Source organism: Staphylococcus sp. MSU001 (assembly GCF_052976705.1).
In genome coordinates, this window is sequence record NZ_JBRIKK010000014.1 from 1 (window position 1) to 57,671 (window position 57,671).

Genomic DNA, 57,671 nt, shown 5'->3' on the forward strand with positions numbered 1-57,671 from the left:
TAAAAAATTTGATTTAATACTGAGTCACGTGAATTGTGACTCAGTTTTTTTATATGTAAACATAGAAAAAAATGTTAAAGTTAATTATACAATAGTATAAGAAAGAGGAAGTTTATGAATATAAATCCAAATAATATCAACTTAATTATAAGTGCTGTTAAAAAAGCGCAGTACCCTGACACTGGTTTAACAGAAGTAGCGTTAAGTGGACGCTCAAATGTAGGTAAATCTACATTTATTAATAGTATGATTGGGCGCAAAAATATGGCGCGAACGTCACAACAACCTGGTAAGACTCAGACATTGAATTTCTATAATATAGATGAACAACTTATTTTTGTTGATGTACCGGGATATGGATACGCTAAAGTAAGTAAAGTTCAACGAGAAAAATTTGGTAAAATGATTGAAGAATATATTACACAACGAGAGAATTTAAAACTTGTTATTCAACTTGTCGATTTAAGACATCAACCTACTGAAGATGATGTACTAATGTACAATTATCTTAAACATTTTGATATACCAACACTTGTAATATGTACTAAGGAAGATAAAATTGCTAAAGGAAAAGTACAAAAGCATATCAAAAGAATAAAAGACAAATTAGAATTAGAGCCTGGAGACAATATTATAAGCTATTCTTCAATTAAGAATAGTAAACAGCAAGAAATTTGGAACTTTATTGAAACATATATATAAATTTTTTCAATTAGAGAAATGTATTTTAACCACAATAAAAAAATGTCGTTATTTTGACAAAAAATTGAATGTAGATTATAATCTTTCTAATTTATTTAAGCATTCCACTTAAACATCTTTTTAAATGTGTTATACTTGTTTTATTGTTAGTATATGGAGGGCGTTATAAATGCATTTTGTTGCAATTAGCATAAATCATCGAACAGCTGATGTAACATTAAGAGAGCAAGTTGCTTTTAGAGATGATGCCTTACGATTAGCACATGAAGATTTATATGAAACTAAAGCAATTTTAGAAAATGTCATTTTATCTACATGTAATCGTACTGAAGTATACGCTATTGTTGATCAAGTTCATACAGGACGTTATTATATACAAAGATTTTTAGCGCGCTCTTTTGGATTTGAAGTAGATGATATTAAAGATATGTCGGAAGTTAAAGTGGGGGACGATGCAGTTGAACATTTATTGCGTGTCACTTCTGGCTTGGATTCAATTGTGCTTGGTGAAACACAAATTTTAGGACAAATGCGCGATGCATTTTTCTTAGCACAAAATGCTGGCACAACTGGAACGATTTTTAATCATCTATTTAAACAAGCGATTACTTTTGCTAAAAAAGCACACAGTGAAACAGATATTGCAGATAATGCTGTAAGTGTTTCTTATGCTGCTGTTGAATTAGCTAAAAAGGTATTTGGAAAATTAAAAAGTAAACATGCTGTCGTTATTGGAGCGGGGGAAATGGGTGAATTATCACTCTTAAATCTTTTAGGTTCTGGAATTTCAAGTGTAACAATTGTTAATCGGACATTGTCTAAAGCTAAAATTTTAGCCGAAAAACACAATGTTTCATATGATTCGCTTTCAGCATTACCATCTTTATTAGAAACTACAGATATAGTAATTAGTTCTACAAGTGCTAAAGACTATATCATTACTAATTCTATGGTGAAAACAATTTCAGAAACTAGAAAACTGGATTCATTAGTTCTGATTGATATTGCGGTTCCACGAGACATTGAACCAGGTATTGATGCAATTACAAATATTTTTAATTATGATGTTGATGATTTGAAAGATTTGGTAGATGCCAATTTAAGAGAACGTCAATTAGCTGCTGAAACTATTGCAGCACAAATACCTGAAGAGATTGATTCACACAATGAATGGGTTAATATGCTTGGCGTTGTACCTGTAATCAGAGCTTTACGTGAAAAAGCTATGAATATCCAAGCAGAAACTATGGAAAGTATTGATCGTAAATTGCCAGATCTCTCTGAAAGAGAACGTAAAGTCATTTCGAAACATACAAAAAGTATTATCAATCAAATGTTAAAAGATCCTATCAAACAGGCTAAGGAATTAAGTACTGATAAAAAAAGTAATGAAAAATTAGAGCTATTTCAAAACATATTTGATATTGAAGCCGAAGATCCTCGTGAAAAAGCAAAGTTAGAAAAAGAGAGTAGAGCAAAGGAAATCTTAGCGCATCGAATATTTAGTTTTGAATAAGCATATTAATTTGGTGATGATATGCAAGAAACCCTGTTAATTAGATTTCATGAAATCATATTAATGATTTATCTGTTTAGTATTATATGTTACTTTGTTGATTTCATTAATAAAAATTATAAGACTAGAACTGTAGGTTTTTATTCATTAGGGATTGTTTGGGTTTTACAAACAATCTCTTTGTCTATTTTTTTTATTCATACTAAACAAGTGCCACTAGGTTCTATATTTGACGTTTTTTTCTCTTTAACATGGATTATTATATCAATTTCGTTGATATTGAATTTGATTAAAGTAATGAATTTTTCCGTTTTCTTCCTTAATTTGATAGGATTTATTCTAATGACTTTAAATACATTTCAGCCTGAACATTATCAAACGCAAATTCAACAAGTTGCAGTAATTAATGAGTTATTACTTATTCATATAGCACTTGCAGTATTAAGTTATGCATTTTTTGCAATCGCATTTGTAAATTCATTACTCTATATTATTCAATATCGAAATTTAAAGGAGAAAAATTTCGATCAAAATTACTTTAGAATTGGTAGTGTTGCTACTTTAGAAACAATCGTTTTCTATTCTACACTTGTTGCATGGATTATCCTTATATTAAGTACAATTTTAGGTGCGCAATGGGGGATCTTTGCAGTCGGTAAAAGGATATTTATAGATCCAAAAGTAATATTTTCATCAATTATTACTTTATTATATGGTGTTTATATTTTGATTAGAATAAAAAAATGGATATCACAAAGAAATCTTATCTATTTTAACATTATATTATTTTGTTTGTGTATGATTAATCTATTCTTTTTAACTCATTTTAGGTAAGAAATAACCTGTTTTTCATATAAAAATCGGTATCTAGGAGGCATTTAACGTATGCGTAAATTAATTGTTGGGTCGCGAAGAAGTAAGTTAGCGCTAACACAAAGTCAACAATTTATTGATAAATTAAAATTTATCGATCCGTCTTTGGATATTGAAATAAAAGAAATTGTAACTAAAGGCGACAAAATTGTAGATAAACAATTATCCAAAGTTGGAGGTAAAGGACTTTTTGTTAAGGAAATTCAAAATGAATTATTTAACAAAGAGATAGATATGGCAATACATTCACTAAAGGATGTACCAAGTATAATTCCTGACGGTCTCACATTAGGATGTATTCCTGACAGAGAAATCCCTTTTGATGCCTATATAGCAAAAAATCATATTCCATTAGAAGAATTGTCTGAGGGTAGCATTGTAGGTACAAGTTCTTTACGTCGTGGCGCTCAAATTTTATCAAAATACCCACATTTAAAAATTAAGTGGATTCGTGGAAACATCGATACTCGATTAAAAAAATTAGAGACTGAAGATTACGATGCAATTATATTAGCCGCCGCTGGATTAAAACGCATGGGTTGGTCAGATAATATTGTTACGACTTATCTTGATAGAGATGTATTACTGCCTGCTATAGGTCAGGGTGCACTTGGTATTGAGTGTAGGAGTGATGACAAAGAACTTTTAAATTTATTAGCTAAAGTACACAATCATGATGTAGCACAATGTGTGACTGCTGAACGTACTTTTCTATCAGAAATGGATGGCAGCTGTCAGGTTCCTATAGGTGGATATGCAACAATTGTTCAAGATAACCAAATTGAATTTACAGGACTGATTATGTCTCCAGATGGTAAGGAAAGATACGAACATACTACATTGGGTTCTGATCCTGTACAATTAGGTATAGAAGTGAGTCGAGTACTTAAAAAACAAGGTGCTTATGACATAATTAAAAAGTTAAATGAAGCAGAATAATACTAAACTCTATTATAGAGGTGAAACAAGTTTATGAAACCAGTTATAGTTATGACGCAGACGAATGAAGTTCATAGTCATTTAGTTGATATTATCCACAAGCCTTTTATCCAACTAAAACAACTTCATTTTAATGAAAAATTGCTTGATCATAGCTACGACTGGCTTATTTTTTCGTCTAAAAACGCAGTAAAATACTTTTATCCTTATTTAAAAAACGTTAAAGTTAAAAAGGTAGCTGTTATAGGTGATAAAACAGCTCAGTATTGCAATGAACTAGGTATTAGTGTCGACTTTGTGCCACGTGATTTTTCGCAAGAAGGCTTTTTGGATGAGTTTAAGATTAGAGAACAACATTTATTATTGCCCTCAAGTGAAAAAGCACGTCCAAAATTAGTTCAACAATTGAGCAAATATAATGAAATCGTTAAAATAGATTTATATAGACCAGTACCGAATTTTAAAAATATAAGTCAAGTTAAGGCACTTGTTAGAAAACATCAAATAGACGCAGTGACTTTTTCAAGTTCATCTGCAGTTGAATTTTATTTTAAAGAGGGCAATGTGCCTGAATTTGATCATTATTTTGCTATCGGTAAGCAAACTGCTAGGACCATTTTAAAATTCAATGCATCTGTAAAAGTGGCAAATAAACAAACATTAGATTCACTTATTGATAAAATTATAGAAAGTAGGGAACAAAATGAAATTTGATAGACATAGAAGATTACGTTCATCTAAGACAATGCGTGATTTAGTAAGAGAAACTCATGTTAGAAAAGAAGATTTAATATATCCAATATTTGTAGTTGAGCAAGATGATATAAAAAGTGAAATTAAATCATTGCCAGGTGTATACCAAATTAGTTTAAATTTATTGCATGAAGAGATTAAAGAGGCATATGATTTAGGTATTAGAGCAATTATGTTCTTCGGTGTTCCAAATGAAAAAGATGACATCGGATCTGGTGCATATGATCATAATGGAGTTGTTCAAGAAGCGACACGAATATCCAAGAATTTATATAAGGATTTACTTATTGTGGCAGATACTTGTCTTTGTGAATACACAGATCACGGACACTGTGGCGTTATTGACGATCATACGCATGATGTAGACAATGATAAATCACTTCCATTACTTGTAAAAACAGCTATTTCTCAAGTTGAAGCTGGAGCTGACATCATTGCTCCAAGCAATATGATGGATGGTTTTGTTGCTGAAATTCGTGAAGGCCTTGATCAAGCGGGATATCAAAATATTCCTATCATGAGTTATGGTATTAAATATGCTTCAAGCTTTTTCGGTCCATTCAGAGATGCTGCAGATTCAGCACCTTCATTTGGGGATAGAAAAACCTATCAAATGGATCCTGCAAACCGTTTAGAAGCATTAAGAGAATTGGAAAGTGATCTTAAAGAAGGTTGTGATATGATGATAGTTAAACCATCTTTAAGTTATCTAGATATTATTAGAGATGTAAAAAATAATACGAACGTGCCAGTTGTAGCATACAATGTTAGTGGAGAATATAGTATGACAAAAGCAGCAGCGCTAAATGGTTGGATAGATGAAGAGAAAATTGTTATGGAACAAATGATATCTATGAAACGTGCAGGTGCTGATTTAATAATTACTTACTTTGCAAAAGATATCTGTCGTTATTTAGATAAATAGATGATAATTGTGGAGGTCATATGATGAGTTTTGAAAAATCTATTAAAGCAATGGAACATGCTGAGAAATTAATGCCTGGTGGTGTTAACAGTCCCGTAAGAGCATTTAAATCAGTAGACACACCAGCTATTTTTATGGATCATGGTGAAGGATCTAAAATATATGATATTGATGGAAATGAATACATTGATTATGTGCTAAGTTGGGGTCCATTAATTCTTGGACATAAAAATCAACAAGTTATATCCAAATTACATGAAGCAGTTGATAAAGGTACAAGCTTCGGCGCTTCAACACTTCAAGAAAATAAACTTGCTGAACTTGTGATTGACCGTGTACCTTCAATTGAAAAAGTAAGAATGGTTTCCTCAGGAACTGAAGCTACTTTAGACACACTTCGTTTAGCTAGGGGTTATACAGGACGTAATAAAATTATAAAATTTGAAGGGTGTTATCATGGACACAGTGATTCTTTACTGATTAAAGCAGGATCAGGTGTTGCAACACTAGGTTTACCTGATTCACCAGGCGTCCCTGAAGGTATTGCTAAAAATACTATCACGGTGCCATATAATGATTTAGATTCACTTAAATTAGCGTTCGAAAAATATGGCGATGATATTGCTGGTGTTATTGTAGAACCGGTTGCTGGAAATATGGGGGTAGTGTCTCCAGTGAATGGATTTTTACAAGGTTTAAGAGATATTACTACTGAATATGGAGCATTACTTATATTTGATGAAGTGATGACTGGTTTCCGTGTAGGTTACAATTGTGCGCAAGGATACTTTGGTGTAACACCTGATTTAACTTGCTTAGGAAAAGTGATAGGTGGAGGTTTACCCGTTGGAGCTTTTGGTGGTAAAAAAGAAATTATGGATTACATTGCTCCTGTTGGGACTATTTATCAAGCCGGCACACTTTCAGGTAATCCTTTAGCAATGACTAGTGGTTATGAAACATTGAGTCAACTTACTCCTGAATCTTATGAGTATTTTAATTCTCTAGGAGATATACTTGAAAAAGGATTAAAAGAGGTATTTGCTAAGCACAATGTTCCAATCACAGTAAATCGCGCTGGTTCAATGATTGGTTACTTCTTAAATGAGGGGCCTGTAACAAATTTTGATGAAGCGAATAAAAGTGATTTAAAATTATTTAGTAACATGTATAGAGAAATGGCTAAGGAAGGTGTTTTCTTACCACCTTCACAATTTGAAGGAACATTTTTATCAACTGCACATACTAAAGATGATATTGAGAAAACTATTCAAGCATTTGATAATGCATTAAGTCGTATTGTGTGATAATTTTAAAATATAATTATTTAAATTAATTGAGTCTAGGGCAAAAATCAATGTCCTAGACTTTCTTAACTTATAAGTAGTTTATAACTGAATTGAAGATGCACTTATATCAAATTTTAAAGCTATTTTATGTCATCAATACAGAAAATTTCACTAGGAAATTCAACAGATAAAGCAAGTTGGGATTCGGGGCCCCAACAAAAAGAATTTCACTAGGAAATTCAACAGACAAAGCAAGTTGGGGTTCGGGGCCCCAACAAAAAGAATTTCACTAGGAAATTCAACAGACAAAGCAAGTTGGGGTTCGATGGTGGACAAGGAATTTAAGATGCATTTTGTTCTATTCTTTTATTTAAATAAAGTTATAAAATTTTTTCGACTTACTTTTAACGAAAGTAGAGTGGTATTTTGAATCGGAATTTTATTAATAATTTAATCATATTATTAATTGCTATTATGTTAAGTCTATTATTAAAAATGTTACATGTGATTTTGCCATTTATGTTTGGACCAATATTAGCGGCGTTATTATGTGTAAAAGTATTAAAATTAAAAATTCGATGGCCATTTTGGTTAAGTCAAATCGGTTTAATATTACTTGGAGTTCAAATTGGCTCTACATTTACACAACAAGTGATTAAAGACATAAGTAAAAATTGGTCAACTATCGTTTTTGTCACTATCCTACTAATTTTATTAGCTTTGATAATTGCATTCTTTTTTAAGAAAATTGCACAAGTGAATTTAGAAACTGCAATTTTAAGTGTCATACCAGGTGCGCTAAGCCAAATGTTAGTGATGGCAGAAGAAAATAAGAAAGCAAATATATTAGTTGTGAGTTTAACACAGACATCACGTGTAATATTTGTTGTTATTTTAGTACCACTTATTTCGTATTTTTTTCAGGATAATCATCATGAAATGAATCATCCTACAATGGAAGTACCTGCACTTTCTCAGACTTTAAATATATGGCAAATAATCATCTTATTCTCAATGGTGGGTATCATCTATATAGGAATGTCAAAAATTAACTTCCCCACTAAACAATTATTAGCACCTATAATAGTTTTAATTATATGGAATATGACAACACATTTAACATTTTCACTAGATCATTGGTTGTTAGCCACAGCGCAACTTATTTATATGATACGTATTGGATTACAGATTGCCAACTTAATGAGTGATTTAAAGGGAAGAATTGCAATAGCAATAGTCTTTCAAAATATAATGCTCATAGTCACAACGTTTATAATGATAATAGGAATACATTTGATTACTAATGAATCCATCAATGAATTGTTTTTAGGAGCAGCACCAGGAGGTATGAGTCAAATAGTTTTAGTGGCTATGGCTACTGGAGCTGATGTAGCGATGATTTCAAGCTATCACATTTTTAGAATATTTTTTATATTATTTGTCATTGCGCCACTAATTGGTTATTTTATTAATATTAGATTAAATGAAAAATGATTTTAATGACCTGAGTTATACGTTTTTTAAATAAAACTTTGAAAATATTTGCGAGCAAATGTAATTATTTAAAAGTGAAATTTGGATAAATTAAACGTTGTAAACTTTTAGTATGTGTGAAAAAACTCATATTGTTTGAATACCCATAGCCCAACTTTTAGCTATGTTTCACCCATGATTTGGTTTAAATGGACATCCTTCAAGATGTGAGTCATACAATCCAGCAGCTTCTAAAAATGAGAACACGGTTACTGGACCTAAAAATTTAAAACCATATGCTTTTAAATCTTTTGATAATTGAGTAGCTCGTTGATCAACTTTTTTACGATCTCTAGGTTTTTTATAACCCATATTTATGGGTTGATGATTTACATAGGACCATAAAAATTTACTAAAACTACCATAGTCTTTTTCGATTTTTAAATATCCCTTCGCTTGGCTCACAATTGCTTCTAATTTTTTACGATTGTGAATAATGTTTGGGAATTTCATTAAATGATCAATATCCTTTTCAGTCATTTGTGCGATAAATTGAGGTTCAAAGTTGTAAAATGCCTGTTCATACGATTCCTTTTTCTTTAATATTGTCAACCATGATAAACCTGCATGTTGTGATTCAAGAGCCATTAGCTTAAATAATTCTTTGCTATCATAGATTGGTTGTCCCCAATAATAATCATGATACTCTAGATATGTGGAATCAGTTGTGTTAAAAGCACATTCGTTCATAAATTCATCTCCAATACATTGACTTATTTTAATATCCATTATAATATAAATGGGTAAAAGAATATATTATTTGGGAAGAGTAAGTTTATATCATTTTAAAGAGAGCATATGGTGGCTGTGAATATGTAAATGATTAAGTCTGAAGGTAGCCCTATTTTATAACTTCTATTGAAACATAGATGACAAGTAGGTAGAAGCGTGTATGAGCGTTAATCAGAGACTTAAGTGCTTGAAGAAAAGAATGAATTATTTCTTCTTGAATATAGGTGGTACCACGGAACAGAACATCCGTCCTATTTTTTATAGGATGGATGTTCTTTTATTTTTTAGGAGGTAGACATATGGAAATGAAACCAAAATATGATCCAAGAGAAGTTGAAAAGGGTCGTTATGAGGAATGGGTAAGTAATGGTTACTTTAAACCATCTGAAGATAAATCTAAAGAGGCATATACAATTGTAATTCCGCCCCCTAATGTTACAGGTAAATTACATTTAGGTCATGCATGGGATACTACATTACAAGATATAATAACTAGAATGAAAAGAATGCAAGGATACGATACTTTATATCTGCCTGGTATGGATCATGCTGGTATAGCAACTCAAGCAAAGGTTGAAGCAAAACTTAATGAACAAGGTATATCCAGATACGACTTAGGAAGAGAGAAATTTTTACAGCAAGCATGGGATTGGAAAGAAGAATATGCAACATTTATTAGACAACAATGGGCTAAACTTGGCTTAGGGTTAGATTATAGTAGAGAACGCTTTACATTAGATGATGGTTTAAGTAAAGCTGTAAGAAAAGTATTTGTTGATTTATATAATAAAGGTATTATTTATCGTGGCGAAAGAATTATTAACTGGGATCCTAAAGCTAGAACAGCTTTATCAGATATTGAAGTCATTCATGAAGATGTCCAAGGTGCTTTTTATCATTTTAAATATCCTTATGCTGATGGGAATGGATATATAGAAATAGCTACTACACGTCCTGAGACTATGTTAGGTGACACTGCTATCGTTGTAAATCCAAATGACGAAAGATATAAAGATGTGATTGGTAAAACAGTTATATTACCTATTGTAGGAAGAGAGTTACCTATTTTAGCTGATGAATACGTTGATATTGAATTTGGTTCAGGAGCGATGAAAGTTACTCCGGCACATGACCCTAATGACTTTGAAATTGGTCAAAGACATCAATTAGAAAATATTATAGTCATGGATGAATATGGTAAGATGAACGAAAAAGCTGATAAATACAAAGGGATGGATAGATTTGATTGTAGAAATCAGCTTGTTAAAGACTTAAAAGAACAAGATCTTGTTATAAAAATTGAAGAACATACACATTCAGTTGGACATTCTGAACGTTCTGGTGCAATTGTAGAACCTTATTTGTCCACACAATGGTTTGTAAAAATGAAACCTTTGGCACAAAGAGCTTTGGATAATCAAAATACAAAAGATAGAATTGACTTTTTCCCAGGTAGATTTGAAAATACATTCAATCGCTGGATGGAAGAAATTAGAGATTGGACGATTTCACGTCAACTATGGTGGGGACACCAAATACCTGCTTGGTATCATAAAGACACAGGTGAAGTCTTTGTTGGTGAAGAAGCGCCTGAAGACATCGAGAATTGGATACAAGATGAGGATGTATTAGATACATGGTTCTCAAGCGCACTTTGGCCGTTTTCAACATTAGGATGGCCTGACACAAATGCTGATGATTTTAAACGATATTATCCGACAAATGCATTAGTTACTGGTTATGACATCATTTTCTTCTGGGTAGCCCGTATGATTTTCCAAGGATTAGAATTTACTGATAGAAGACCATTTAATGATGTATTACTCCACGGTTTAGTCAGAGCTGAAGATGGACGCAAAATGAGTAAATCATTAGGTAATGGTGTTGATCCAATGGATGTTATTGACGAGTATGGCGCTGACAGTCTACGTTACTTTTTAGCAACAGGATCTTCACCAGGTCATGACTTGAGATATTCTACTGAAAAAGTTGAATCAGTTTGGAATTTCATTAATAAAATATGGAATGCTGCACGTTTTAGTTTAATGAATATTGGTGAAGGTTTTAAAGTCGAAGATATAGACCTAAGTGGTAATTTGTCATTAGCAGATCAATGGATATTGACTAGATTAAATGAAACGATATCTACAGTAACCGAATTAAGTGACAAATACGAATTTGGTGAGGTAGGTCGTGCACTTTATAATTTCATTTGGGATGAGTTCTGTGACTGGTATATTGAAATGAGCAAGATACCTATGAATGGCAAGGACGAATCTCAAAAGCAAACGACGCGATCAGTACTTAGTTATGTTTTAGATAAAATAATGAAAATGTTACATCCATTTATGCCTTTTGTGACAGAAACAATTTGGCAAAGTCTTCCACACCATGGAGAAACAATTGTTAAAGCTAACTGGCCAACTGTTGATCAAGCATTAATCTTTAATGAAAGTAAACAAACAATGGAACAATTAGTTGAAATTATTAAGTCTGTCCGTCAATCAAGAGTTGAAGTTAATACACCGTTATCTAAAGCAATACCGATTTTAATTCAAACTAAAGATGAAAAGATTAAACAAACACTTATGGATAACATAAGTTACCTACACAAATTCTGTAATCCAAGTCAATTGACTATTGATACTGAGATTGAAATTCCAGAAAAAGCAATGACATCTGTAGTAGTTGCTGGTAAGGTAGTTCTGCCATTAGAAGGTCTTATTGATATGGACAAAGAAATTGCTCGACTTGAAAAAGAATTAGATAAATTACAAGGCGAGTTAGATAGAGTAGATAAAAAGTTATCCAATGAGAATTTTGTAAATAAAGCACCAGAAAAAATAATTAATGAAGAAAAAGAAAAACAACAACATTATCAAGAAAAATATAATGGTGTTAAATCAAGAATTGAACAATTAAAGGCATAGGAGCATGATCATGAATTACCTAGACAGCTTGTATTGGATACACGAAAGATCTAAATTTGGTATCAAACCTGGCGTCAAACGTATGGAATGGATGCTAGAACAATTAAATAATCCCCAACATAAAATAAGAGGTATTCATGTGGGTGGAACAAATGGTAAAGGTTCAACTGTTGCATACTTGAGAACCGCATTAATTGAGAACGGATACTCAGTCGGAACATTTACCTCACCATTTATCGAAAGTTTCAATGAACGTATCAGTTTAAATGGTGTACCAATTATGAACGATGAACTTGTTCAATTAGTTGAACAAGTTAAACCTGTTAGTGAAGCCTTAGAGATAGAAACAGATTTAGGTGGGGCTACTGAATTTGAGATTATAACAACAATGATGTTCCTTTACTTTGGTGAGATAAATCCTGTTGATTTTGTGATAATTGAAGCAGGTTTAGGAATAAAAAATGATTCGACGAATGTTTTTAAACCTGTTCTATCCATACTCACAAGTATAGGACTTGACCATACAGATATCTTAGGTACAACTTATTTAGATATCGCAAAAGACAAGGCAGCTATAATTAAACCACATATACCGATTGTTTATGCGGTGAAAAATGACGATGCTTTAAAGTATGTGAGAGATTATGCGCTAGAACAAAACGCAAAACCAATCGAATTGGATCGGGAGATTACCGTTGTCTCCCAAGATGATGAGTTCACATACCGGTATAAAGATTATGAATTAGAAACTATCATTCTTAATATGTTAGGGGAACATCAAAAGGAAAATGCAGCACTTGCAATTACTGCTCTCATTGAATTAAATGAAAGACAAATTATAGAACTAGATTTTAATAAAATGATAGACGGTATAGAATCTGTGAACTGGACAGGTAGAATAGAACAAGTAAAAGAACAACCATTAATGGTTGTTGACGGTGCTCACAATAATGAAAGTGTTGATGCGTTAGTAGACACAATTAGACATTATTATGGAAGAGATAAAATTGATATTTTATTTTCTGCCATTAAAGGAAAGCCAATTCATAGTATGATTAACAAATTAAATGATATTGCCTCAAAATTCTATATAGCAGATTTTGAGTTTCCAAAAGCATTAGCTAAAGAAGAAATTGCCGAAGAATTGAAATTAGATAATTTACATTTAATTGATGATTATGTTGATTTTATTGAAAATTACGAAGGTGATGGGCTGATTATTACTGGAAGTTTATACTTCATCAGTGAGGTAAAAGCAAAAATTAATTTTAATTAAATTCAAAAGAGTGACAACTGCAGTTAAAACTGTAAGTTTCACTCTTTCTTTGTATAATCTTCTTTAATAATTTATGTTTATTAAAGTATAGAAAAAAGACATACTCACGAATGAATTGTAAAATTCCCCTCATATTTACTTTTATTTAAGACTGCTTATAATAAATATTGAGGAGTGTGATATATGCTATTACTTGCCTATACTTGTAGCATTATATTTAGTTTTCTTTATCAATTTTGCAATCAAAATATATTAAAACTTCAATACCTTTATTCTAGGTCTCACTGTGATTTTTGTCATACTATCATTAAACCCTTAGATTTACTGCCTATTATAAGTTTTTTAAAACTTCGTGGACAATCTCGTTGTTGTAATCAACCATTACAACGGTTATATTTAATCGGAGAATTCGTTTCGTTTAGTGCGATTTTCTTCTTTTATCCTACTCATTTTAATATACACTTCACATTATTTTTAACAACTTTCCTGTTTCTACTGACGATGTGTCTTTACGATATTCACTCAATGCATATAGATTTAAGACTCTTATTTGTATACACAATCGTATCCGTTTTCGTAACCCAAACCTATTTTGGTAATTTTGTAATGATATTTTTGATTTCACATGTCATTTATCTATTCGCATCTAAATTTATAGGGTATGGAGACATATTGCTTTTTAACATATTGGGACTTATATTTCCGTTAAATTTTTTCTTTTTTATTGTTGTATTTACGTTTATTATTGGGGGGATTTTTGCCATAATTTTAAAATTTTTTTCTTTTAAAGATATTAAATATTTACCTTTAATACCATTTATATTCATATCATTCGTAGTAACTTCATTAGTTTATCGTCACATTTTATTTCTTTTAGGGGGAGAATTTTATTGAGAATAAATGAAATGGCTCTGCATGAAAAACCTAGAGAGCGTTTAATTACATATGGCGCTAAAACTCTATCTAATGTTGAACTTTTAGCAATTCTCTTAAACACTGGTAGAAAAGGATTTTCTAGTATAGACATTGCAAACGAATTATTGAAGCAACAATCCACAATTAGAGATTTAAAAAAAATGTCTATAAATGATCTACTGAAAATAAAGGGCATTGGACTTTATAAAGCTGTAATATTGCAGGCTGCATTTGAACTAGGTGAACGTATAAATTCTACAAGCACCTTAGACAAAGTACAGATTACACATCCTAGTGATGTTGCTAGTCTGATGATGTCGACAATGAAAGATTTAGAGCAAGAACATTTTGTTGTACTTTTACTTAACTCAAAAAATATAGTCACAAAACAAGCTTGGGTATATAAATGCACATTGAATAGTTCGATTATTCATCCAAGAGAAGTATTTAATATTGCAATAAGAGAGTCTTCTAATTCAATAATAGTTGTACATAATCATCCTTCAGGTGATGTAACACCTTCGAAAGAGGATATTACTACAACTTATAGACTTAAAGAGTGCGGAGATATATTAGGTATAAATTTACTTGATCATATTATTATTGGTGATAATAAATTTACGAGTTTAGTCGAAGCGGGGTATTTTGATGAATAAAAAAGCTAGCTAAATACATTAACAATTTTAATTAAAAAATTTGTATAGCTAACTTATCATTTATTATTGAATAAAACCTGAAAAGTTTTGAAAATGCTCAAATAACCATAATACACCTTGATAGCCTAAATAGATACATAACAAAACAATGCCAGCTGAAATCAAAAAGCGTAATATAGATAATCCAACTTTAAATAAGAGGATGACTAGCAAAACAATTAAAATAATCGTTAAAATGCTCATTGTGTTGAACCTCCTTAAATCACTTATATTGTATATGTAGTATTATATATTATATTAACAGATTTGCCATCGGTCTATAGATACATCATCTATACGGCTATAGTCTGATGTAATGAAAAATATTTTAAATTATACTAAATTTGATTTGTAAAGGGGGGGTTCGTATGAGGTATATCTTTAGTGTTATAAAAAATATTATTGCAGTAATAGCGATAATATTGATTATATATATAGCTCTTCAACATGCACCATTTCTCAAAAATCAAGAATGGAACCCACTTAATGATATGAACAATCATCATCAAAATATCACACAAAAAGCGAGTCAAAAAAATAATACACTCTATTCACAGCCTAGTAACGATAAAAGTTACATTTTAAAAGATAATGATATCATCAATAATGTTCCAGCAAGTCAAATCAAGACAGTTTTTAATATGATTGATAAGGCAGAATTTATGTCTGTTTCAGGATTAGAACGTATGGGATTCAATGACGAATATCTTGCTGGTCAACAAGGTGATGAATTTATTATTTATAAATTTGGTGATGATTATATCCGAGTTTATAATACTGAATTCGAAATGAACGAAGACTTAAATCAATTAAAGCAACCTATTAATTTGAAGCCAATTGAAGCCTATCAATAACAATAGGAATGATTCATTTGAAAACCAGTTTTAAATACGTTAGGGTTTATATAGATTATTTATAAAGGTTGGTGTGATTCAAAATGGCTGAACAATCGAAAGAAAAACAAGCTAATGAACAAGCAAAAGCGCAAAATCTTTTTGCTCGCTGGAGAAAAGAAGAAACACTTTATAGTGAGGATGAAAAGAAAGAGAAGTCTTCAAATAAGAAAGATAAAGAATAGCTTATCAAAGTAAAGTGAATCAGTAAGTGTAATACAGTAAGTAAAATTGCTCATTTTAGAATGATATAAATATTTTTATCATTTTAATAAAAATAAAATCTTGATCTTTGTGTTAAGCCTGGGACGATGAATTTTGTTCCAGGTACTTTTATGTTCTGACAGCTAATGATTATACTGAAAAATTATTTGAAGTCTAGTTATATCAAGATTTAGTGCCGTTTTCCAAAGCTCGTTTAATCTATCTATTTTATTAATTAGATTAGTTAATGTTAGTTCTAAAGTGGCAAATAATAAAATAGAATCAATTTCGTAAAGTTAGTGCTTTATTTAACTGAATGAGTAATATAAAATATATAAAGATACTAATTTTAGTCATATAGAGGTGTTCTGGGTGCTTAAGTTTTTTAGAAATAACAAGCTCATTGTCGTTTTGTGTGCAATGATTATTTTTATTGCATTAATAGGGTTATCGATACGTTCTCAGACCCAATCTCCACCTGAACAATACGTAGGGGACTCTGTATCATTTGGACAAAGAGTTATTAGTTATCCAATTCAATTTGTTACTGGATCTATTGGTGATTTATTTGAAAAAGGAAGCTCAAAAAAGGATAAAAATAAAATCAAACAACTTGAAGCTAAAAATGAAGAGTTAGAATCAGAAAATAAGAAATATAAAAAAGAACTTGATATCAAAGATTTATCAAAATATGAACCTATTTCTACTACAGTTATTGCGAGAAACCCAGATCAATGGATGAATACGATATTAATAGATAAGGGCTCTAAAGCAGGTATAAAAAATAATATGGCCGTCATGACATCAGAAGGATTAGTTGGAAGAGTAACCAAAGTTAATCAATTTTCATCACAAGTAGACCTTATTTCCACTCATACTCGGGCAGGAAAATTATCTGTTAATATTCACCACGGTACTAAGAATATTTTTGGTTTAATTGATCGATACGACAATAAAAACGAAGAATTGATCATAAGTGATATTAATAACAAAGATAGCGTTAAAAAAGGAGATAAAGTAGTAACAAGTGGATTAGCAGATCAATTACCTAGTGGGTTGTATATAGGTGAAGTAACAAAAGTCGAAAATGATCAATACGGGCTTGCAAAACAAGTACGGGTCAAAACTGGAGCTGATATGACAGATTTAACTCATGTATATGTTGCTAAACGTGATGTTAGTACTATTCCTAATGAAGGTAGTGATAATTAATGCGTACTTTTTATTACTTTCTAATAGGAATACTTCTATTTTATATTGATACCATTATAGGGCTTACCATCCCCATGCATTTCGGAAAAATTGATATTATTTTTGTACCACATTTAACTATCATGTACATTCTTATCATGACTGTTTACCGAGGTTTTGGCGTTGCTATGTCTTTAGCTTTCTTCTTCGGAATAGTAACTGATTTATATTTCGGAAGTATATATGGTCTATATATGTTTGGATATATCATTTTAGTTGTTATAGTTGATAAATTTTTTAAGATCTTTTATCGTGATTATTCTGTATTATTTTTTATCATTTTATTATCCACAGTATTTTTAGAAATATATGTGGCTATGATTTATGGAGTAATAGGTTTCATTGAATTTAATTTAATAGAGTTTGTATTATTAAGACTTATTCCAACTCTCATCATTAATTTTTTACTACTAATTATGTTATTTCCTATTATTATTAAATTTACTAAAAAAATAAAAAACACAATTGACAGTAAGGCTTAGTGATGGTAAGATGCAGTAGTTGAGTGGTTTCAAGCTACATACAACCGCTCACATACAGGTTGAAGTACAATCATATTGTCACCTGTATATGGCGTGACTTATTATATAGGAGGTGCAAAGTATGTTTGCTATTATTGAAACAGGTGGAAAACAAATCAAAGTAGAAGAAGGTCAAGAAATCTACGTTGAAAAATTAAATGCTAACGAAGGTGACTCTTTCACTTTTGATAAAGTTTTATTTGTAGGTGGCGACTCAGTTAAAGTTGGTGCTCCAACAGTTGAAGGTGCATCAGTAACTGCGACAGTTAATAAACAAGGACGCGGTAAAAAAATTACTGTCTTCACTTACAAACGTCGTAAAGACTCTAAACGTAAAAAAGGCCATCGTCAACCATATACTAAATTAACTATCGATAAAATCAACGCATAATCGTATGATTACTGTTGATATTACGGTTAATGACGAAGGTAAGGTCACAGATGTAGTCATGGATGGTCATGCAAATCATGGTGAATATGGTCATGATATTGTCTGTGCAGGAGCATCAGCAGTCTTATTTGGAAGTGTTAATGCTATAATGGGATTAACATCAGAGAAGCCAGATATCAACTATGAAGATGACGGCGGATATTTTCATATAAGAAGTGTTGATACGAATAACAAAAAAGCTCAATTAATTCTTCAAGCAATGTTAGTTTCTTTACAAACGATAGAAGAAGAATATAATGAAAATATCAAATTAAATTATAAGTGAGGTGTATCCCGATGTTAAAATTAAACTTACAATTCTTCGCATCTAAAAAAGGGGTAAGTTCTACAAAAAACGGACGTGACTCTGAGTCTAAACGTTTAGGTGCAAAACGTGCTGATGGTCAATATGTATCAGGTGGTTCTATTCTTTATCGCCAACGTGGTACTAAAATCTACCCTGGTGAAAATGTAGGTCGTGGTGGCGATGATACATTATTCGCTAAAATCGACGGCGTTGTTAAGTTTGAACGCAAAGGTCGCGACAAAAAGCAAGTTTCTGTATACGCAGTTGCTGAATAATTTTGTCTAGTAAACACCAGAAGTGAATACTTCTGGTGTTTTATTTTGTTTAGGTAAAAATACTTATTGACTATAGTTTTTATATCATTATGTATAGTGATATAATTAATAAGATGAAAATTTCGGAGTAAAAGAGGTGAGATATATGTTCGTCGATCAAGTGAAAATATCTCTAAAAGCTGGTGATGGAGGTAATGGCATCACTGCTTATAGAAGAGAAAAATATGTACCTTTTGGTGGTCCAGCTGGTGGCGACGGTGGTAAAGGTGCTTCTGTGATATTTGAGGTGGATGAAGGATTGAGAACTTTATTAGATTTCAGATATCAAAGACATTTTAAAGCTAAAAAAGGCGAAAATGGTCAAAGTAGCAACATGCATGGTAAAAATGCGGAAGACTTAGTGTTAAAAGTACCACCAGGTACAATTATTAAAAGTGTTGAAAGTGAAGAAGTGCTTGCAGATTTGGTTGAAGATGGCCAACGTGCTATTGTAGCTAGAGGAGGACGTGGCGGGCGTGGTAACTCAAGATTTGCTACCCCTAGAAATCCTGCACCTGATTTTAGTGAAAATGGTGAGCCAGGCGAAGAATTAGAAGTAACTTTAGAGTTAAAATTGTTAGCAGATGTTGGATTAGTAGGTTTTCCTAGTGTTGGTAAATCCACATTGCTTTCAATAGTTTCTAAAGCGAAACCTAAGATAGGTGCTTATCATTTTACGACAATAAAACCTAATCTAGGTGTCGTTTCAACGCCTGATCATAGAAGTTTTGTTATGGCAGATTTACCAGGATTAATTGAGGGCGCTTCTGATGGTGTCGGCCTTGGACATCAATTCTTAAGACATGTTGAACGAACTAAAGTGATTGTCCATATGATTGATATGAGTGGGTCAGAAGGTCGAGACCCATTAGATGATTATAAAATTATTAATCAAGAATTAATAAATTATAAACAACGCTTAGAAGATCGTCCGCAAATTATAGTAGCAAATAAAATGGATTTACCTGATTCACAAGGGAATTTGTCACTTTTTAAGGAACAATTAGATAATGATGTGACAGTCGTTCCTGTTTCAACTATTACGAGAGACAATATTGATCAATTATTATATCAAATTGCTGATAAGCTCGAGGAAGTTAAAGATGTTGACTTCTCGGTTGAAGAAGATGAGAATTTAGGTGTTAATCGTGTATTATATAAACACACACCATCAGCAGATAAATTTACTATTTCTAGAGATGATGACGGCGCATATGTAGTGAGTGGCAATGCTATTGAAAGAATGTTTAAAATGACTGATTTCAATAGTGATCCAGCTGTAAGAAGGTTTGCAAGACAAATGCGGTCAATGGGTATTGATGATGCTTTAAGAGAGAGAGGTTGTAGCAATGGTGATATTGTTAGAATCTTAGGTGGAGAATTTGAATTTGTCGAATAGGGGTGTCTAAATTGGACAATAAAGACAATCGAAAATTTTATTTAATTAGAGAAGATGTACTACCAGAATCTGTCATCAAAACTTTAAAAGTTAAGGATGCTTTAAAAAATAATTCGAATTTGTCCATTTATGATGCTGTAAAACAATTCAATCTCTCTAGAAGTGCATTTTACAAATACAGAGAGACAATATTTCCAGTAGATGAAAAAATATTAGATCAAAGAGAATTTACTTTGATTTTATATGTAAATGATATTGTTGGAATGTTAGCCCAAGTTCTTAATGCAATCTCGCAACTTAAATTATCAGTTTTGACAATACATCAAAGTGTTCCAATTGAAGATAAAGCGACAATCACATTATCTTTGAATGCGAGAAATTCTAATTTATCCATTGACGAGGTCATTGAATCATTAAGAGAGATAAATCATGTAACTAAAGTAGACTTAATAAGTATGACTATGTAAAGGAGTACTGACATGTATGCATATATTAAAGGAACATTATCTCAATTGTTCCCTACACATGTAGTAGTTGAGACATGTGGCATAGGTTATGAAATACAAACGCCTAATTCGTATCGTTTTCAAAAATATCTTGAAAAAGAAGTCCAAATTTATACTTCACTAATTGTACGAGAAGATGCCCAATTACTATATGGCTTTATCAATGAAGAGGAAAAAGAAATGTTTCTTAGCTTAATAAAAGTGACTGGTATAGGACCTAAATCCGCTTTGGCGATACTTGCTTCAAGTACACCACATGAAGTTAAATTAGCTATCGAAAATGAAAATGATGCTTATTTAACACAATTTCCTGGGATAGGAAAGAAAACTGCAAGACAAATTGTGTTAGATTTAAAAGGGAAGGTTACAATTACTGAAGAAAATAGTGACGATTTATTACAAACTCAAGTTAATGGTAATGAGCAAAATCAAATTATATCTGAAGCACTATTAGCTTTACAAGCACTGGGCTATTCTAAACGAGAATTAAGTAAAGTAGAAAAATCACTCAACAAACATAATGTGAATAGTGTGGATGAAGCCGTTAAAATAGGACTACAAACACTAGTTTCTTAATGGAGGAAGTCAAATGGATAAAAGAATGGTCGATCAAGAATTTCATAATGAAGATACTGACTTGGAATTATCACTAAGACCAACACAATTAAAGCAGTATATAGGTCAATCCTCTATAAAAAGTAATTTAGAAGTCTTTATCAAGGCTGCCAAACTTAGACAAGAGCCTCTCGATCATGTCTTGTTATTTGGTCCTCCAGGACTAGGTAAAACGACTCTATCAAATATCATTGCTAATGAGATGGATGTAAATATTCGTACTATTTCAGGACCATCTTTAGAAAGACCAGGTGACTTAGCAGCGATATTATCTGGGTTACAGCCAGGTGATGTGTTATTTATCGATGAAATTCATAGATTAAGTAGTGTTGTTGAAGAAGTTCTGTACCCTGCTATGGAGGACTTTTTCTTAGATATCATTATTGGTAAAGGCGATGAAGCAAGAAGCATTCGAATAGATTTGCCGCCTTTTACATTAGTTGGAGCAACGACAAGAGCCGGTAGTTTGACGGGCCCGTTAAGAGATCGTTTTGGTGTGCATCTTAGATTAGAGTACTATAATGAAAATGATTTAAAGGAAATCATCACGCGAACTGCAGAGGTGCTTGGAACGGACATCGATAAGGAAAGTGCTTTAGAATTAGCTCGTCGCTCTAGAGGTACACCTAGGATAGCGAATAGGTTACTAAAACGTGTAAGAGACTTCCAACAAGTAAATGAAGATGATCAGATATATATTGAAACGACTAAACGAGCATTACAATTATTGCAGGTCGATCAACAAGGTTTAGATTACATCGACCATAAAATGATGAATTGTATTATTAATCAGTACAACGGTGGTCCTGTTGGATTAGATACAATTGCAGTTTCAATAGGTGAAGAACGAGTGACTATAGAAGATGTATATGAACCTTTCTTAATCCAAAAAGGTTTCTTGGAAAGGACTCCACGTGGGAGAAAAGCAACTGCTTTAGCCTTTGAACACTTTAATACTACTAACGAAAAGAGGAAATAATTTGAATATCGAAGATTTCGATTATCATTTGCCAGAGTCTCTCATTGCACAAACACCACTAAAAAACAGAGACCAAAGTAGATTGTTAGTTCTTAGAAAAGATACTGGTGAGATGACACACTTACATTTTAGAGATGTCATCCATTATTTTGAGCCAGGTGATACATTAGTTCTTAATGATACACGTGTTATGCCTGCTAGATTATTTGGCCTAAAAGAAGAAACTGGTGCTAAAGTTGAAATGCTAATGCTCACCCAAATTGAAGGTAATGATTGGGAAGTTTTACTTAAACCTGCAAAGAGAATTAAAAAAGGTCATCGTCTAAATTTTGGAGATGGTAAAATCGTTGCTGAGTGTATTGAGGAACTCGAACAGGGCGGGCGTATTATGCGTCTACATTATGAGGGTATACTTCAAGAACGCTTAGATGAATTAGGTGAGATGCCATTACCTCCATATATTAAAGAAAGATTAGATGATCCTGATAGGTATCAAACGGTTTATGCTAAAGAAAGTGGATCAGCAGCTGCACCAACAGCAGGTTTACATTTTACTGATGATTTATTAAATAAAATTGAACAAAAAGGGGTTCATATTGCCTTTATTACATTACATGTTGGATTAGGAACCTTTAGACCCGTAAGTGTTGATAATATCGATGATCACGAAATGCATAGTGAGTATTATCAAATGACACAAGAAACGGCTGATTTATTAAATCAAACAAAAGAAAATGGTAAGCGTGTGATATCAGTTGGGACAACATCAACGCGTACATTAGAAACGATACGTCGTGATCATCCTCAATTTGTTGCTACAAGTGGATGGACTGATATCTTTATTTATCCTGGCTTTGAGTTTAAAGCGATAGATGGGTTAATTACTAATTTCCACTTACCTAAATCAACGTTAGTCATGCTAGTTTCAGCATTTAGCAGTAAAAAATATATTTTAAATGCTTATCATAAAGCTGTTGAAATGGAGTATCGATTCTTTAGCTTTGGAGATGCAATGTTAATTATATAAAAGAATGTGAGGTTTAACATATGCCTGCAGTGACATATGAGCATATAAAAACATGTAAACAATCCGGTGCCAGATTAGGAATTGTACATACACCGCATGGATCTTTTGAAACACCAATGTTTATGCCGGTTGGGACAAAAGCAACAGTTAAAACAATGAGCCCGGAAGAATTAAGAGACATAGAAGCAAAGATTATATTAGGAAACACATATCATTTGTGGTTACAACCAGGAAATGATATTATCAAGCACGCTGGGGGATTACACAAATTCATGAATTGGGACGGTCCAATTTTAACAGATTCTGGTGGTTTCCAAGTATTTAGTTTAAGTAATTTGCGTAAAATTTCTGAAGAAGGTGTAGAATTTAGACATCATACTAATGGCTCAAAACTATTTTTGAGTCCTGAAAAGTCTATGCAAATACAGAATGATTTAGGTTCTGATATTATGATGGCATTTGATGAATGTCCACCAATGCCAGCTGAATATGAGTACGTCAAAGATTCAATCGAACGTACAACTCGATGGGCATCCAGATGTTTAAAAGCACATCAACGCCCTGAAGATCAAGCACTGTTCGGCATTATTCAAGGTGGAGAATACAAAGACTTAAGAGAACAAAGTGCTAAAGAACTTGTCAATCTTGATTTTCCAGGGTATGCAATAGGAGGGCTGTCTGTAGGTGAGCCAAAACCTGTTATGTATGACATGGTTGAACATACAGAACAATTTATGCCGAAAGATAAACCTAGATATTTAATGGGAGTAGGTTCTCCTGATGCTTTGATTGAATGTAGCATTAGGGGTATGGATATGTTTGATTGTGTATTGCCTACTAGAATTGCTAGAAATGGTACTTGTATGACATCAAATGGTCGATTAGTTGTTAAAAACGCTAAATATGCAGATGATTTAAGACCACTTGATGAACAATGTGACTGTTATACATGTCAACATTACACAAGAGCTTATATTAGACATCTAGTTAAAGCGGAAGAAACTTTTGGTATCCGTCTTACTACTATTCATAATTTACATTTTCTGCTAAAATTAATGGAAGATATTAGGCAAGCCATTCGAGAAGACCGTCTTTTAGATTTTAAAGATGAATTCTTTGAACAATATGGATTAAATGTAGAAAACCCTAAAAACTTTTAAAGAGGAGTAACTAAAATGGAATTAACTTCATTGATTATACCAATTTTATTATTGGTTGTAATGTATTTCTTATTAATAAGACCACAACAAAAACGTGCAAAAGAACATCGTGCAATGATTAACCGTGTAGAAGCGGGTCAAAAGATTACTACAATCGGTGGTATTAAAGGAACTATTAAAGCTGTAGATGAAACTTCTGTAATCATTACTGTAAATAGTAATGGAACAGAAATGACTTTTGAAAAACCAGCAATAAAACAAGTAGACCCTTCATAAATACAGATTGATGCCTAAATGTAGGGGATAAATAGCTTATGGAATATTTTATCTTTCTACTGTAATGGTATTTTAGTCTTAAATGAATAAGATAAATTCATTTTAACTTCTGTATTGATTATTATAATGTTAAGAATGCCTGGGACAATTTCTGTCTCAGGTTTTTTTAGCATTGTTTAAATAGAAAAATTATTATAAAATTGTTGCATTTTTAGACAATAATTTCACTATTTCTATGAGTATGTTAATATAAGTAAGTCCGTTAAAGTGAACGTAATATCATTTTAACTTGCACGATAATTTATTCATCGAGTATTCTAGATACATAAGTAAATAATGAGGTGTTCATGTGAAGAAAACGAGTAGAATAATTGCATTCATACTCCTCGTAGCTCTACTATTCACTGGAATGGGTATGACGTATAAGAATGTAGTTAAAAATGTTAATTTAGGTCTAGATTTGCAAGGTGGTTTTGAAGTCCTCTTCCAAGTAGATCCTTTAAATAAAGGAGATAAAATTGATAAAAAAGCACTTCAGGCTACATCTCAAACATTAGAAAATCGTGTAAATGTTCTAGGTGTATCAGAACCGAAAATACAAATCGAAGATCCTAATCGAATTCGTGTACAATTAGCAGGTATTAAGGATCAAGCACAAGCGCGTAAATTATTATCGACACAAGCTAATTTAACAATTAGAGATGCTGAAGATCATGTTTTAATGTCTGGTTCAGACATTAAACAAGGCTCTGCTAAACAAGAATTCAAACAAGAAACTAATCAACCAACAGTTACATTTAAAGTAAAAAGTAAAGATAAATTTAAGAAAGTAACTGAAAAGATTTCTAAAAAACGTGACAATGTCATGGTAGTTTGGTTAGATTTCGAAAAAGGCGATAGTTACAAGAAAGAAGCTAAAAAGCAACAAGAAGGTAAAAAGCCTAAATTTATATCTGCAGCGAGTGTAGACCAACCTATTAATTCTAGTAGTGTTGAAATTTCAGGTGGCTTCAATGGTAAAAAAGGTGTTGAAGAAGCGAAACAAATAGCTGAGTTATTAAATGCCGGCTCATTACCAGTTGATTTAAAAGAAATTTACTCTAACTCTGTTGGTGCACAATTTGGTCAAGATGCTTTAGATAAGACCATGTTTGCATCAATTGTAGGTATAGCATTAATTTATTTATTTATGCTTGGTTTCTATCGTTTGCCTGGTTTAGTTGCAATCATTGCGCTAACCACTTATATTTATTTAACTTTAGTCGCATTCAATTTCATATCAGGTGTATTAACTCTACCTGGATTGGCGGCATTAGTTTTAGGTGTAGGTATGGCTGTCGATGCCAATATCATTATGTATGAACGTATTAAAGATGAACTAAGAATTGGACGCACGCTTAAACAAGCGTATTCTAAAGCAAATAAAAGTTCATTCTTAACTATATTTGATTCCAATTTAACAACTGTCATTGCTGCGGCTGTGCTTTTCTTCTTTGGAGAAAGTTCAGTCAAAGGCTTCGCAACGATGTTACTCTTAGGTATCTTAATGATATTTGTAACCGCAGTATTCTTATCAAGAGGGTTGTTATCATTACTGGTATCTTCAAACTTCTTTAAAAAACAATACTGGTTATTTGGTGTTAAGAAGAAGAATAGACATGATATTAATGAAGGTAAAGATGTACATGATTTAAAAACATCATATGAAAAGTTAAACTTTGTTAAATTAGCTAAGCCACTTATTTCACTTAGTATTTTAATTGTAATTATTGGATTGATTATCATTTCGATATTTAAATTAAACTTAGGTATTGATTTCTCATCCGGAACAAGAGCAGATATTCAATCTAAAAATGCTATAACACAAGCACAGGTTGAGAAAACTGTAAAATCAGCTGGATTAGAACCAGATCAAATACAGATTAATGGTAGTGGAAATAAAAATGCCACAGTTCAGTTTAAAAAAGATTTATCACGTGAGGAAGACAATAAATTAAGTGCTAAGGTAAAATCTGAATTTGGAGATAATCCACAAATTAATACCGTTTCACCTCTCATTGGCCAAGAACTTGCTAAAAATGCTGTAACTGCATTAATACTTGCTTCTATAGGTATTATTATCTATGTTTCACTAAGATTTGAATGGCGTATGGGCCTATCTTCTGTACTTGCATTATTACATGATGTATTTATCATCATTGCAATCTTTAGTTTGTTTAGAATAGAAGTAGATTTAACGTTTATTGCAGCAGTATTAACTATCGTTGGTTATTCAATCAATGATACAATCGTAACTTTCGACCGTGTTCGAGAAAATCTGCATAAAGTTAAAGTCATTACGCATACTGATCAAATTGATGATATAGTCAACCGCTCTATTAGACAGACTATGACACGTTCTATTAATACAGTGTTAACTGTAGTTGTAGTGGTAGTTTCAATTTTAATTTTAGGTGCACCAACAATATTTAACTTCTCTTTAGCATTGCTAATTGGATTATTATCTGGTGTATTCTCATCAATTTTCATTGCTGTACCATTATGGGGCATGTTTAAGAAACGACAGTTTAAAAAGACAAAAAATAATAAATTAATAGTGCACAAAGAGAAGAAATCTAACGATGAAAAAATCTTAGTTTAACTTCTTCACATTTTTATAATTTTAAAAGTTTACAAGCCAACCAAGGTGAATTATCTACTTTGGTTGGCTTGATTTCATGTATTAGCGTTTAATCATTAAGTTAGCAGTTAATGAAAAAACTGAATGATAAAAGTTTTGTGAAGAATTGTAACTTTATATTCTTTTAAAAAATGCAAGTACTTTTTATTTCATTAAAATTTCGGTATAATGACCTGTGGAAATGAGGACGATTATAATGATTAAATCAAAATATAATTGGGATATAACTCAACCCGACACCTTTATAAGTGAGAGTAGTAGTGATCAATTTAAACTTTCACCCATAGTAAAAAAGGTATTAGAGAGTAAAAATATTGTGGATAATCAGGAGATTCAAAATCTATTTAAAGACACTAACATTAGTCATGATTATATGTTATTAAGTGATATGCAAAAAGCGATTGATCGCATTAAATTAGCTATCGATCATAATGAACGAATACTAGTATATGGTGACTATGATGCAGATGGTGTTACATCTACTACAATTCTAGTGTCTACTTTACGTCTACTTGGCGCTCAGGTGGGGTGGTATATTCCCAATAGATTTACAGAAGGATATGGACCTAATGAATTAGCATTTAAAAATGCTTATGACGAAGGGATCTCCTTAATAATAACTGTAGATAATGGTATACAAGGACATCATGAAATAAGTACCATACAAGAATTAGGTGTAGATGTTATAGTGACAGATCATCATGAAATAGGAGAAACTTTACCTGATGCTTTTGCAATTGTACATCCGATGCATCCTAATTTTGAATATCCTTTTAAATATTTATGTGGTGCGGGTGTTGCTTATAAATTGGCCCAAGGATTGATAAAGCATCCACCTCAACATTTCATAGCATTAGCTGCCATAGGTACGATTGCAGATTTAGTATCATTAACAGATGAGAATAGATATATTGTAAAGCAAGGATTAAAGATATTAAACAGTCATACACCATCGTCCATAAAGGCTATCTTAAATCAAGCGGGTTTTAATGATGAAATAACAGAAGAAACGATTGGTTTTATTATTGGACCTCGATTAAATGCTGTTGGTAGACTAGAAGATGCATCATTAGCTGCTGAACTTTTATTGTCCGATGAATTTGAAGAGGCGGAATTTTTAGCTGAACAAGTTGAACATTTTAATCAAGAACGTAAAGATATAGTATCTAAAATTACTGATGAAGCATTGATATTAGCAGAGGAACAAATCAAACAAGGACATTTGTTTCTTTTACTTGCCAAAGAGGGTTGGCATGAGGGTGTATTAGGTATTGTTGCATCTAAAATTGTAGAAACATATGCATTACCAACATTAATTTTAAATATTGATAAAAATCAAAATCATGCCAAGGGTTCTGCGAGGTCGATTGAACAAGTTTCCATGTTTGATATGTTAAATGATCATCAACAGTTAATTGATAAGTTTGGTGGTCATCACATGGCTGCAGGAATGACGATGCCTATCGATAATATTGAACGTTTACATAAAGAGCTAAATGTGTGGATGAAGGAACTTACAGTTACCACTTCATTAGAGCCTTCAATAAAGGTGGATGCGCAACTTGAAGAAACAGAAATTAACATTAAAAATATTAAAGATATATTTCAATTAAGGCCTTTTGGTACGGACTTTAATAGTCCTCTTTTTATGGTTAGAGATTTAATTGTCAAGTCAACAAAAGGAATCGGACAGGATAATAAACATCTTAAGTTAACGCTTGGTCATTCAGGTTTAACTGCTTTATTTTGGAATCATGGACATTTAGCAAGTGAACTCGAAGCAGGTCAACCGATTCATATAATAGGAACATTGCAAATTAATGAATGGAATGGTAATCAAACACCTCAATTTATCATCAAAGATATTGCTATAGACCAATTACAAATTTTGGATTATCGTAGTAAACGTAAAAATATACAATTTAAAGAAACTGAATCAAATGTTGCCTATGTCATTCATCCGAAACTCAAAAAAAGCAATTCACATTACTATCATTATGGTGAGGCTATTGATAGACCTTATGATAAAATAGTGTTTAGAGACTTACCTAATACTATGGTTGAAATTGAACAAACTTTAGAACATTCACAAATTTCTCAACTATATTTAGTTCTGCAGCATGATAAGTCAATATATTTTGAAGGTATCCCTAGCAAGTCGCTTTTTAAAAAGTGTTACAAAGCTTTAATAAACAAAAAAGAAACTGACTTAATTAAAGAAGGTATGCTGCTTTGTGAGTACTTAAATATTAAGCCCGAAATATTAACATTCATGCTTAAAGTCTTTAAAGAATTGGAGTTTATTTACGACGAAAAGGGATTGATTAAGATAAATCCGACGCCAAATAAACAAGATATAGAAAATAGTCGTATTTACCAAATGAGACAAGCACGTATTGAAGTAGAAGAACGCCTTCTCTATGATGATTTTTTAAATATAAAAGAATGGATAATATCAAAGTTAACATAGCTTTCAGGAGGAAAAACAATGGATTTAAAACAATATGTTTCAGAAGTAAAAGATTGGCCTTCAGCAGGTGTAAGCTTTAAGGATATAACAACTATAATGGATAATGGTGAAGCTTATGGCTATGCTACGGATCAAATTGTTGAATATGCAAAAGAAAAAAATATAGATATAGTAGTTGGTCCTGAAGCCAGAGGGTTTATAATAGGGTGTCCAGTTGCTTACTCAATGGGTATTGGTTTTGCTCCAGTACGTAAAGAAGGAAAACTACCTCGAGAAGTTATTCGTTATGAATATAATTTAGAATATGGAACTAACGTATTAACTATGCATAAAGATGCGATTAAACCTGGACAACGAGTTTTAATTACTGATGATTTACTAGCTACAGGTGGAACAATTGAAGCTGCAATAAAACTTGTTGAACAATTAGGTGGTATAGTTGTAGGTATTGCGTTTATTATTGAACTTAAATATTTGAATGGAATTGATAAAATAAAAGATTATGATGTGATGAGTTTGATTTCATATGATGAATAAAAATAATAAAATTTAGATTTTTATGAGCCTGAAAAAATAATATCAGGCTCATTAATCTTTTTGAAAAGCTTAATGTATTAGTGTATTAAAATGATTATCAATGTTATTATAGTTTACTTTATAACTGCTATGAACATCAGCTAAGTATTCATCTCTATTTATAATTGGACATTGTTTTAAATCGATATTAAATAAAATTATGTGTTTTAATTTTTTAATTGGAACCGACAACTTAAATGTAAATTTAAATGTGTGATTAAAGTTTAACATCATTTATTTATTTGTAAGTCATATTGTAGTATCATGAAACTATTATTTAGAAAATTAATAAATGAGTTTCAATTATATAGTTGAACATGATAATTTGATATATGTAGAACCTTTCTACTTTCTTAAGCTATAAATGATTTATGGTAAAATGAATACAATAACAATGAATAAGTACTTTCATGTGGTATGTTAAACATCTTTGCAACATGAGTACTAAACGAAAGTAATGAATTGAGTGGGGTGTCATTAAAGTGAATAACGAGTATCCATATAGCGCGGATGAGGTGCTTTATAAAGCTAAATCATATTTATCAACAAGTGAATATGAATATGTTCTCAAAAGTTATCATATAGCTTATGAGGCACATAAGGGTCAATTTAGAAAAAATGGCTTACCATATATTATGCATCCTATTCAAGTTGCAGGGATTTTAACAGAGATGCGTTTAGACGGACCCACTATTGTCGCTGGATTTCTACATGATGTGATTGAAGATACTTCTTATACATTTGAAGATGTTAAAGATATGTTTAATGAAGAAATTGCACGAATCGTAGACGGGGTAACTAAACTTAAAAAGGTTAAGTATCGTTCTAAGGAAGAACAACAAGCAGAAAACCATCGTAAACTATTTATTGCTATTGCTAAAGATGTACGTGTAATTTTAGTGAAGTTAGCAGATCGGCTTCATAATATGAGAACTTTAAAGGCAATGCCAAGAGAGAAGCAGGTAAGAATCTCTAAGGAAACCTTAGAAATCTATGCTCCGCTAGCACATCGACTTGGAATCAACACGATAAAGTGGGAACTTGAAGATACAGCGCTGAGATATATTGACAGTGTCCAATATTTCCGCATCGTTAATCTTATGAAGAAAAAACGTAGTGAACGCGAAGCTTACATTACAAATGCAATCAATAAAATTAAAAACGAAATGACTAAAATGAATCTTTCGGGCGAAATTAACGGTAGACCAAAACATATTTACAGTATATATCGCAAAATGATTAAACAAAAAAAGCAATTTGATCAAATATTTGATTTGCTTGCTATACGTATTATAGTTAATTCGATAAACGATTGTTATGCGACGCTTGGTTTAGTTCATACATTATGGAAACCAATGCCTGGACGTTTTAAAGATTATATAGCTATGCCTAAACAAAATATGTATCAATCACTACATACCACTGTAGTTGGACCCAATGGCGACCCTTTAGAAATACAAATTCGAACACACGAAATGCATGAAATCGCTGAACATGGTGTTGCTGCACATTGGGCTTATAAAGAAGGTAAGACAGTTAATCAAAAAACACAGGATTTTCAAAATAAGCTTAATTGGTTAAAAGAACTTGCTGAAACTGACCATACTTCTGCAGATGCGCAAGAATTTATGGAATCCTTAAAATATGATTTACAGAGCGATAAGGTATATGCATTTACACCAGCTAGTGATGTTATAGAGTTACCTTATGGTGCAGTACCAATTGATTTTGCTTATGCAATACACAGTGAAGTAGGAAATAAAATGATTGGGGCTAAGGTTAATGGTAAAATCGTACCTATAGATTATGTTCTACAAACTGGTGATATTATAGAGATTCGTACAAGTAAACACTCTTACGGTCCAAGTAGAGACTGGTTGAAAATTGTAAAATCTTCTAGTGCTAAAAGTAAAATCAAAAGTTTCTTTAAAAAACAAGATCGTTCTTCTAATATAGAAAAAGGTAAATTTATGGTAGAAGCGGAGATTAAAGAACAAGGATTACGTGTTGAGGATATTTTAACTGAGAAAAATTTAGAAGTCGTTAATGAAAAATATCATTTTGCAAATGATGAAGATTTGTACGCAGCTGTTGGATTCGGTGGTGTTACATCAATACAAATCGTCAATAAATTAACTGAACGACAAAGAATATTAGATAAACAAAAGGCATTAAATGAGGCGCAGGAAGTTACAAAATCTGTACCTATAAAAAAAGATATTACCACAGACAGTGGTGTATACGTTGAGGGATTAGAAAACGTCTTAATCAAGTTATCAAAATGTTGTAATCCTATACCAGGTGATGATATTGTTGGTTATATCACTAAAGGACACGGGATTAAAGTTCATCGTACAGATTGTCCAAATATAAAAAATGAAACAGATCGATTGATTTCGGTAGAGTGGGTAAAATCTAAAGATTCAACACAACAATATCAAGTCGATTTAGAGGTTACTGCATATGATAGAAATGGCTTGCTCAACGAAGTATTACAAGCTGTGAATTCTACTGCTGGAAGCTTGATTAAAGTTTCTGGGCGTTCAGACATTGATAAAAATGCTGTAATTAATATTAGCGTGATGGTAAAAAATGTCAATGATGTGTACCGTGTCGTTGAAAAAATTAAACAACTAGGTGACGTTTATACAGTATCTAGAGTTTGGAACTAGAGGTGCAAAAGAAATGAAGATAATTGTACAAAGAGTTAAAAATGCTAGAGTTACGAATGATACAATTGATAACCAAATTAATAAAGGGTATTGTTTACTTGTAGGAGTAGGTCAAAGTTCTACCGAAGAGGATGTAAAAGTCATCGCAAGAAAGATTGCTCATGCACGTCTCTTTGAAGATGAAAATGACAAATTGAATTTAAATATTCAACAAGTCGAAGGAGAAATTCTTTCAGTTTCCCAATTTACTATATACGCTGATGTTAAAAAGGGGAATAGACCTGGATTCTCAAATTCTAAACCTCCAGAACAAGCTAAAGACTTATATCAAAAATTTAATAAAGAATTAGAAAATTATGGTTTAAGTGTCAAAACAGGTGAGTTTGGAACACATATGAATGTTGAAATTCATAACGATGGACCTGTCACATTGATTTATGAATCGCAGGATGGGAAAATAATATGAAGAAAATAGATTCATGGCTAACTAAACATGGTCTAAAAAATCGACTTACGCTCGCAGTAATTGTAATTTTTATTATATTTTTAATATTACTTTTTATGTTTGTTAATTTAAGTGATGAAGATACAGGTCAAATTACTATAACTGAGAATGCTGAGTTAAGAACAGGACCTAATGCTGCCTATCCTGTTATTTATAAAATAGAAAAAGGCGAAAGTTTTAAGAAAATAGATCGAAAAGGGAAATGGATTGAAGTTCAAAACCACGCTGGCACTGAGAAAGGCTGGGTTGCTGGTTGGCACACGAATTTGAACATTCCTGCTGATCAATCACTTTCGTCAAACCCTCTAAAAGGAAAAACAATTGTACTTGACCCTGGTCACGGTGGAAGTGACCAGGGTGCCTCAAGTAGTACGCCATCTAAAAGTCTCGAAAAAAATTACACGCTTAAAACTGCTAAAGAATTGAAAAAGTTATTAAACAAGGAAGGTGCTCATGTAAAAATGACTCGTTCCAATGATAAATATGTGTCCCTGGATGATAGAAATATAAAGGGTGACGCATTTATTAGTATACATAATGATGCGCTTGATTCTTCAAATGCCAATGGAGTAACTGTTTATTGGTTTAAAGACAAGCAAGAATCACTTGCACAAACTTTAAATTCTGCAATTCAAAAGAAGGCATTATTGACAAATCGAGGTTCTAGACAACAAAATTATCAAGTGTTGAGACAGACAGATATACCAGCAGTACTGTTAGAGTTAGGCTATATAAGTAACCCTACTGACGAATCTATGATTAATGATCAATTACATAGACAGGTGGTTGAACAAGCTATTGTTGATGGTCTAAAACAATATTTCTCATCCTAGACCTTGCAAATTATTCTAAAAATCGTTATTATTATTGTTGAACTTTATAAATAAAACCGATATGATTCTTGAAATTTTAAATGAAGTAGGTAGCATTTAATGCGTAGAAATACAATCCTTGGCTGTAAGATTGTACTTAGTAATTTAAAAATTTGAACGCAAGAAGAGGTACTTTTAATTAAAAGTCGGATGGCGCACGTTAAGCGTTTAGAGTGGATTATGCTTTTATCAGTATAATCAAATAGGGTGGCAACACGGTGAATCGTCCCTTGTATAGTTTTGCACTATACAAGGGGCTTTTTAATTTTTTACAACCCATATGAAAATAAAAGACTATTTTGATCTTTTTTAATAATAAAGGAGAGAGTTTTATGATTAAGATGCCAAGAGGTACTCAAGATATCTTGCCGCAAGATTCTGCTAAATGGCGTTACATTGAAAATCGATTACACACATTAATGGAATTGTATAATTATAAAGAAATAAGAACGCCAATTTTTGAAAGTACTGAACTTTTTGCAAGAGGCGTGGGGGATTCTACTGACGTTGTTCAAAAGGAAATGTATACATTTAAAGATAAAGGGGATCGTAGTTTAACATTACGTCCTGAAGGAACTGCAGCCGTTGTACGTTCATATATTGAACATAAAATGCAAGGTGACCCCAATCAACCTATCAAACTTTACTACAATGGTCCTATGTTTAGATATGAACGTAAACAAAAAGGAAGATATCGCCAATTTAACCAATTTGGTGTCGAAGCAATAGGAGCGGAAAACCCTAGTATTGATGCTGAAATACTCGCTATGGTTATGCATATTTATGAGTCTTTCGGATTAAAACACTTAAAGTTAGTTATCAATAGTATTGGAGATAGTGAGTCACGTAAAGAATATAACGAAGCATTAGTAAAACATTTTGAACCTGTAATTGATACATTTTGTTCAGATTGTCAATCAAGATTACACACTAATCCTATGAGAATTTTAGATTGTAAAATCGATAGAGATAAAGAAGCAGTAAAAAATGCACCCCGTATCACAGATTATCTCAATAATGATTCTAAATCTTATTATGAACAAGTTAAATTACATCTTGATAATTTGAACATATCTTATGTTGAAGATCCTAACTTAGTTCGTGGATTAGATTATTATACTCATACTGCCTTTGAATTAATGATTGATAATCCAGAATACGATGGAGCTATCACTACATTATGTGGTGGCGGTCGATATAATGGATTGTTACAATTATTAGATGGTCCAGATGAAACAGGTATTGGATTTGCACTAAGTATTGAAAGATTATTAATGGCACTTGATGAAGAAGGTATTTCATTAGATGTAAGTGAAGATTTTGATTTATTTGTTGTGACAATGGGAGAAGATGCCGATCGTTATGCTGTTAAGTTAATCAATGATTTAAGAAGAAATGGAATAAGGGTAGATAAGGATTATCTAAACAGAAAAATTAAAGGACAAATGAAACAAGCTGATCGTCTTAATGCTAAATATACTGTAGTAATTGGAGATCAAGAACTTGAAAATAATGAAATTGGTGTGAAAAACATGATTTCAGGTGAAACAGAAAATGTGCAATTAGATGAATTAATTAACTATTTTAAAAATAGAAAGGAAGTCTAAAAATGAATAAAAGAACAACGTATTGTGGTTTAGTCACAGAAGAATTTTTAAACGAAAAAGTAACATTAAAAGGTTGGGTTCATAACAGACGCGATTTAGGTGGATTAATTTTTGTTGATTTAAGAGATCGTGAAGGTATTGTCCAAATAGTTTTTAATCCTGACTTTTCAGAAGAAGCATTGCAAGTTGCTGAAACAGTACGCTCAGAATATGTAGTCGAAGTTCAAGGTGTAGTAACAAAACGTGATGCTGAAACTATTAATCCAAAAATCAAAACAGGCCAAGTTGAGGTTCAAGTTTCAAATATTGAGATTATTAACAAATCAGAAACACCTCCATTTTCAATTAATGAAGAAAATGTAAACGTTGATGAAAATATTCGATTAAAATATAGATATTTAGATTTGCGTAGACAAGAATTAGCACAAACTTTTAAAATGAGACATCAAACTACGCGTTCTATCCGTCAATACTTAGATAATAATGGGTTCTTCGATATTGAAACACCAGTATTAACAAAATCAACACCTGAGGGTGCGCGAGATTATTTAGTACCTTCCCGTGTACACGAGGGTGAATTTTACGCGTTGCCACAATCACCACAATTATTTAAACAACTATTAATGATAAGTGGTTTTGACAAATATTATCAAATTGTTAAATGTTTCCGCGATGAAGACTTACGTGCAGATCGCCAACCAGAATTCACTCAAGTTGATATTGAAATGAGTTTTGTCGATCAAGAAGATATCATAGCCATGGGTGAAGATATGTTACGTAAAGTTGTTAAAGATGTAAAAGGAATAGACGTTAGTGGGCCTTTCCCACGTATGACATATGCAGAGGCTATGGATCGTTATGGTTCAGATAAACCTGACACTCGTTTCGGTATGGAACTTATCAATGTGTCACAGCTTGGTAAAGAAATGAATTTTAAAGTTTTTAAAGATACTGTAGACAACAACGGCGAAATTAAAGCAATTGTCGCAAAAGACGCTGCAGATAAATATACACGTAAAGACATGGATGCATTAACAGAGTTTGTAAATATATATGGTGCAAAAGGATTAGCTTGGGTTAAAGTTGTTGATGATGGTTTAAGTGGCCCAATTGCTAGATTTTTCGAAGATGCTAATGTTGAAACACTTAAACAATTAACAGAAGCTAAACCTGGAGATTTAGTAATGTTTGTAGCTGATAAACCTAATGTTGTTGCTCAAAGTTTAGGGGCTTTAAGAATTAAATTAGCAAAAGAATTAGGTTTAATTGATGAATCAAAATTAAATTTCTTATGGGTAACTGATTGGCCGTTATTAGAGTATGATGAAGATGCAAAACGTTATGTAGCTGCACATCATCCATTTACTTCACCTAAAAGAGAAGATATCGAAAAGCTAGACACAGAACCTGAAAATGTACAAGCTAACGCTTATGATATTGTTCTAAATGGTTATGAACTTGGTGGTGGTTCTATAAGAATACACGATGGTGAATTGCAACAAAAAATGTTTGAAGTTTTAGGATTTACTAATGAACAAGCTCAAGAACAATTTGGTTTCTTATTAGATGCCTTTAAATACGGTGCTCCACCTCATGGTGGTATTGCGTTAGGTCTAGATAGACTTGTGATGTTATTAACAAATAGAACAAACTTAAGAGATACAATTGCATTCCCTAAAACAGCATCAGCTACGTGTCTTTTAACTGACGCTCCAGGAGAAGTATCTGATAAACAACTCCAAGAACTCTCACTAAGAATCAGACACTAGGGTCCGAACAAAGAGAATTTCACAAAGAAATTCAACGGACAAAGCAAGTTGGGACTAGGGCCCCAACAAAGAGAATTTCACAAAGAAATTCAACAGACAAAGCAAGTTGGGACTAGGGCCTTAATTTAATGGTTCTTAAGAGATTGGCACAGAGAGGTCAATCGTAAGAAATGAATGTAAAACAACGATGAGTAAGATAATTAATCAGATATTATATTCTAATTTTGGAACTAGTTTAGAATTCATGAAAATTTAATACACATTTGAGCTAAATGATAAGTCTTTAAAATTTACTTCTCTTTTTAAATTGTGGTATGATAATTTCATAAGATAGTCATCTGTGGTGTTCGTAAGTTTGCTTTTTATTTGGGCCTAACACTCTTTGATCAGGGAGCCCAATAGGTTTTCTCGCAGCGCACACGCCTCTATAGGAGGACTTGCAAAACGAGAAACAGGGCACCCACCTGTATATAGCAGGCCGAATGATCAAGCTATTTATAACTACGGCATCAACGGACTCTATCGGTACGCAAGACTTTTGTCTTGCGTATTTTTGTGTAAATAATTATAAAGAGGCATAGATATAATGAATTGGAATTAAAGGAGCTAAAGATGAAACATCAATTTTCAAGGAACGAATTAGCAATAGGACAAGAAGGGCTGGACTTACTAAAAAATAAGACTGTTGCAGTTTTAGGCGTTGGCGGCGTCGGGTCATTTGCAGCTGAAGCATTAGCTCGGACTAATATTGGGCACATCATACTTATAGATAAAGATGATGTCGATATTACAAATGTGAACAGGCAAATCCATGCACTGACATCAACTATTGGTCAAAGTAAAGTCACGCTAATGGAAGAAAGAATCAAATTAATAAATCCTGATTGTAAAGTTACTTCTTTGCATATGTTTTATACTGAGGAAACATACAAAGATATTTTTAATAATTATGATATTGATTATTTTATTGATGCGAGCGATACAATCATTTATAAAGTTCATCTCATGAAAGAGTGTTTAGAAAGAGGAATTGAGTTAATTTCAAGTATGGGTGCAGCAAATAAGACTGATCCGACACGTTTTGAAATTGCAGATATTTCAAAGACACATACTGATCCTATGGCTAAAGTAATTAGAAATCGTTTGAAACGTCTTGGTATTCGTAAGGGTGTTAAAGTAGTATTTTCTGATGAAAGTCCTATTGTTATACGCGAGGACGTAAAAGAAACAGTAGGAGATAAAAATGCAATCAATAGAAAAGGGCAAATGCCTCCATCTTCTAATGCATTTGTTCCAAGTGTAGTAGGCCTTATTTGTGCAAGCTACGTTGTCAATGATATTTTAAAAGATATACCTGTAAGGCGAATTAAAGATAAAGGACTAAATTAAAGTCATCTATCTCATTGCAAGAAAAATACTATCTTCTATTTTTTGTAAAATTTGATTCATAGTTTAAATAAATCTACAATAACTCATTGTAAAAACCTGGGACATCACTATTGTCCCAGGTTTTTTGCAACTAACATATTAATCTTCGCTACATATTTTCAATGAATATAATTATGTTTTATTTCGTAAATTATCGTAAATTGTTTTAAATTGTTGTTCACTTTTTGATGTGGTTTTTGGTTCATAATACACTCTGTTTTTTAATTTTTCTGGTAAGTATTGTTGTACAACATGACCATTTTCATAGTTATGAGGATATTTGTAACCTATAGCCCGTCCTAACTTTTTAGCGCCTGAATAATGACCGTCTTTCAGATAATCCGGTATTTGACCTATATGTCCATTTCTTATATCTCCAAGAGCTTTATCTATTGCTGTGATACCAGAATTTGATTTAGGTGATAAGCATAATTCTATTACCGCTTGACTAAGGGGAATTCGTGCTTCTGGAAAACCTAGACGTTCAGCTGATTGTATCGCTGCTAAAGTCCTCTGACCTGCATTAGGTGATGCTAACCCAACATCTTCATAACTAATTACAAGTAATCGACGTACGATTGTAGGTAAGTCACCAGCTTCAATTAGACGTGCTAAGTAGTGGAGTGCTGCATTGACATCACTACCTCTAATTGATTTTTGAAAAGCACTCATGACATCGTAATGCATGTCGCCATCTTTATCGCTTACAAAAGCACCTTTTTGTAAGCAATCTTTTGCGTCATCTAAAGTAATATGTCTTTCGTTTTGTTCATCAATATGAGCACTTAGTACAGCTAATTCCAAAGCGTTTAATGCACTCCTAACATCGCCTTGGCTTTGCGTTGAAAAATATTCGATAGCATCTTCATCTACAATAGGATGATAAGTACTTAAACCCCTTTCCTTATCATTTATAGCTCTATCTAATGCCAATCTTATATCATCTTGATTTAATGGGTAAAGCTCAAATATTTGTGCTCTAGATCGTATCGCTGGATTTATCGCATGATAAGGATTTGAAGTTGTTGCACCGATTAATACAATTTTACCATTTTCAAGATGAGGTAATAAAAAATCTTGTTTAGCTTTGTCTAAACGATGAATTTCATCTAATAGTAAGATAACTTGTCCTGACATCTTCGCTTCTTCGACAACTAACTGCATATCTTTCTTTGTATTAGTTACGGCATTTAATTGTCTGAATTTAAATTGTGTACTTCCTGAAATTGCTTTTGCAATACTTGTTTTACCAATTCCAGGTGGACCAAAAAAAATCATAGAAGAAAGACGTTTAGTATCTACCATCCTTCTTATTATACCCTTCGGACCAACCAGGTGCTGTTGAGATATAATTTCATCTATATTTTTCGGTCTCATTCGAGAGGCTAATGGTTCTGTACTCACATTTTTCACACCTTTCTAATATTATATTAACGTAAAAAATGATAGAATGGTAACAGATACTATTCGAATTAAGTGAGGTTATACAATGAAAATATCAACAAAAGGGAGATACGGATTAACATTGATGATATCTCTTGCTAAAAGAGAAGGTCAAGGTTGTGTATCACTAAAAACAATTGCTGAAGAAAATAAACTAAGTGATTTATATCTTGAACAATTAGTAGGCCCTTTAAGAAATGCTGGATTAATTCGAAGCGTTCGAGGTGCTAAAGGTGGTTATCAACTTAGAGTTCCATCAGAAGAAATTACTGCAGGAGATATTATCCGATTACTAGAAGGACCGATTACGTTTGTAGAGAGTATTGATTCAGAACCGCCTGCACAAAAGCAACTATGGATTAGAATGAGAGACGCTGTAAGAGATGTTTTAGATCATACTACATTAAAATATCTTGCAGATTACAAAGATACGAATGAAGACTTAGATGGTTATATGTTCTATATTTAAATTTTTATAGTGGTTAAATAGATACATAGATAGACCATTTATTATTTACTCGTAAAAATTTTGCCTACAATGTTTAACTAATATTTTTTGAGGTTATAACAAAACATAGCAATCATGGATTCACATTTTTAATCCATTTTATTGTTGCTATAAATAAACTTTTATAACTGAGAGGAGTAAATTTTATGGGTTTTATGGATAAAGCTAAAGAAGCTGCTGAAAAATTTAAAGATAGTGATAACGAACAAGTTAACAAAGTAAAAGATAAAATAAATGAATATACAGGTGGCGAAGACAACAAAGATAAAAACGACAAAAAGGATAAATAAAAAAAGCCCCTAAATGATTTTAAAAGGTTAAATAGCTACCAACACAGTTTGAAACTGTGTTGGTAGCTATTAATTTTTTAATACAAAATGATTTATATATAAAGTTATGAAAATCATATTTAACTTATTAAAATTCATCAAAAGAGTGAGACAATATTGAATGTCTAACCCTCAGTAAACATTGGTAAGGTGTTAACATTTTACTATGATTTAATTGCACGTTCTAATCTTCGATATGATTCTATTTGTTTGTCTTGATCATAGATATAACTAATAGCCATGAGTTCATCGATATCGCCGTACTCTTTTATGAACGATTCAAGTTTTTGTTTAACTGTATCTTCAGATCCTATAAGTGACCCTTTTATACGTTGTTGCGCTAATTCATATTCGCGCGGTGTTAATAGGGCCTTTAAATCATCTGTTGGTGGTTGGACAGGTTGCATTTTTCCTCGTGTTATACTCACCATTATTTGAGACATCGTAGTTGCTAAATATTCTGCTTGTTCATCAGAGTCTGACACAATTGTATTTAAACAAACAATTACATAAGGTTTATCAAGTACTTCTGAAGGTTCAAATAACTCTCTATAAATTTGTAGTGCTTCCTTCATTTGTTGTGGAGCAAAATGTCCTGCAAAAACATATGGCAACCCTTTACGTGCAGCTAAATGTGCAGAATCTGTAGATGAACCTAGAATATACATTGGGACATTTTTATTTACTGCAGGATAAGCACGTACATATGCTTGTTGATGACCCGGTCCAAAATATTGTTGTAGTTGTTCAACTTCTTCAGGAAATTGATAAACACCATTATGCTGATCTCTTCTTAATGCGCTCGCAGTCATCATATCTGTACCAGGAGCACGTCCTAATCCTAAGTCCACACGTTGAGGGAATAATGTTTCTAATGTCCCAAATTGTTCTGCTACGACTAATGGTGCATGATTCGGTAACATTATGCCTCCAGAACCTACTTTGATAGAATGAGTATGTTCTAATGTATGTTGAATTAATAGAGAAGTAGCTGAACTAACTAAATTTGGAGCATTATGATGTTCTGCAATCCAGTAGCGCTCATAATCTAAGTCATCTAATGCTTGAGCGAGTGTAACCATGTCGTTAATTGCATCTTTATCTTCTTGACCTTCACGTATAGGTACTAAGTTTAATGCAGATAATTTTATATTTTTCATACTGAATGCTTCCTTTCCATAATTAATAATAGTTGAAGTATAACAATCATTTTCGATTTTCAATATTGAATTGCTCAAATTATTTTAATTTTATATACAAAAATGATATTCGATAAATTGGTAGGTTAGATGTTAAAATTTAAATGACATACATTTTCTTTCATTGGAAAAACAGAAAAGTAGAAATAAACAAATAATGGTGCTATTATAGGAACATTGATAATTTGACAAGGAGTGTCCAAACATGGAAGTATACGCAGATTATGCTGCGACTACGCCAGTAAAACAAGAAGTAATAGATGCTATGATGGAAATATATCAATGTCATTTTGGTAATCCATCGTCAATACATTCTATAGGTAGAGATGCGCGTAAATATCTTGACCAGTCACGTCGTACAGTTGCACAATTGTTGGGAGCGAATCCAAATGAAGTAATATTTACAAGTGGTGCAACAGAATCAAATAATACTGCTATAAAAGGATTAGTGAAAGCGAATGAACAATTAGGTAATCATATTATTACCACGAAAATTGAACACCACTCAGTATTACATGTATATGAGCAACTTGAAAAAGAAGGTTATGATGTTACGTATCTAGATGTAGATGATACTGGTGCAGTTGATTTAGACCAATTAAAAGAAACAATTAATGATAGAACAATTTTAGTATCAATTATGTTTGTAAATAATGAGATTGGAACAGTACAAAATATTTATGATATTGAAGATATTATTGCAGACACTCATGCATTATTCCATGTTGATGCTGTTCAAGCCATTGGACATTTAGATTTAGATTTTCATAATTTTAAAATTGATACGATGAGTATTTCAGCACACAAATTTGGTGGCCCTAAAGGTGTTGGTTTGCTATTAGTAAAAAAGCATACACCAATAGCATATAATCAACTTGGTGGTGAACAAGAAACCAAACGTCGAGCAGGTACAGAAAATTTACCGCAAATTGTAGGATTAACAAAGGCACTTGAATTAGCTATAAATAATCAAGATGCAAATAATGTTCATTTAATGAATTTAAAAGAATTATTTTTAGTTCAGTTACAGGAAAGGGCAATTCCGTTTGAATTAAACGGTTCAATGACAGATTCAACGGGGCATATTTTAAATATTTATTTTCCATTTATAGATGTTGAAACAATGTTAACATTACTAGATTTAGCCCATGTATATGTATCTTCAGGTTCTGCTTGTACAGCAGGTTCTACGACACCATCTCATGTACTCGCAGCTATGTTTGAAGATGAAGAACGAGCAAAACATTCAGTACGTTTTAGCTTTAATGAACAAACAACAACACAAGAAATTAAATATATAGTAGCTGAAATTCATAAAATCTATCATAAATTTAAGGAGGAATCATAGTGTCTAACAAAGATATACGCGTAGTTGTGGGCATGTCTGGTGGAGTGGATAGCTCTGTTACTGCATACTTGTTGAAAGAACAAGCTTATGATGTAATAGGTATATTTATGAAAAATTGGGACGATACTGATGAAAATGGAGTGTGTACAGCCACTGAGGATTATAATGACGTGATTGCAGTATGTAATCAAATTGGCATCCCATACTACGCTGTTAATTTTGAAGAACAGTATTGGGATAAAGTATTTACTTATTTTCTTGATGAATATAAAAAAGGTCGTACACCTAACCCTGATGTAATGTGTAATAAAGAAATTAAATTTAAAGCATTTTTAGAACATGCTTTAAAATTAGGTGCTGATTATGTCGCTACAGGTCATTATGCACGTATACGTCGTCATGAGGATGGGCATGTTGAAATGCTAAGAGGTGTTGATAATAATAAAGATCAAACTTACTTTTTAAATCAATTATCCCAAGAACAACTATCCAAAGTCATGTTCCCAATTGGAGATATTGAAAAAAGTGAAGTAAGACGTATTGCAGAAGAGCAAAATTTAGCTACTGCCAAGAAAAAAGACTCAACAGGTATTTGTTTTATCGGTGAAAGAAACTTTAAAGAATTTTTATCACAGTACTTACCCGCTCAATCTGGTGAAATGTTGACATTGAACGGAAAAAAAATGGGACAGCATAGTGGATTGATGTATTATACAATTGGTCAACGTCACGGCTTAGGCATCGGTGGAGATGGAGATCCATGGTTTGTTGTAGGTAAAAATTTAAATGATAACATATTATATGTTGAACAAGGATTCCACCATGATGCACTTTATAGTGATTATCTTATAGCTTCTGATTTTTCATTTGTTAATCCAAGTGAAATTGATTTGGAAAAAGGTTTTGAATGTACAGCTAAATTCCGTTATCGCCAAAAAGATACTAAAGTTTATGTTCAACGCGAAAACGAGAATTCCATTAGAGTAACTTTTGCTGAACCAGTAAGAGCAATCACACCTGGTCAAGCAGTTGTCTTCTATAATCAAGAAGTATGTTTAGGTGGCGCTACAATTGATGATGTTTATAAAAACGAAGGTCAATTAAGTTACGTCGTATAAATTGTTTATACCGTTAATTCATGAGAAATTCTTGTATTAACGGTTTTTTATGACTTGTTTTTTAATAAAAAATATATAAATAAAGAAATATTGACTTAAATGTCCTGAAAATACATATTTCAATAATCATGTTATAATCGTGTAGAAATGAGGGAGAAAAGATGCACGAACAAAGTAAGATATACCAAAACATTAAAGATGGTAAATTAGATACCGCCTTGAAAGACTTGTTTGAAAATATAGAAGAAAATCCAGCCATTGTTGAAAATTATATTAACGCAGGTATTGTATTATCAGATGTTGGAGAAATTGAAAAAGCAGAACGTTTTTTTCAAAAGGCATTAACTATTGAACCTGAAAATGGTGCTGTTTACTACAACTTGGCGAATATTTATTATAATGAAGAACGTTATAACGAAGCAATAAAGCTATATCAAACTTCACTACAATATGAAGTTGCGAAAAAAGATTGTAATTATATGATTGGTATGTCATTTAATCAACTAGGTGCTTTTAAAGAAGCTTTACCGTTTTTAATGACTGCAGCTGAATTGGACGATGATAGAGATTTAGAAGTACAATTTCAATATGGGTTAGTACTATGTCAACTCGAAATGTTTGATGAAGCAATTAAACAATTAAATAAGGTTCTTTCTATCGATTCACAACATGTAGATGGTATATATAATCTTGGTTTAGCAACATATATGAAAAATGAAGATTTAGATGAAGCAATTGCATATTTTGAACAAGCAATATCAATAGATGAAAAACATTTACTTAGCCAACATGCATTAAAGACATTCAAAACAATGAAAGAGGAGGAATAATATGTCTGACCCTACACTTTTTGATTATTCAATGATCAAAGGTACAGTTGATGCTATTTTATTTCAAAATACGGATAATTTTTATACTGTTCTAAAAGTAGATACTATCGAGTCAAATGAGAAATTTGATAGTATGCCAACTGTGGTAGGGTTTCTTCCCAATGTAGTTGAAGGCGATGTTTATACTTTTAAGGGTCAAGTCGTACAACATCCACGTTATGGTAAGCAATTAAAGGCTGAAAGATTTGAAAAAGAGTTACCTCAAACTAAAGATGCTATTATTAGTTACTTATCAAGTGATTTATTTAAAGGCATCGGTAAAAAAACGGCTCAAAACATTGTAAATACACTAGGTGAAAATGCTATAAATGATATTTTAACTCGCCCAGAAATCTTAGAAAATGTACCTAGTTTACCAAAGAAGAAACAAAAACAAATTGCTGATCAGATTAATGCAAACCAAGAATCTGAGAAAATTATGATACGTTTACACGACCTTGGGTTTGGACCGAAATTATCAATGTCTATATATCAGTTCTATATGGGTGATACTTTAAATGTTTTAGATAAAAACCCTTACCAATTAGTATATGACATTAAAGGTATTGGATTTAATAAGGCTGATCAACTCGCTCGAAACGTCGGTATTGAGCCACATTCACCTGAAAGATTAAAAGCAGCATTATTATTTACATTAGAAGAAGAATGTATTAAACAAGGACATACATATCTACCTCGTACCATTGTTATAGAAACAACACAAAATTTACTCAATGAAGATATTGAGAAACCAGTTGAAACAGAGCAATTACTAGAAATAATTGACGTTTTATCAGAAGAGAAAAAATTAATATCTGAAGCTGATCAGGTATCAATTCCAAGTTTATACTATTCAGAATTGAAAAGTGTGCAAAACTTATACCGAATTAAAACAAACACATCTAAATTAAAAGAAATAGAACAGTCTGATTTACAAATACATATTGGTGATATTGAGTCACAAAATGAGGTTAATTACTCTGCCTCTCAAAAAGAAGCGCTTGAAACAGCAATAAATTCTAAAATTATGCTTTTAACTGGCGGTCCGGGCACCGGTAAAACCACAGTCATTAAAGGTATAGTTGAATTATATGCAGAAATACATGGCCTCTCGCTCGATTATGATGATTACAATGAAGATGATTATCCAGTAGTGTTAGCCGCACCCACTGGTCGTGCTTCTAAGCGCCTTCACGAATCGACAGGTTTAGAGGCAATGACAATACATCGTTTAATCGGTTGGAACCAAGATACACAACCACAGGATATTTTAGAAAATGAGATTAATGCAAGACTCATTATCATCGATGAAATGTCAATGGTAGATACCTGGTTGTTCCATCAATTTTTAAGTGCTGTGCCTTTAGAAGCACAAATTGTATTTGTCGGAGATGAAGATCAGTTACCATCAGTAGGTCCAGGACAGGTATTTAAAGACCTTATTGATTCTGAAATAATACCGCGTGTTAATCTTACCGAAGTATATCGTCAGCAAGATGGTTCCAGTATTATTGACTTAGCTCACCGTATGAAATTAAATGAACCTATCGATATTACTAAACGTTATCATGATCGTAGTTTTATTCGTTGTGGTACGAATCAAATACCAGACGTTGTTGATAAAGTAGTTAAAAGCGCTGTAGCTAAAGGCTATGATATGAGTGATATACAAGTTTTGGCTCCTATGTATAAAGGTAACGCTGGTATTAAGAGACTTAACCAAGTTCTACAATCTATTCTTAATCCGAAACAACAAGATGATCGTGAAATAGAATTTGGTGAAGCGGTGTTTAGAAAAGGAGATAAAGTACTTCAGTTAGTTAATCGACCTAATGATAATATATTTAATGGGGATATAGGTATAATAGTAGGTATATTTTGGGCCAAAGAAAATGCTCTAAATAAAGATGTGTTAGTTGTAGATTTTGAAGGTAATGAAATTACATTTACTAAACAAGATTTAATGGAACTAACACATGCATATTGTACATCTATCCATAAATCACAAGGTTCAGAATTTCCTATTGTTATTATGCCTATTGTTAGACAATATTATAGGATGTTACAACGTCCCATTCTTTATACAGGATTAACTAGAGCTAAACAATCACTTGTTTTGCTTGGTGAACAAGAAGCGTTTGATATAGGTTTAAAAACAAATGGACAAACACGATTAACACAATTAAATGATTTGTTAAAATCGTATTTTGGACAAAACAAAAATAATTTAAATACAAATAAACAAACTATTAACGAGCAAAAACAAAATGAAAATCAACTGGATTTGAATAATGAAAAAGAAAATGATATCCAATTAAACGAGTCGACAATTTTCCAAATTGATCCAATGATTAATATGGGGGAAATGACGCCATATGACTTCGTTGAACATTGACAAATCAATGTAAAGAAAATAAAATAAAACTAAGTAAGTATAGAGACGAGTAAATAACTTTTGAATTATAGAGATGTACTGGTTGGTGAAAAGTACAAACAAAATTATTGAATGCTACTCTATATTAGGTAAATAAAGTATACAAAGTGATAAGAAATAGTAGACAAACAAAATTCAAGTATGTAAATAGGTCACAATTCTTATAACTAGGGTGGTACCGCGATAACGTTCGTCCCTTTGTGGATGAACGTTTTTATATTCTTGAATAATACTCAACTATGACTATCTAACTGAGCTAACAAAAACGTATGAAGGAGAGTTTTTATTTATGAAAAAAATGAAAGCTAGTGAAATTAGGCAAAAATATTTGGATTTCTTTGTAGAAAAGGGCCATATGATTGAACCATCTGCACCACTTGTACCTATCGATGATGATTCATTATTGTGGATCAATTCTGGTGTAGCTACCTTAAAAAAATACTTTGACGGGCGTGAAACTCCTAAAAAACCAAGAATTGTCAATTCTCAAAAAGCTATACGAACAAACGATATAGAAAACGTCGGTTTTACTGCTCGCCACCATACTTTTTTTGAGATGCTAGGTAATTTTTCAATCGGTGACTACTTTAAACATGAAGCGATTGAATTTGCTTGGGAATTTCTAACAAGTGATAAATGGATGGGCATGGAACCTGAGAAGCTATATGTGACTATTCATCCTGAAGATACTGAAGCTTATAGAATTTGGCATGAAGACATTGGTTTAGAGGAAAGTCGTATTATTCGAATAGAGGGCAATTTTTGGGATATCGGGGAAGGACCATCTGGACCGAATACAGAAATTTTCTATGATCGTGGATCGGATTATGGAAATGATGATCCTGCTGAAGAAATGTATCCTGGTGGTGAAAACGAAAGATATTTAGAAGTTTGGAATCTAGTGTTTAGTGAGTTTAATCACAATAAAGACAATACTTACACACCACTACCAAACAAAAATATTGATACTGGCATGGGATTAGAACGTATGACTTCTATCTCACAAAATGTAAGAACAAATTATGAAACAGACTTATTTATGCCTATAATTAAGGAAGTAGAACATGTTTCAGGAAAAAAATATTTAATTGATGATGCACAAGATGTTGCATTTAAAGTTATCGCAGACCACATTAGAACAATTTCGTTCGCAATTGCTGATGGCGCATTACCAGCTAATGAGGGTCGAGGATATGTATTAAGAAGATTATTACGTAGAGCAGTACGCTTTAGCCAATCATTGGGAATTAATGAACCATTTATGTATAAACTTGTTGATATAGTCGCTGATATCATGGAACCATATTATCCAAATGTCAAAGACAAGTCCCACTTTATTAAACGTGTCATTAAATCAGAGGAAGAACGCTTCCATGAAACGCTTGAGGAAGGTCTTACGATTTTAAATGAACTGATAAAAGAAGCGAAGAATAGTAATCAGGTTATTAAAGGTCATGATGCTTTTAAGTTATATGATACTTATGGATTCCCAATAGAATTAACTGAAGAATTAGCAACTCAAGAAAACTTGTCTGTTGATATGTCTACTTTTGAGCAGGAAATGCAACAACAGAGAGATCAAGCTAGACAAGCTCGACAGAATTCTCAATCAATGCAAGTTCAAAGTGAAGTACTAAAAAATATTCAAGATGATAGTCAATTTGTTGGGTATGAAACTACGGACTATCAATCATTAATAACTCACATCATATACAATGGTGAAGAAGTTAAACATGCTGAAGCAGGAAAAACAATTTACTTTATTTTAAGAGAAACGCCATTCTATGCAGTAAGTGGTGGACAGGTTGCAGATAAGGGAACAGTTGGTAATGAGAGCTTTGAAATAAATGTAACTGACGTAACTAAAGCGCCTAATGGCCAAAACTTACATAAAGGTATTGTGCAATTTGGCGAAGCAACACAAAACGCGAAAGTAGAAGCACGTGTTAACAAAGAAGATAGACGACTTATTCAAAAAAATCATAGTGCTACACATTTACTACATGCTGCTTTAAAAGAAGTATTAGGAGATCATGTTAATCAGGCTGGATCGTTAGTTGAACCTGAAAGACTACGTTTTGATTTTTCACATTTTGGTCCTATGACACAAGAAGAAATTAATTTAGTAGAACGTAGAGTAAATGAAGAAATTTGGAGAGCTATCGATGTCCGTATTCAAGAAATGAGTATTGAAGAAGCCAAATCAATAGGCGCTATGGCTTTATTTGGTGAAAAATATGGAGATATTGTTCGTGTTGTCAATATGGCACCATTTTCAATAGAATTGTGCGGTGGAATACATGTGAATAATACTGCGGAAATCGGTCTCTTTAAGATTGTGAGTGAATCTGGGACAGGCGCTGGTGTTAGAAGAATAGAAGCTTTAACAGGTAAAGGTGCATTCTTACATCTTGAAGAAATTGAAACTCAATTTAATACTATTAAAAATCATTTAAAAGTTAAATCTGATAACCAAGTAGTTGAAAAAGTTAAACAACTTCAAGATGAAGAAAAAGGACTGCTTAAACAATTAGAACAACGCAACAAAGAAATTACATCACTAAAGATGGGGAACATTGAAGAACAGGTTGAATTGATTAATAATGTGAAAGTTTTAGCAACAGAAGTAGAAATTCCAGATCCAAAAGCGATACGTTCAACTATGGATGACTTTAAATCTAAACTTCAAGATACTATTATAGTGTTAGTCGGACAAGTTGATGGAAAGGTTTCTGTAATTGCTACTGTACCAAAATCACTTACAAATCAAGTGAAAGCTGGAGATCTCATCAAAAACATGACACCAATTATTGGTGGAAAAGGTGGAGGCCGTCCTGATATGGCTCAAGGAGGCGGAACCCAACCTGAAAAGATAACAGAAGCATTACGCTTTATTAAAGATTACATTAAAAATCTATAACTCCAATGAATAATGGTGTAAAATTAAAGTGAGTCAGAATACGCTTATGAAGGAGTGTCGTATATGGAAAATTTTGATAAAACAATGAAATTTAGTTATGAAGAAATTCCTAAGGAAGATGTCAAATCAGTTCTTCAGAATGTCCATCGTACATTAGAAGAACGTGGATATAATGCAGTTAATCAAATTGTGGGTTATTTATTATCTGGAGACCCTGCATATATTCCACGTCAAAATGAAGCAAGAAACCAAATACGCCATATAGACCGTGATGTAATTATGGAAGAACTCGTTTCAAACTATTTAAAAGAGTCTAAGAATTAATATGCTAAAGCATAAAATTTTAGGACTAGATGTTGGAAGTAAAACTGTTGGCATTGCTATAAGTGACCTTATGGGTTGGACTGCTCAAGGGTTAGACACACTCCGTATCAATGAAGAACAAGATGATTTAGGAATTGATCAACTCGTGAAGATTATTAAAGATAATCAAGTTGGAACTGTTGTTATTGGCTTACCCAAGAATATGAACAATTCAATAGGTTTTCGTGGAGAGGCTTCAATAAAATATAAAGAAAAGTTACAAGAGTCTGTCCCTTCTATTGATATTGTTATGTGGGACGAACGTTTAAGTACAATGGCTGCTGAAAGATCTTTACTTGAAGCAGATGTTTCAAGACAAAAAAGAAAAAAGGTAATAGATAAAATGGCAGCTGTATTTATTTTACAAGGCTATTTAGATTCTATTCAATAAAGGAGAAAATGAAAATGACAGAACATAATCACGATGCTGAATTAACAATAAATAATGAAGAGGAATTACTTACGTTATATGATGAAAACGGAAATGAAGTTTTATACCGTAAAATGTTAGAATTTTATCATCCAGAATTCAAAAAAGAATATGTCGTTCTTGCAGAAGAAGGTGCACAATCAGATGACGAAGACATGATTGAACTTGTACCAATGATAAATGAACCTGATGAGTCTGGTGATGGAGGGAAATTAGTCCCTATTGAAACAGATGAAGAGTGGGATATGATTGAAGAAGTTGTAAATACTGAGATTAACGAATAATCTTTATAAGATGTTGTGTGAGAAGTGTAATTGAGTTTCTAGGTCTCCTCTATCATGGAATTATATTGAGAGGGAAAGTTTAATATTATTAAATTTTTAACTTAGTTACCATCTTAAATTACATTCAAAATGCCTGAGACAATCAAAGCTGTCCCAGGCATTTTAATATTAGAATTATTTGAATTTACCCTACTAATAATAGTGCTCAAAGACATATTCGTATAATTGCCTCTTATAAAAATCTTTTAATTATGGTAAAATGTCTAAAGTTAATTTCTATGAATACTCATATTTACTTCTAATATAAAAGTATAGAAGAATTACTATCATAATCAGTCATTTTCATTGATTAACTATCAACATAATCAATACATGGGCTGATTTATTTTGTTTTTGCAATTGTTAATGATGAAGGAAGTTTTAATGATATGGATTCAAATCAAAAATATTTAACACAATTACATCAATCAATTGATACTGAAATCGAAGAACTAAGAGTTTATGCCGAAGAAAATCAAGTTCCTATTGTTGATAAATTAACACTTGATTTGATAAGACAACTCATTCGAATGAATAGAACTAAAAATATTTTAGAAATTGGTACAGCCATTGGTTATAGTTCAATGCAATTCGCTAATATTTCTAAAGATATAAATGTAACAACAATTGAACGAAATGAGGACATGATTCATCTTGCAAAAAAGTTCATAAAAAAGTATCGATACCAGAATCAAATCCGCATAATTGAATATGATGCTTTGAATGCATTTGAACAAGTCAATGACAAACAATATGATATGATATTTATCGACGCAGCTAAAGCACAATCAAAGAAATTCTTCCAACTATATACACCGTTATTAAAAAAAGGTGGAATTGTAGTTACTGATAATGTTTTATATCATGGATTTGTTTCAAATATAGACGTTGTTCGTTCTAGAAATGTGAAACAAATGGTTAAGAAAGTGCAACAGTACAATGAATGGTTGATGGAGCAATCTCAATTTACAACAAACTTTATAAATATGGATGATGGATTAGCAATATCTATAAAAGGAGAATGACTATGGTTGAATTATTAGTTACTCCTAAGTCAATAACTCATATGGAAACACTAATAGATAAAGGTGCAGACGCATTTGTTATTGGTGAACAAAAATTTGGTTTAAGACTGCCGGGAGAATTTAATCGTGATGCTATGCAAGAAGCTGTAGCATTAGCCCATAAAAATAACAAAAAAGTATACGCTGCTGTGAATGGTATTTTGCATAATTACCACTTAGACGCTTTGGAAGACTATATTAACTTTTTACATGATATTCAAGTAGATCGCATTATATTTGGTGATCCAGCTGTCGTTATGTATGTTAAACAACACGAGCATCCAATTCCATTAAATTGGGATGCTGAAACTCTTGTAACGAATTATTTTCAGTGTAATTACTGGGGGAAAAAAGGTGCAAATAGAGCAGTATTAGCTCGAGAACTTAGTTTAGATGAAATAATTCATATTAAAGAGCATGCTGATGTAGAGATAGAAGTTCAAGTTCATGGTATGACTTGTATGTTTCAATCCAAAAGAATGCTATTAGGAAATTATTATACTTTCCAAGAGCGACAAATGAAGATAGAACGTCAACATGATCATGGAGACTTATTATTATACGATGAAGAAAGAGATAATAAATATCCAGTTTTCGAAGATTATAATGGTACGCATATCATGTCTCCAAATGATATCTGTTTAATAGAAGAATTAGAGCCTTTTTTTGAGGCAGGGATAGACGCGTTTAAAATAGATGGTATTTTACAAAGTGAAGAATATATAAATGTAGTCACAGAGCAATATCGAGAAGCTATAGATTTATTTAATGAAGATCCGGATGCATATGAAGATGAAAAATTTATGCTCGTTGATCCTATAGAAGAAATACAACCTGAACATCGTCCATTCGACGAAGGTTTCTTGTATAAACAAACAGTATATTAAGGAGGCTTATCATTAAAATGAAAACTTTAGAAGAAGTTAAATCCAAGACCCAAAAGATAATGAAAAAGCCTGAACTACTTGCACCAGCTGGTAACTTAGAGAAACTTAAGATTGCTGTTCACTATGGTGCAGATGCAGTGTTTTTAGGTGGCCAAGAATATGGATTACGTTCTAATGCTGATAATTTTACTATGGAAGAGATTGCTGAAGGTGTAGACTTCGCTAATCATTATGGCGCTAAAATTTATGTTACAACGAATATTATTGCACATGATGAAAATATGGAGGGACTAGAAGAGTACTTGCAAAACCTTGAATCTACAGGTGCTACAGGTATTATAGTAGCGGATCCTCTTATCATAGAAACTTGTAAAAAAGTTGCGCCTAGACTAGAAATTCATTTATCAACGCAACAATCTCTTTCAAATTATAAAGCTGTTGAATTTTGGAAACAAGAAGGATTAGACCGAGTTGTACTTGCACGTGAAACTGGTGCAATGGAAATGAGTGAAATGAAAGAAAAAGTCGATGTTGAAATAGAAGCGTTTATACATGGCGCAATGTGTATCGCATATTCTGGTCGTTGTACTTTAAGTAATCATATGACAGCTCGAGATTCTAATCGAGGTGGTTGTTGTCAGAGTTGTCGATGGGACTATGATTTACTTGAAGTTGATAGTGATGGAGACCTAGATTTATATTATGACAACAGTGATGTTACTCCTTTTGCAATGAGTCCTAAAGATTTAAAATTAATAGAATCTATACCTCAAATGATGGAATTAGGCATCGATTCGTTAAAAATTGAGGGACGCATGAAATCTATACATTACATTGCTACAGTTGTTTCTGTATATCGTAAAGTCATTGATGCATATGCTGAGGACCCCGAAAACTTTAAAATAAAACCGGAATGGTTAATGGAATTAAATAAATGTGCAAATCGTGACACAGCACCAGCTTTCTTTCAAGGTACACCTGGTTATGAAGAGCAAATGTTTGGTGAAGAACAGTCTAAAAAGTCATCTTATGATTTTTGTGGCCTCGTGCTAGATTATGACCATGAAACACAATTAGCAACAATACAACAGAGAAATCATTTTAAACCAGGACAAGAAATTGAGTTCTTCGGCCCAGAAATTGATAGTTTTAAACAAGTTGTTGAAGCGATTTACGACGAAGAAGGTAATTCTTTAGATGCAGCACGTCATCCATTACAAATTGTACAAATTAAAGTAGATAAGCCTATTTATTCTAACAACATGATGAGAAAGGAAATTGGCTAATGAATCAGACAACGATTATTGGCATTGCAGGGGGTTCGGGCTCTGGAAAAACTACAGTTACAAATGCAATTATGAAGAATTTAGAAGGTCATAGTGTCGCACTCTTAGCACAAGATTATTACTATAAAGATCAATCACATTTAACATTTGAAGAACGGCTTGAAACAAATTATGACCACCCGTTTGCATTTGATAATGATTTACTTATTCATAACTTAAAAGATTTAAGAAATGGCAAACCAGTTGAGGTACCTACGTATGATTATTCTCAACATACACGTAGTAAAGAAACAATTGCATTTGATCCAAAAGATGTTATTATCGTAGAAGGTATCTTTGCTTTAGAAAACAAGACATTACGAGACATGATGGATGTGAAAATTTATGTTGATACTGATGCTGATTTACGAATTTTACGCAGACTTACTAGAGATACTAAAGAGCGTGGTCGTACAATGGAATCAGTAATTAATCAATATCTTAATGTAGTTAGACCTATGCATGAGCAATTTATTGAACCTACAAAAAAGCATGCTGACATCATAATTCCTGAAGGAGGCAGCAATAAAGTTGCCATAGATATTATGACTACTAAAATCCAATCACTCGTAAGCAAAAAATAGTAATTTTTATAGTAAAGGAAGATGAGATTTATGGAAAACCAAAAACAATATCCTATGACTCAAGAAGGTTATGAGAAACTTGAACAAGAATTAGAAGAATTAAAAACGGTTAAAAGACCTGAGGTAGTTGAAAAAATAAAAGTAGCCCGTTCATTTGGAGACCTATCTGAGAACTCTGAGTATGATGCTGCTAAAGATGAACAAGGCTTTATTGAACAAGATATACAACGTATTGAACACATGATTAGAAATGCTTTAATCATTGAAGATAACGGTGATAACAATGTAGTTCAAATTGGTAAAACAGTTACTTTTATTGAATTACCTGGAGATGAAGAAGAAAGTTATCAAATCGTTGGGTCTGCTGAAGCTGACGCATTTAAAGGAAAAATTTCTAACGAATCTCCAATGGCAATAGCATTAATTGGTAAAGGATTAAATGATCAAGTACGTGTTCCACTTCCTAACGGTGGCGAAATGAACGTTAAAATCGTTGAAATTAAGTAAATAATTTACTAAATGTGGGAAGTCAAACTTAAAAATCATTGAATTACTTTCTAAACTCGATTCCGGATAGTAATATAGAGAAATTTTGAGTAGAACCTTGTATATATAAGATTCTAATATATCATTTAAAAAGTGTTATTCTTGTATTTTGATAGTTATGATTACATTTCAATGCACTTTAAAACCTGAGACTATTTTTGATGTCTCAGGTTTTTTTTGTGTAATTTGAGAATAGTTTAAACATATGTTTGATAAGGTTTTATACAACACAGTATGACAAACTGTCATCAATATGATTAAATGATAATAGAAATTTAATGTTTAGAAGTTTGCAATAATTAAGATAACCTAATAACTTTAATTCAATTTATTATTTGTTATTATTAGCTATTTGAATTAATTATTAAACAACATCTTTATTGCAATGGTACAATAAAATTGTTGTAACAAATAATTCCTTAGTATTTTTAAAAGGAGGGAT

Annotated in this window: 54 protein-coding genes, 1 other RNA gene and 2 other annotated features; of the genes, 51 read left to right on the forward strand and 4 right to left on the reverse strand. The window is 32.1% G+C overall.

Going from position 1 to position 57,671, the window contains the following annotated elements:
- Positions 1-114: 114 nt before the first annotated feature.
- The 8 genes from yihA to ACVBFA_RS07670 all read left to right on the forward strand — a co-directional run bounded on the left by yihA (position 115) and on the right by ACVBFA_RS07670 (position 8,491).
- Complete coding sequence (gene yihA, locus ACVBFA_RS07635; RefSeq protein ID WP_002446642.1) at positions 115-702, forward strand: ribosome biogenesis GTP-binding protein YihA/YsxC; 588 nt, start codon at positions 115-117, stop codon at positions 700-702.
- Positions 703-871: 169 nt separating this feature from the next.
- Entirely contained in the window at positions 872-2,218 is a 1,347-nt protein-coding gene (hemA, locus tag ACVBFA_RS07640; RefSeq protein WP_002446641.1) for a glutamyl-tRNA reductase, read from the forward strand.
- Positions 2,219-2,239: 21 nt separating this feature from the next.
- The gene (ccsA, locus tag ACVBFA_RS07645) at positions 2,240-3,052 is read left to right on the forward strand and encodes a cytochrome c biogenesis protein (RefSeq protein WP_002446640.1); all 813 of its coding nucleotides are present in this window, start codon (positions 2,240-2,242) and stop codon (positions 3,050-3,052) included.
- Between the two features lie 51 nt (positions 3,053-3,103).
- A complete protein-coding gene (gene hemC, locus ACVBFA_RS07650) occupies positions 3,104-4,030 on the forward strand; it encodes a hydroxymethylbilane synthase (RefSeq protein WP_002487471.1) in 927 nt (308 codons plus the stop codon).
- Between the two features lie 33 nt (positions 4,031-4,063).
- Positions 4,064-4,744: a uroporphyrinogen-III synthase gene (locus ACVBFA_RS07655; RefSeq protein ID WP_002491795.1), complete on the forward strand. Its 681-nt coding sequence runs from the start codon at positions 4,064-4,066 to the stop codon at positions 4,742-4,744.
- Complete coding sequence (gene hemB / locus ACVBFA_RS07660; RefSeq protein ID WP_002446637.1) at positions 4,734-5,708, forward strand: porphobilinogen synthase; 975 nt, start codon at positions 4,734-4,736, stop codon at positions 5,706-5,708. Before ACVBFA_RS07655 ends, hemB begins: the two co-directional genes overlap by 11 nt.
- A 23-nt stretch (positions 5,709-5,731) precedes the next feature.
- Positions 5,732-7,015: a glutamate-1-semialdehyde 2,1-aminomutase gene (gene hemL / locus ACVBFA_RS07665; protein WP_126122634.1), complete on the forward strand. Its 1,284-nt coding sequence runs from the start codon at positions 5,732-5,734 to the stop codon at positions 7,013-7,015.
- 408 nt (positions 7,016-7,423) lie between these two features.
- The gene (locus ACVBFA_RS07670) at positions 7,424-8,491 is read left to right on the forward strand and encodes an AbrB family transcriptional regulator (protein ID WP_447158807.1); all 1,068 of its coding nucleotides are present in this window, start codon (positions 7,424-7,426) and stop codon (positions 8,489-8,491) included.
- A gap of 168 nt (positions 8,492-8,659) precedes the next feature.
- On the opposite strand, the gene ACVBFA_RS07675 is transcribed toward ACVBFA_RS07670, so the two are convergent.
- Complete coding sequence (locus tag ACVBFA_RS07675) at positions 8,660-9,220, reverse strand: DNA-3-methyladenine glycosylase I (protein ID WP_126122637.1); 561 nt, start codon at positions 9,218-9,220, stop codon at positions 8,660-8,662.
- 63 nt (positions 9,221-9,283) lie between these two features.
- Positions 9,284-9,519: a binding site (T-box leader), on the forward strand.
- A 42-nt stretch (positions 9,520-9,561) separates the two neighbouring features.
- On the opposite strand from ACVBFA_RS07675, the gene ACVBFA_RS07680 reads away from it, so the two are divergent.
- From ACVBFA_RS07680 to radC, 4 genes are all read left to right on the forward strand, one after another.
- Positions 9,562-12,192, forward strand: a complete 2,631-nt coding sequence (locus tag ACVBFA_RS07680; RefSeq protein WP_126122635.1) for a valine--tRNA ligase — start codon at positions 9,562-9,564, stop codon at positions 12,190-12,192.
- A gap of 10 nt (positions 12,193-12,202) precedes the next feature.
- Entirely contained in the window at positions 12,203-13,468 is a 1,266-nt protein-coding gene (locus tag ACVBFA_RS07685) for a bifunctional folylpolyglutamate synthase/dihydrofolate synthase (RefSeq protein ID WP_002487455.1), read from the forward strand.
- A gap of 183 nt (positions 13,469-13,651) precedes the next feature.
- A complete protein-coding gene (locus ACVBFA_RS07690) occupies positions 13,652-14,362 on the forward strand; it encodes a prepilin peptidase (protein ID WP_049386345.1) in 711 nt (236 codons plus the stop codon).
- The gene (gene radC / locus ACVBFA_RS07695; RefSeq protein ID WP_126122636.1) at positions 14,359-15,039 is read left to right on the forward strand and encodes a RadC family protein; all 681 of its coding nucleotides are present in this window, start codon (positions 14,359-14,361) and stop codon (positions 15,037-15,039) included. The genes ACVBFA_RS07690 and radC overlap by 4 nt, the downstream gene beginning before the upstream one ends.
- A 63-nt stretch (positions 15,040-15,102) precedes the next feature.
- Here radC and ACVBFA_RS07700 read toward each other — a convergent pair whose 3' ends face one another.
- Positions 15,103-15,282, reverse strand: a complete 180-nt coding sequence (locus ACVBFA_RS07700; protein ID WP_002446629.1) for a hypothetical protein — start codon at positions 15,280-15,282, stop codon at positions 15,103-15,105.
- Positions 15,283-15,446: 164 nt separating this feature from the next.
- On the opposite strand from ACVBFA_RS07700, the gene ACVBFA_RS07705 reads away from it, so the two are divergent.
- The 24 genes from ACVBFA_RS07705 (at position 15,447) to ACVBFA_RS07820 (ending at position 39,500) form a co-directional block, all read left to right on the forward strand.
- Positions 15,447-15,932: a DUF4930 family protein gene (locus tag ACVBFA_RS07705; protein WP_002446628.1), complete on the forward strand. Its 486-nt coding sequence runs from the start codon at positions 15,447-15,449 to the stop codon at positions 15,930-15,932.
- Between the two features lie 83 nt (positions 15,933-16,015).
- Entirely contained in the window at positions 16,016-16,156 is a 141-nt protein-coding gene (locus tag ACVBFA_RS07710; protein ID WP_002446627.1) for a hypothetical protein, read from the forward strand.
- Between the two features lie 391 nt (positions 16,157-16,547).
- Positions 16,548-17,387, forward strand: coding sequence for a rod shape-determining protein MreC (gene mreC / locus ACVBFA_RS07715; protein ID WP_002475153.1), 840 nt, complete (start codon positions 16,548-16,550; stop codon positions 17,385-17,387).
- A complete protein-coding gene (gene mreD, locus ACVBFA_RS07720) occupies positions 17,387-17,908 on the forward strand; it encodes a rod shape-determining protein MreD (RefSeq protein ID WP_002446625.1) in 522 nt (173 codons plus the stop codon). Before mreC ends, mreD begins: the two co-directional genes overlap by 1 nt.
- A 32-nt stretch (positions 17,909-17,940) precedes the next feature.
- Positions 17,941-18,017 (forward strand) — a sequence feature (ribosomal protein L21 leader region).
- A gap of 12 nt (positions 18,018-18,029) precedes the next feature.
- Positions 18,030-18,338, forward strand: a complete 309-nt coding sequence (gene rplU, locus ACVBFA_RS07725) for a 50S ribosomal protein L21 (protein ID WP_001830820.1) — start codon at positions 18,030-18,032, stop codon at positions 18,336-18,338.
- Between the two features lie 4 nt (positions 18,339-18,342).
- Entirely contained in the window at positions 18,343-18,663 is a 321-nt protein-coding gene (locus ACVBFA_RS07730; RefSeq protein ID WP_126122710.1) for a ribosomal-processing cysteine protease Prp, read from the forward strand.
- 11 nt (positions 18,664-18,674) lie between these two features.
- Positions 18,675-18,959, forward strand: coding sequence for a 50S ribosomal protein L27 (gene rpmA, locus ACVBFA_RS07735; RefSeq protein ID WP_001830822.1), 285 nt, complete (start codon positions 18,675-18,677; stop codon positions 18,957-18,959).
- A gap of 145 nt (positions 18,960-19,104) precedes the next feature.
- Positions 19,105-20,397 carry a GTPase ObgE gene (gene obgE, locus ACVBFA_RS07740; protein WP_002446624.1) on the forward strand — a complete coding sequence of 431 codons (1,293 nt, stop codon included), beginning with the start codon at positions 19,105-19,107 and terminating at the stop codon, positions 20,395-20,397.
- A gap of 11 nt (positions 20,398-20,408) precedes the next feature.
- Positions 20,409-20,864: an ACT domain-containing protein gene (locus ACVBFA_RS07745; RefSeq protein ID WP_002457789.1), complete on the forward strand. Its 456-nt coding sequence runs from the start codon at positions 20,409-20,411 to the stop codon at positions 20,862-20,864.
- Positions 20,865-20,876: 12 nt separating this feature from the next.
- Positions 20,877-21,479 (forward strand): Holliday junction branch migration protein RuvA, encoded by a 603-nt coding sequence (gene ruvA / locus ACVBFA_RS07750; RefSeq protein ID WP_002457788.1) that lies wholly within the window; start codon positions 20,877-20,879, stop codon positions 21,477-21,479.
- A 13-nt stretch (positions 21,480-21,492) separates the two neighbouring features.
- Entirely contained in the window at positions 21,493-22,497 is a 1,005-nt protein-coding gene (gene ruvB / locus ACVBFA_RS07755) for a Holliday junction branch migration DNA helicase RuvB (RefSeq protein ID WP_002487462.1), read from the forward strand.
- Position 22,498: 1 nt separating this feature from the next.
- Positions 22,499-23,524 (forward strand): tRNA preQ1(34) S-adenosylmethionine ribosyltransferase-isomerase QueA, encoded by a 1,026-nt coding sequence (gene queA, locus ACVBFA_RS07760; RefSeq protein ID WP_002487446.1) that lies wholly within the window; start codon positions 22,499-22,501, stop codon positions 23,522-23,524.
- Positions 23,525-23,544: 20 nt separating this feature from the next.
- Positions 23,545-24,684: a tRNA guanosine(34) transglycosylase Tgt gene (tgt, locus tag ACVBFA_RS07765; RefSeq protein ID WP_126122759.1), complete on the forward strand. Its 1,140-nt coding sequence runs from the start codon at positions 23,545-23,547 to the stop codon at positions 24,682-24,684.
- 15 nt (positions 24,685-24,699) lie between these two features.
- The gene (gene yajC, locus ACVBFA_RS07770; protein WP_001830800.1) at positions 24,700-24,960 is read left to right on the forward strand and encodes a preprotein translocase subunit YajC; all 261 of its coding nucleotides are present in this window, start codon (positions 24,700-24,702) and stop codon (positions 24,958-24,960) included.
- 349 nt (positions 24,961-25,309) lie between these two features.
- The gene (gene secDF / locus ACVBFA_RS07775; RefSeq protein ID WP_002487438.1) at positions 25,310-27,601 is read left to right on the forward strand and encodes a protein translocase subunit SecDF; all 2,292 of its coding nucleotides are present in this window, start codon (positions 25,310-25,312) and stop codon (positions 27,599-27,601) included.
- Between the two features lie 235 nt (positions 27,602-27,836).
- Entirely contained in the window at positions 27,837-30,110 is a 2,274-nt protein-coding gene (recJ, locus tag ACVBFA_RS07780) for a single-stranded-DNA-specific exonuclease RecJ (protein ID WP_126122758.1), read from the forward strand.
- Positions 30,111-30,128: 18 nt separating this feature from the next.
- Positions 30,129-30,647 (forward strand): adenine phosphoribosyltransferase, encoded by a 519-nt coding sequence (locus ACVBFA_RS07785; protein ID WP_001832698.1) that lies wholly within the window; start codon positions 30,129-30,131, stop codon positions 30,645-30,647.
- 521 nt (positions 30,648-31,168) lie between these two features.
- Positions 31,169-33,358, forward strand: a complete 2,190-nt coding sequence (locus ACVBFA_RS07790) for a RelA/SpoT family protein (RefSeq protein WP_447158808.1) — start codon at positions 31,169-31,171, stop codon at positions 33,356-33,358.
- A gap of 13 nt (positions 33,359-33,371) precedes the next feature.
- A complete protein-coding gene (gene dtd / locus ACVBFA_RS07795; protein WP_002487472.1) occupies positions 33,372-33,824 on the forward strand; it encodes a D-aminoacyl-tRNA deacylase in 453 nt (150 codons plus the stop codon).
- Positions 33,821-34,696: an N-acetylmuramoyl-L-alanine amidase gene (locus ACVBFA_RS07800; RefSeq protein WP_002496746.1), complete on the forward strand. Its 876-nt coding sequence runs from the start codon at positions 33,821-33,823 to the stop codon at positions 34,694-34,696. The genes dtd and ACVBFA_RS07800 overlap by 4 nt, the downstream gene beginning before the upstream one ends.
- Positions 34,697-35,067: 371 nt before the next feature.
- Positions 35,068-36,342, forward strand: a complete 1,275-nt coding sequence (gene hisS / locus ACVBFA_RS07805; RefSeq protein WP_002487453.1) for a histidine--tRNA ligase — start codon at positions 35,068-35,070, stop codon at positions 36,340-36,342.
- A 2-nt stretch (positions 36,343-36,344) separates the two neighbouring features.
- Positions 36,345-38,111: an aspartate--tRNA ligase gene (gene aspS / locus ACVBFA_RS07810; protein ID WP_002446612.1), complete on the forward strand. Its 1,767-nt coding sequence runs from the start codon at positions 36,345-36,347 to the stop codon at positions 38,109-38,111.
- Between the two features lie 332 nt (positions 38,112-38,443).
- Positions 38,444-38,634, forward strand: a non-coding RNA gene (gene ssrS, locus ACVBFA_RS07815) — 6S RNA.
- Positions 38,635-38,723: 89 nt separating this feature from the next.
- Positions 38,724-39,500 carry a tRNA threonylcarbamoyladenosine dehydratase gene (locus tag ACVBFA_RS07820; RefSeq protein ID WP_002475155.1) on the forward strand — a complete coding sequence of 259 codons (777 nt, stop codon included), beginning with the start codon at positions 38,724-38,726 and terminating at the stop codon, positions 39,498-39,500.
- Positions 39,501-39,671: 171 nt separating this feature from the next.
- Here the strand turns inward: ACVBFA_RS07820 and ACVBFA_RS07825 are convergent, their stop codons facing one another.
- The gene (locus ACVBFA_RS07825; RefSeq protein WP_164539687.1) at positions 39,672-40,943 is read right to left on the reverse strand and encodes a replication-associated recombination protein A; all 1,272 of its coding nucleotides are present in this window, start codon (positions 40,941-40,943) and stop codon (positions 39,672-39,674) included.
- A gap of 85 nt (positions 40,944-41,028) precedes the next feature.
- Here ACVBFA_RS07825 and cymR point away from each other — a divergent pair, with 85 nt between their 5' ends.
- Both cymR and ACVBFA_RS07835 read left to right on the forward strand, forming a co-directional pair.
- Positions 41,029-41,451: a cysteine metabolism transcriptional regulator CymR gene (gene cymR / locus ACVBFA_RS07830; protein ID WP_002446609.1), complete on the forward strand. Its 423-nt coding sequence runs from the start codon at positions 41,029-41,031 to the stop codon at positions 41,449-41,451.
- 185 nt (positions 41,452-41,636) lie between these two features.
- Positions 41,637-41,780, forward strand: coding sequence for an SAS049 family protein (locus ACVBFA_RS07835; protein WP_002446608.1), 144 nt, complete (start codon positions 41,637-41,639; stop codon positions 41,778-41,780).
- A gap of 203 nt (positions 41,781-41,983) precedes the next feature.
- Here ACVBFA_RS07835 and ACVBFA_RS07840 read toward each other — a convergent pair whose 3' ends face one another.
- Positions 41,984-42,979, reverse strand: coding sequence for an LLM class flavin-dependent oxidoreductase (locus ACVBFA_RS07840; RefSeq protein ID WP_002457776.1), 996 nt, complete (start codon positions 42,977-42,979; stop codon positions 41,984-41,986).
- A 244-nt stretch (positions 42,980-43,223) separates the two neighbouring features.
- Here ACVBFA_RS07840 and ACVBFA_RS07845 point away from each other — a divergent pair, with 244 nt between their 5' ends.
- The 13 genes from ACVBFA_RS07845 (at position 43,224) to greA (ending at position 57,190) form a co-directional block, all read left to right on the forward strand.
- On the forward strand, positions 43,224-44,366 hold the full coding sequence (locus ACVBFA_RS07845) for an IscS subfamily cysteine desulfurase (protein WP_237638977.1): 1,143 nt from the start codon (positions 43,224-43,226) through the stop codon (positions 44,364-44,366).
- Positions 44,366-45,484 (forward strand): tRNA 2-thiouridine(34) synthase MnmA, encoded by a 1,119-nt coding sequence (gene mnmA / locus ACVBFA_RS07850; protein ID WP_126122392.1) that lies wholly within the window; start codon positions 44,366-44,368, stop codon positions 45,482-45,484. The genes ACVBFA_RS07845 and mnmA overlap by 1 nt, the downstream gene beginning before the upstream one ends.
- Before the next feature lie 161 nt (positions 45,485-45,645).
- Positions 45,646-46,314 (forward strand): tetratricopeptide repeat protein, encoded by a 669-nt coding sequence (locus ACVBFA_RS07855; RefSeq protein ID WP_049386351.1) that lies wholly within the window; start codon positions 45,646-45,648, stop codon positions 46,312-46,314.
- A gap of 1 nt (position 46,315) precedes the next feature.
- A complete protein-coding gene (gene recD2, locus ACVBFA_RS07860) occupies positions 46,316-48,748 on the forward strand; it encodes an SF1B family DNA helicase RecD2 (RefSeq protein WP_126122391.1) in 2,433 nt (810 codons plus the stop codon).
- A 328-nt stretch (positions 48,749-49,076) separates the two neighbouring features.
- A complete protein-coding gene (gene alaS / locus ACVBFA_RS07865; RefSeq protein WP_447158809.1) occupies positions 49,077-51,707 on the forward strand; it encodes an alanine--tRNA ligase in 2,631 nt (876 codons plus the stop codon).
- Between the two features lie 63 nt (positions 51,708-51,770).
- Positions 51,771-52,031 (forward strand): IreB family regulatory phosphoprotein, encoded by a 261-nt coding sequence (locus ACVBFA_RS07870; protein WP_001830883.1) that lies wholly within the window; start codon positions 51,771-51,773, stop codon positions 52,029-52,031.
- A 1-nt stretch (position 52,032) separates the two neighbouring features.
- Positions 52,033-52,461: a Holliday junction resolvase RuvX gene (gene ruvX / locus ACVBFA_RS07875; protein ID WP_002491136.1), complete on the forward strand. Its 429-nt coding sequence runs from the start codon at positions 52,033-52,035 to the stop codon at positions 52,459-52,461.
- Positions 52,462-52,475: 14 nt separating this feature from the next.
- A complete protein-coding gene (locus ACVBFA_RS07880; protein ID WP_001830855.1) occupies positions 52,476-52,784 on the forward strand; it encodes a DUF1292 domain-containing protein in 309 nt (102 codons plus the stop codon).
- Positions 52,785-53,212: 428 nt separating this feature from the next.
- Entirely contained in the window at positions 53,213-53,848 is a 636-nt protein-coding gene (locus ACVBFA_RS07885) for an O-methyltransferase (RefSeq protein ID WP_002457769.1), read from the forward strand.
- A gap of 2 nt (positions 53,849-53,850) precedes the next feature.
- The gene (locus ACVBFA_RS07890; protein WP_126122389.1) at positions 53,851-54,774 is read left to right on the forward strand and encodes a peptidase U32 family protein; all 924 of its coding nucleotides are present in this window, start codon (positions 53,851-53,853) and stop codon (positions 54,772-54,774) included.
- Between the two features lie 17 nt (positions 54,775-54,791).
- A complete protein-coding gene (locus ACVBFA_RS07895) occupies positions 54,792-56,060 on the forward strand; it encodes a peptidase U32 family protein (protein WP_046044269.1) in 1,269 nt (422 codons plus the stop codon).
- Positions 56,060-56,683, forward strand: a complete 624-nt coding sequence (gene udk, locus ACVBFA_RS07900) for a uridine kinase (protein ID WP_002446596.1) — start codon at positions 56,060-56,062, stop codon at positions 56,681-56,683. Before ACVBFA_RS07895 ends, udk begins: the two co-directional genes overlap by 1 nt.
- A gap of 30 nt (positions 56,684-56,713) precedes the next feature.
- Positions 56,714-57,190, forward strand: a complete 477-nt coding sequence (greA, locus tag ACVBFA_RS07905; RefSeq protein WP_002457767.1) for a transcription elongation factor GreA — start codon at positions 56,714-56,716, stop codon at positions 57,188-57,190.
- Positions 57,191-57,671 lie beyond the last annotated feature (481 nt).

Excerpts from the sequence above, each read along its gene's own strand:
- ACVBFA_RS07845 (WP_237638977.1), top strand. The coding sequence starts at position 43,224 with ATGGAAGTATACGCAGATTATGCTGCGACTACGCCAGTAAAACAAGAA.
- ACVBFA_RS07835 (WP_002446608.1), top strand. The coding sequence starts at position 41,637 with ATGGGTTTTATGGATAAAGCTAAAGAAGCTGCTGAAAAATTTAAAGAT.
- aspS (WP_002446612.1), top strand. The coding sequence starts at position 36,345 with ATGAATAAAAGAACAACGTATTGTGGTTTAGTCACAGAAGAATTTTTA.
- ACVBFA_RS07800 (WP_002496746.1), top strand. The coding sequence starts at position 33,821 with ATGAAGAAAATAGATTCATGGCTAACTAAACATGGTCTAAAAAATCGA.
- ACVBFA_RS07895 (WP_046044269.1), top strand. The coding sequence starts at position 54,792 with ATGAAAACTTTAGAAGAAGTTAAATCCAAGACCCAAAAGATAATGAAA.
- ACVBFA_RS07710 (WP_002446627.1), top strand. The coding sequence starts at position 16,016 with ATGGCTGAACAATCGAAAGAAAAACAAGCTAATGAACAAGCAAAAGCG.
- greA (WP_002457767.1), top strand. The coding sequence starts at position 56,714 with ATGGAAAACCAAAAACAATATCCTATGACTCAAGAAGGTTATGAGAAA.
- ACVBFA_RS07820 (WP_002475155.1), top strand. The coding sequence starts at position 38,724 with ATGAAACATCAATTTTCAAGGAACGAATTAGCAATAGGACAAGAAGGG.
- yajC (WP_001830800.1), top strand. The coding sequence starts at position 24,700 with ATGGAATTAACTTCATTGATTATACCAATTTTATTATTGGTTGTAATG.
- ACVBFA_RS07675 (WP_126122637.1), bottom strand. The coding sequence starts at position 9,220 with ATGAACGAATGTGCTTTTAACACAACTGATTCCACATATCTAGAGTAT.
- mreD (WP_002446625.1), top strand. The coding sequence starts at position 17,387 with ATGCGTACTTTTTATTACTTTCTAATAGGAATACTTCTATTTTATATT.
- ACVBFA_RS07680 (WP_126122635.1), top strand. The coding sequence starts at position 9,562 with ATGGAAATGAAACCAAAATATGATCCAAGAGAAGTTGAAAAGGGTCGT.
- hemC (WP_002487471.1), top strand. The coding sequence starts at position 3,104 with ATGCGTAAATTAATTGTTGGGTCGCGAAGAAGTAAGTTAGCGCTAACA.
- dtd (WP_002487472.1), top strand. The coding sequence starts at position 33,372 with ATGAAGATAATTGTACAAAGAGTTAAAAATGCTAGAGTTACGAATGAT.
- yihA (WP_002446642.1), top strand. The coding sequence starts at position 115 with ATGAATATAAATCCAAATAATATCAACTTAATTATAAGTGCTGTTAAA.
- hemA (WP_002446641.1), top strand. The coding sequence starts at position 872 with ATGCATTTTGTTGCAATTAGCATAAATCATCGAACAGCTGATGTAACA.
- ACVBFA_RS07730 (WP_126122710.1), top strand. The coding sequence starts at position 18,343 with ATGATTACTGTTGATATTACGGTTAATGACGAAGGTAAGGTCACAGAT.
- ACVBFA_RS07655 (WP_002491795.1), top strand. The coding sequence starts at position 4,064 with ATGAAACCAGTTATAGTTATGACGCAGACGAATGAAGTTCATAGTCAT.
- ACVBFA_RS07690 (WP_049386345.1), top strand. The coding sequence starts at position 13,652 with ATGCTATTACTTGCCTATACTTGTAGCATTATATTTAGTTTTCTTTAT.
- ccsA (WP_002446640.1), top strand. The coding sequence starts at position 2,240 with ATGCAAGAAACCCTGTTAATTAGATTTCATGAAATCATATTAATGATT.
- ACVBFA_RS07840 (WP_002457776.1), bottom strand. The coding sequence starts at position 42,979 with ATGAAAAATATAAAATTATCTGCATTAAACTTAGTACCTATACGTGAA.
- ruvX (WP_002491136.1), top strand. The coding sequence starts at position 52,033 with ATGCTAAAGCATAAAATTTTAGGACTAGATGTTGGAAGTAAAACTGTT.
- hemB (WP_002446637.1), top strand. The coding sequence starts at position 4,734 with ATGAAATTTGATAGACATAGAAGATTACGTTCATCTAAGACAATGCGT.
- ruvB (WP_002487462.1), top strand. The coding sequence starts at position 21,493 with ATGGATAAAAGAATGGTCGATCAAGAATTTCATAATGAAGATACTGAC.
- recD2 (WP_126122391.1), top strand. The coding sequence starts at position 46,316 with ATGTCTGACCCTACACTTTTTGATTATTCAATGATCAAAGGTACAGTT.
- ACVBFA_RS07855 (WP_049386351.1), top strand. The coding sequence starts at position 45,646 with ATGCACGAACAAAGTAAGATATACCAAAACATTAAAGATGGTAAATTA.
- hemL (WP_126122634.1), top strand. The coding sequence starts at position 5,732 with ATGAGTTTTGAAAAATCTATTAAAGCAATGGAACATGCTGAGAAATTA.
- alaS (WP_447158809.1), top strand. The coding sequence starts at position 49,077 with ATGAAAAAAATGAAAGCTAGTGAAATTAGGCAAAAATATTTGGATTTC.
- obgE (WP_002446624.1), top strand. The coding sequence starts at position 19,105 with ATGTTCGTCGATCAAGTGAAAATATCTCTAAAAGCTGGTGATGGAGGT.
- ruvA (WP_002457788.1), top strand. The coding sequence starts at position 20,877 with ATGTATGCATATATTAAAGGAACATTATCTCAATTGTTCCCTACACAT.
- ACVBFA_RS07880 (WP_001830855.1), top strand. The coding sequence starts at position 52,476 with ATGACAGAACATAATCACGATGCTGAATTAACAATAAATAATGAAGAG.
- ACVBFA_RS07700 (WP_002446629.1), bottom strand. The coding sequence starts at position 15,282 with ATGAGCATTTTAACGATTATTTTAATTGTTTTGCTAGTCATCCTCTTA.
- ACVBFA_RS07870 (WP_001830883.1), top strand. The coding sequence starts at position 51,771 with ATGGAAAATTTTGATAAAACAATGAAATTTAGTTATGAAGAAATTCCT.
- tgt (WP_126122759.1), top strand. The coding sequence starts at position 23,545 with ATGCCTGCAGTGACATATGAGCATATAAAAACATGTAAACAATCCGGT.
- rpmA (WP_001830822.1), top strand. The coding sequence starts at position 18,675 with ATGTTAAAATTAAACTTACAATTCTTCGCATCTAAAAAAGGGGTAAGT.
- rplU (WP_001830820.1), top strand. The coding sequence starts at position 18,030 with ATGTTTGCTATTATTGAAACAGGTGGAAAACAAATCAAAGTAGAAGAA.
- ACVBFA_RS07705 (WP_002446628.1), top strand. The coding sequence starts at position 15,447 with ATGAGGTATATCTTTAGTGTTATAAAAAATATTATTGCAGTAATAGCG.
- cymR (WP_002446609.1), top strand. The coding sequence starts at position 41,029 with ATGAAAATATCAACAAAAGGGAGATACGGATTAACATTGATGATATCT.
- udk (WP_002446596.1), top strand. The coding sequence starts at position 56,060 with ATGAATCAGACAACGATTATTGGCATTGCAGGGGGTTCGGGCTCTGGA.
- ACVBFA_RS07890 (WP_126122389.1), top strand. The coding sequence starts at position 53,851 with ATGGTTGAATTATTAGTTACTCCTAAGTCAATAACTCATATGGAAACA.
- ACVBFA_RS07685 (WP_002487455.1), top strand. The coding sequence starts at position 12,203 with ATGAATTACCTAGACAGCTTGTATTGGATACACGAAAGATCTAAATTT.
- ACVBFA_RS07785 (WP_001832698.1), top strand. The coding sequence starts at position 30,129 with ATGGATTTAAAACAATATGTTTCAGAAGTAAAAGATTGGCCTTCAGCA.
- recJ (WP_126122758.1), top strand. The coding sequence starts at position 27,837 with ATGATTAAATCAAAATATAATTGGGATATAACTCAACCCGACACCTTT.
- ACVBFA_RS07885 (WP_002457769.1), top strand. The coding sequence starts at position 53,213 with ATGGATTCAAATCAAAAATATTTAACACAATTACATCAATCAATTGAT.
- hisS (WP_002487453.1), top strand. The coding sequence starts at position 35,068 with ATGATTAAGATGCCAAGAGGTACTCAAGATATCTTGCCGCAAGATTCT.